Origin of the sequence: Bacillus cereus group sp. N6 (genome assembly GCF_016483705.1) — a bacterium.
GTDB classification, from domain to species: Bacteria; Bacillota; Bacilli; order Bacillales; family Bacillaceae_G; genus Bacillus_A; species Bacillus_A wiedmannii.
In genome coordinates this window covers 57672-108658 of sequence record NZ_JAEHBI010000012.1, presented here as the reverse complement: position 1 = coordinate 108658, position 50987 = coordinate 57672, and the positions used below count along the sequence as shown (strand labels likewise).

The window sequence follows — 50987 nt, the reverse complement described above, 5'->3', positions numbered from 1 at the left end:
CTAGCTAATGCGACGCGGGTCCATCCATAAGTGACAGCCGAAGCCGCCTTTCAATTTCGAACCATGCAGTTCAAAATGTTATCCGGTATTAGCCCCGGTTTCCCGGAGTTATCCCAGTCTTATGGGCAGGTTACCCACGTGTTACTCACCCGTCCGCCGCTAACTTCTTGAGAGCAAGCTCTCAATCCATTCGCTCGACTTGCATGTATTAGGCACGCCGCCAGCGTTCATCCTGAGCCAGGATCAAACTCTCCAATAAAGTTAGTTTGTCTAGCATCTAAAAATAAAAATTGACGTTTCACGTTGTTTGTTTCGTTCAGTTTTCAAAGAACTACTTGGTCGCTCATTTGCGACTTCCTTATGTTAACATCTTCGCTTTTCGATGTCAACTAAGTTTTTCAATTTCTTTTTTGTCGTTTTCTGCGTTTCCGTATCAGCGACGGTTATTAATATATCATGGTGAAAATCGAAATGCAACACCTTTTATAAACTTTTTTTTAGATCACCCTAATTTCTTTGTTAATATCATATACTTAAACGAAATATCTCTTTCATGTATAAATAATTCCTACATATATTCTATATAAAGTCACTCTATCAAAAGCGTTTCTTTCTATAATAAATGTTTTATTCATATACCATATCATACAAGGAGGAATATATATGGACTATACCGATTTATTAATCAAACTAGGTCTCTCGGCTATTTTAGGGTTCGCTATCGGTTTAGAGCGCGAATTAAAACGAAAACCACTTGGTTTAAAAACTTGTTTAGTTATTTCTATCATTAGTTGCCTCCTGACGATTGTTTCTATTAAAGCGGCTTACAATTTACCACATACCGATCATATGAATATGGATCCACTTCGACTTGCCGCTCAAATTGTATCAGGAATCGGTTTTTTAGGTGCCGGTGTTATTTTACGAAGAGGAAACGATAGCATTGCAGGACTAACGACTGCTGCTATGATTTGGGGTGCTTCTGGTATTGGTATTGCTGTTGGGGCTGGATTCTATATCGAAGCGATTTTCGGAATGTGTTTCCTTATGATTAGCGTTGAACTTATACCATTAGCAATGAAATTTGTAGGACCGAGATCATTTCGTCAACGTGATATCGCAGTAAAACTTGTCGTGCGAAATATGGACAATATCCCAATTGTAATTGAAGAAATAAAAGAAATGGATATAAAAGTTAAGAATATGAAGCTCAAAACATTGGAGAATGGCTCTCACTATTTACATTTGAAATTATCTATCGATCAAAAAAGGCATACCGCTGATGTTTACTACGCCCTCCAGCATCTTGAAAGTGTCCAACAAACTGAATTAGAAAGTATGTAATGTAAAACAAACTCTCTTTTAAATTAGAGAGTTTTTCTTTTTTCTATAATGGTAACAATGAATGTAGTCCTGCAAAGTAAGGAGGAATAAGAGTTTGAAATCCCGTCCAAATTTAGTAGATACATTTCGTGATTCCATTATTTTTCGTTTAGTTTGCTTTATTGTTTTACTTACTGCTTTTTCTGGCTTCCTTATACATAGATTAGAGCCATCGCACTTCACCACATGGTTTGATGGAGTTTGGTGGTCAATCGTTACCATTTTCACCGTTGGCTATGGTGACTTTGCCCCGCATACACTAATAGGCAAACTTATCGGTATGGGTATTATTTTATTTGGAACCGGTTTTTGTTCTTATTATATGGTTCTGTTCGCCACTGATATGATTAATAAACAATATATGAAAATTAAAGGAGAAGAAGCCGCTACCTCTAACGGTCATATGATTATCGTGGGTTGGAATGAACGGGCAAAACATGTTGTAAAACAAATGCACATCTTACAACCGAACCTTGATATCGTTTTAATTGATGAAACACTTTCTTTACTTCCAAAACCATTTCATCATTTAGAATTTATAAAGGGTTGCCCGCATCACGATCAAACTTTATTAAAAGCTAATATTACAACGGCTCACACTATATTAATAACAGCTGATAAAGAAAAAAATGAAAGCTTAGCAGATACACAGTCCATTTTAAATATTTTAACTGCGAAAGGTCTCAATCCAAACATTCACTGCATCGCCGAACTTCTTACTTCTGAACAAATACAAAATGCAACTAGAGCTGGTGTATCAGAAATTATAGAAGGAAATAAATTAACGAGCTACGTATTTACCGCTTCTCTTTTATTCCCTTCCATTTCAGGCGTACTATTCTCACTTTACGATGAAATCTCTGATAACAAATTACAACTGATGGAGCTTTATCCTTCCTGCACTGGACAAACTTTTGCAAATTGTAGCTATACTCTTTTAAAGCAAAATATTCTCTTACTAGGTATAAAACGCGACGAACAATATATGATTAATCCAGTCCATTCCTTTGTTCTCATTGAAAGCGACATACTCATTGTTATTCACCATTAAGAAAATGTTTTTCTAGTTCCTGCATGAGCACTTTCCCAATATTGATATATTTTCTTTTCACATCTCCATCTGGATCTTTCGGCTCAGCAAATTGATCCATTCCACTCGTTCCAGCCGTTAAAGTATTTACGTGATCATCTAGTTCGTCTTGATATACGTGCGAAAGAATATACGGCGTTTCCAGACGGACTATTACACCAGGCACATCTAATTCGCCATTCACTGCTGTAAATGGCACTCGTAAAAATTGATAGCCATCTTCTTCATCGATTTTGTAATCAAAGCATCCTTTATCGTAATCCCAATTGCCACCAATGTTATACCCAAGTGGCTTCATTATCTCTTCTAACTTATATAACGCATATGTACGTCCTTCTACATTTGATTGAATCGGAATCAAGCCCATCCCTCCTAGACTTTTTCTTTAGCATACCCACTCTAGTTTGAATATACCGATGGACTTTTCGATAAAATAATAAAAAGCGACCGGAATCCGGTCGCTTTTTATTATTTTAAACGCTCTTCTAATTCTGCTTTTAACTTTTCAAATCCTGGTTTACCAAGTAAAGCAAACATGTTTTTCTTGTATGCTTCTACTCCTGGTTGGTCGAATGGATTTACGCCTAATAAGTAGCCGCTCATCGCACATGCTTTTTCGAAGAAGTATACAAGGTAACCGAATGTGTACTCATTTAATTCAGGGATATTTACGATTAAGTTTGGTACACCACCATCGCTATGTGCAAGTAATGTACCTTCGTATGCTTTCGTGTTTACGAAGTCTACAGTTTCACCAGCAAGGTAGTTTAATCCATCTAAATCGTTTTCTTCTGATTCAATTGTTAGTTCATGTGTAGATTTACCTACTTTCAGAACTGTTTCGAATAAGTCACGACGACCTTCTTGAACGTATTGACCTAATGAGTGTAAGTCAGTTGAGAAGTTTGCTGAAGATGGGAAAATACCTTTTTGATCTTTCCCTTCACTTTCACCAAATAACTGTTTCCACCATTCAGAGAAGTATTGAAGTGCCGGCTCATAGTTAACAAGCATTTCAATTGTTTTTCCTTTATTGTATAAAGCGTTACGAACTACTGCGTATTGGTAAGCTGGGTTTTCTTCTAGTTCTGATGCACCGAAGTCATCATGACCAGCAGCTGCACCTTTCATCATCTCTTCAATATTTAAGCCACTTACTGCGATTGGTAATAAACCAACTGGCGTTAATACAGAGAAACGTCCTCCAACATCATCTGGAATAACGAATGTTTCGTAACCTTCGTTATCAGCTAATGTTTTTAATGCACCACGTGCTTTATCCGTCGTTGCATAAATACGTTTGCGAGCTTCTGCTTTTCCATACTTTTCTTCTAATAACTTACGGAAAATACGGAATGCTAGTGCCGGCTCTGTTGTTGTACCTGATTTGGAAATAACGTTAATAGAGAAGTCTTTACCTTCTAATACGTCCATTAAATCTTTCATGTAAGTGGAGCTAATGTTTTGTCCAACAAATAGCACTTGTGGAGTTTTACGTTGTTCTTTAGATAGCGTGTTGTAGAAAGAATGGTTTAACATTTCGATTGCTGCACGTGCTCCTAGGTAAGAACCACCGATACCTACAACAAGTAAAATGTCAGAGTCATTTTTAATTTTTTCTGCGCATTTTTGAATGCGAGCAAATTCTTCTTTGTCATATTGAAGCGGAAGGTCTACCCACCCAAGGAAATCGTTCCCAGCTCCAGTTTTTTCGTGGATTGCATGATGTGTTACTTTCACTGCATCACGTAAATAAGTGATTTCGTGTTCACCGATGAAGGATAACGCTTTAGAATAGTCGAACGTTACATGTGTACTCATCTTTTTCCCTCCAATAATGTATATGTATTTCTGTATTCACTTTAGCGAAACTGAAGTTGTAAATCAAGCGATTCAACCATTGTAAACGTAACCAATATATATTTTTTAGAAAAAGTTCATTTTTTGCATAAAAATTCGTATTTTTCGGTATAGATGTATATACATCCTTTTTCTTATATTTTTTATGTATAAAAACAACATAACTACGCCATTCTATAAAGGAGTTAATTAACTCATCGCTTGCTCACGCTTCACAATTAAGGGAGGCTTTTTCATGAGTACTCTGCAACGTATCGCATTAGTCTTTACTGTAATTGGCGCTGTGAACTGGGGACTAATCGGGTTCTTCCAGTTTGACTTAGTGGCAGCCATTTTCGGTGGACAAAATTCAGCTCTTTCCCGTATTATTTACGGCATCGTCGGTATTTCTGGGCTTATCAATCTTGGTTTACTCTTTAAACCATCAGAAAATCTTGGCACTCACCCAGAAACGAACGAAATCCACTAGTCAGTATGTCTTTATTTCACCTCCGACATACGAATATGATTGCATGCAATCATATTTGCAAATATATATCATAAGACAAAGTAAAAGAGGAACGCTCATATGCGCTCCTCTTTTACTTTGTTAACTCGGACTCTTCAATCCATTCGGTTAGCTTTTCTCGCAGCGTATTAAATCCGTTCTCAGATGGATTCGGTATAAGGATCCGCCCTTGTTTTCTTCTCGCCGCTTTTAACGATAAACTCATTTTTCTGTGTTCTTCATCAATTGAAAGTACTTTTACTTCTACTGTATCGCCGACTTTTAAAAAGTCATGAATATCCTTTACATATCCATTTGTAATTTCAGATATATGCACAAGTCCTTGTGTTTCTGCATCTAACGCTACAAATGCTCCGTAATCTTGAATCCCAGTCACTTTCCCTGTTACAACCACTCCAGTTGTATATTGTTCTGACATATGAAACACTCCCATACGTTACCATTTTCTCTACAATTGTAGATAGTAAAGCAGATGATTTATTGTTAAATATCCGATTAGTTAGTACGTACCCTAAGTAAAGCTACTCAGGATATGCATACCTTATATTAGTAAATTATACCACTATGGCAGAACTCATTCAAAATTAACGAAAAATTTCCTAGAGTACGTATAATTTTCTAATATTGGGATAGAATACTAACACATGGCTTTCTAGTATTCCCCCCCTTTTATGGACAAAACGTATTATGTTTTGTCCTTTTTTTATTTTCTATAAACCGTTCCATTCTCTTCATTGCTTCCATAAGTTGTTCAAGCGATGTTGCATACGAGCAACGAATAAATCCTTCACCACTTTCGCCAAATACACTTCCAGGTACAACAGCCACCTTTTCTTCTAATAATAACTGTTCTGCAAATTCTGCCGAAGATAGTCCAGTTGAAGAAATAGAAGGAAAGACATAAAATGCTCCGCCCGGCACATGACACGTTAAACCCATTTCATTAAACGATGTCGTCATAAAATTACGGCGTTTCTTATAACTATCTCTCATCCGAATTACTTCATCATTCCCCGCGCGTAATGCTTCGAGTGCTGCGAACTGAGACATTGTCGGTGCACACATCATGGAATATTGATGAATTTTAAGCATTAATTCCGAAAATTGAACAGGGGCTGCAATCATACCGAGGCGCCATCCTGTCATCGCAAACCCTTTTGAAAATCCCGAAATTAAAATTGTATGCTCGCGCATATTTTTAATACTCGCGAAACTTGTATATACTTCGTCGTATACAAGCTCTGCATAAATTTCATCAGATAATACGATTAAATTGTACTTCTCAACAATCACTGCTATTTCTTCAAGCTCGGATTTATTTAACATTGCACCTGTTGGGTTATTTGGTGAACAAAGCAAAATTGCCTTTGTTTTCGCTGTAATAGCTGCTTCAATTTGTTCTGGTTGTACTTTAAACTCGTTTTCTAAAGTCGTTGCCACAGGAACCGGAACTCCTCCAGCTAATGTCACAAGCGGTGCATAAGAAACGAAACTTGGTTCAATAATGAGTACTTCATCATCAGGATTTATAATGGCGCGCATCGCTACATCTAACGCCTGACTCGCTCCAACTGTAACAATGATTTCATCGTTCGGATCATAAGATACTGCAAATTGTTTTTTTAGATACTTTGCTATTTCTTGGCGCAGTTCCAATAATCCTGCATTTGCTGTATATGACGTATATCCTTGTTCTAAAGAACGGATGCATGCTTGCCTTACATTCCAAGGTGTAACAAAGTCAGGCTCTCCTACTCCAAGAGAAATAACACCTTTCATATTTGCTGCTAAATCGAAAAACTTTCGAATACCAGATGGTTGTAAAGATTCTGCCGTTCTAGATAGTTCAAATTGCTTCATGGTGTCACCACAATGCGCTTATCATCATCGTTTTTTTCGTAAATAATTCCCTCATGTTTATACTTTTTCAAAATGAAATGCGTTGTTGTAGAAACGACAGATTCAATTGTTGCTAATTTCTCAGAAACAAACATCGCTACTTCTCCCATTGTCTTTCCTTCTAATGTAATAGAAAGGTCGTATGTCCCTGACATTAAATACACAGATTTCACTTCTGAATAACGATAAATTTGTTCAGCAACCGCATCGAACCCAACGCCGCGCTTTGGCGTAACTTTCACATCGATCATCGCCGTTAAACCTGTATGTTCTTTTACCTTCGTCCAATCGATATGTGTTACATAATCCACAATAATCTTTTCCGCTTCTAATTTTCCAACCATCTTCTTTACTTCTTCTACTTCTATATTTAACAGCTTCGCTAATGTATCTACAGATAATCGACTACTTTTTTCAAGACAAGCTAATAATTCTAATTCCTTTTCTGTCACCATATAAATCATCCTTCCTTTTCGTTTGTGTCTAAATTATACAAATACCCTTTCCAGTTTGAAAAGAAGATTTTTTTAGTGAATTATGTCAAAATAAAGTGAAACTTTAATCAGCGGAATGCTTCACCCCGCTGATTATTAGTTGAACCAATCGGGCTTTTACGAGCAGTTGATCTCCCACCTCACTTCTTTGCCTCAGCCGTCTTTTTAGGTGGGAGTCTTACTGCTCGTTAAAGCGGGGTAAAGTGAAACTTTAATCAGCGGGAAAATGCGTGATAAAGCGAAAGGGGATGGAACCGTGAAACCAAAAGTTTATATTGCTGAACCAGTTCCAACATTTGTAGAAAACTATTTATCAGAACACTGTGATTATGAAAAATGGGAGCAAAATGAGAAGGTACCTCGTGATGTCCTATTGGAGAAAATACAAAATAAAGATGGCTTATTAAATTTCGGATCTGCTATTAATGAAGAATTATTAAATGTAGCTCCTAACTTAAAAGTAGTGAGCAACATTTCTGTCGGTTACGATAATTTTGATTTACAGGCGATGGAAAAGCGCAATGTCATTGGAACGAATACACCATATGTATTAGATGATACAGTAGCGGACCTTGTTTTCGCTCTTATGTTATCTGCTGGTCGCCGCGTCTGCGAACTCGACTCCTACGTGAAAAATGGTGAATGGAACGCCGAAATCGGAAAAGAGCACTTCGGGCTGGATGTACACCATAGTACAATCGGTATTATCGGAATGGGACGAATTGGAGAAGCCGTTGCAAAACGGGCGAAATTCGGATTTGATATGAATGTTCTGTATTATAACCGTCGCCGTAAAGAAGAAGCTGAACAAAAATTCGATGCTACATATTGTGATTTACAGACGTTACTCAAACAATCTGATTTTATTGTTCTTCTTACTCCATTAACAGATGAAACGTATCATCTTATCGGAGAAAAGGAATTTTCATTAATGAAAGAAACAGCAATCTTCATTAATGCCTCTCGCGGAAAAACAGTAGATGAAGAAGCGTTAATACATGCGTTAACCGAAAAGAAAATCTTTGCAGCGGGCATCGATACGTTTACACAAGAGCCGATTCAAAAAGATAATCCGCTCTTATCATTACAAAATGTTGTGACTTTACCACACATCGGATCTGCAACATTAAAAACTAGGCAGCAAATGGCTATGACAGCCGCTGAAAATTTAGTTGCAGGGTTACAAGGAAAAACACCGCCTAATATTGTTCGTGGATAATGATGAATAAGCAAAAGGCAAGATGACATCGTCATCTTGCCTTTTTTTGTTAACATATTTTTTTCTGCCTTGGAGATGATATGAACAAAAATCAATGGAGTGACAAAAAATGTATCACGAATATACTTGTCCTTATTTCACTTTTTCCACTCGCGGCACTACTATTCATTACGAATTGTATGAACATGACAACAAAACGGAACGTCCTACTTTCGTACTCGTTCACGGCTTTTTATCTTCCTCATTCAGTTACCGCCGCCTCATTCCTTTATTATCGAAAGCAGGAACAGTACTAGCTCTTGATTTGCCACCGTTCGGAAAAAGTGATAAGTCTCATCTCTTTAAGTATTCTTATCATAATTTAGCAACGGTTATTATCGATTTAATTGAACATTTATCTCTCTCAAATATTGTGTTAGTTGGGCATTCTATGGGTGGACAAATTTCTCTCTATGTAAACCGTATACGCCCTGAATTAATCTCAAAGACAATTTTACTATGCAGCTCTAGCTATTTAGCACGCGCAACCTTACCTTTACTGTACTCTTCTTATTTACCGTTCTTTCATTTATACGTAAAGAACTGGATTATACGGCGCGGGATTGTTCATAACTTAATGAATGTCGTTCATGATCACTCATTAATTGACGATGAAATGAAGGAAGGTTACTCCGCTCCTTTTTATGACAACCGTATATTCCCTGCTTTAACTCGTATGATAAGAGACCGTGAAGGTGATTTATCTTCAACTGAATTACAAAAAATCGAAACACCTACACTACTCATTTGGGGTGAAAAAGATCGTGTCGTCCCTGTACATGTAGGTCATCGGCTACACAAAGATTTACCAAATTCGAAATTTATTTCTTACGAAAACACAGGACATTTACTACCTGAAGAAAAGCCTGAACTTGTTTATGAAGAAATTATCGCTTTTTCTGCACAATAATACAAAAGGCTGTCGGAAATTCCGACAGCCTACAATGAACAACTTCCGCCTTCTTTTATTACAAGTAATTCCACAGCTAACTTCTCACATTTTCCAAGCGCAGGTACTTCCTCAAAAGACATAAAGTATATATGTTGAATCTTTTTTGCGATGTATTTTGGATCGTCGAACACACTTACGACGTTCACAACATCGCTCGCTTCTGTTTCATAAAACTCCGGTCCCATTTGAAACGGATCCCAATTCTTCACAACCTCTATCATCTTTTCATATGTACCCATTCGCTTCCCGCCTTTTCACTTTTTAGTGCTTTTCTTTATCCTATCACATCAGCTATTCTATAAGAAGAGAGAGAACTTTCATAACTTAACGGTTTACAGAAGAAGGGGGCAAACTTATGCAACTATTTCATAAAACAGTCAATCGACGTGGAACTCATAGTACGAAATGGGATACGTATAAAAATGAAGAACTTCTCCATGCTTGGATTGCTGATATGGATTTTGAAGTACCACAACCAATTCAGACTGCTTTAAAGAAACGTATCGAGCATCCTATTTTCGGCTATACACTTCCTCCCGAAAATATTGGAGATATTATTTGTAACTGGACAAAAAAACAGTACAACTGGGATATTCAAAAAGATTGGATTGTCTTCGCGGGAATCGTTCCAGCTCTTAGTGCGAGCATACAGGCCTTCACAAAGGAAAACGAATCCGTTCTCGTACAACCACCTATTTATCCCCCATTTTTCGAAATGGTCACAACAAACAACAGACGATTATGCGTGAGTCCTTTACAGAAACAAAATGATACATATACGATAGACTTCGATCATTTAGAAAAGCAATTTCAACAAGGCGTCAAACTCATGCTTCTTTGTAGTCCTCACAATCCAATCGGGCGTGTTTGGTCAAAAGAGGAACTTACACAACTTGGCACGTTATGTACAAAATATAATGTAATCGTTGTCGCGGATGAAATTCATTCCGATATTATTTACGGAGATCATACGCATACACCGTTCGCTTCCTTATCTGAAGAATTAGCAGCGCGCACGATTACTTGTATGGCTCCGAGTAAAACATTTAATATCGCTGGATTACAGGCATCGATTATTATCATTCCAAACGAAAAACTCCGTCAAACCTTTATATCTATCCAATATAGACAAGGTTTCCACGGATTAAATACATTTGCCTATACAGCGATGCAAAGTGCCTATACAGAATGTAATGATTGGCTACATGAAATTCGATTATATATAGAAGATAACGCTCAATTCGCTTGTAAATATATTAAAAATCACATACCCGCTCTTTCTGTAACGAAACCAGAAGGTAGCTTTTTATTATGGATCGATTGCTCCCGCCTACAGCTTTCTCGAAATGAACGCACTGCATTACTTGAGGAAAAAGGGAAAATCATCGTTGAACCTGGTGAGAAATACGGATTAGGCGGCGAAGAACATATTCGAATTAACATCGGCTGTCCAAGATCTGTTTTAGAAGAAATTTTAAATAGACTGCGCCATACGTTTTCAGAATAAGAAAGGAGGTAATTCGGGAAAACCTCCTTTATCAATATCTTTTCAAATACGTTTCACAAAAAAAGCTACCATGCACGGTAGCTTTTACTTTTTCTTCATATCCGACGCTTTTTTTACAATGACACCACAAGCAATTCGATCACCGGATTTACCTGTTGGTTGTGTCATACCATCATCAGCGTTTTCTGTAATAATAATAGACGCTCCATCTTTTCTATGAATCGTCGTTTTCCCTTCTTCAAGCGTTATGTGCGGCGCATCGATTTCTGCTTTAATCTTTCCAGAACCGTCTGCAATTACGTTCGGTAAATCACCGTTTTCTGCACCCTTCGGATTAAGAAGTCCATGCTTTTTATTATCAGGATTAAAATGATTACCAGATGATTCAAAACGTGGTGCTTTACACTCACCAATTTCGTGTACATGCAGTCCGTGCGCGCCTGGTGCGAAACCTTCCCCTTTAATCGTAATTTTCACTCCGCTTGTTTGCTGCACTACTTTCGCAGTCCCCACTTCATCGCCTGAAGCATTATGTAATTTCACGTCAATTTCTTTCGGCTTCCCTTGGTCACAACCTGCCATCAGAAATAATAAACAACAACTTAAAAAAAGCCGTTTTTTCATTCTATTCCCTCCAAAATATATTCTGCCCTTAGATTGTCCGAGCATAGAGGGAAACATACAAAAATGAGTTACTGTTTCTTTTCCGCTAAAAGTTTTTCTTCAACTTTCTGTAATCGCTCCGCTTCGCGTTTTGATACACGAATGAACATACGCCACGTAGCAACGGCACCAATGATAAATAGAACGCAAACAATCCCTGGAATAATATATTCTGTTTTATCTTCCGGAAAATATAAAGGCATCATACGGAACACTGCTACTAAAAATATAGACATATGCACATTCTTAGAGTATTCCTGCTTCTACGTGTCCTGCCTCGCCAATCACTCGCTACTACAGTTTGCTGTAACACTCCACAGGCGTAAATTTCGATGTAGCCCACCGTACATATATACAATCTATTTACGTTAGTATTGTATATTCTTTTGCTTGTAAAAGGTTGATCGCTGCGTTCAAATCTCTATCCATTACATTGCCACATTCACATGTATATACTCGGTCAGATAGCTTTAAATCCGCTTTCTTTTGACTGCAACATGAGCATAACTTTGACGATGGATAAAACCGGTCTACTTGACGTAATTCAATTCCATATTCCTCACATTTCGTCAAAAGCCACGTTTTAAAAGCAAAAAAAGACTGCTTGGCAATTGTTTTAGATAAATGTTTATTCTTCATCATACCTTTCACATTCAAATCTTCCACTGTAATAAACGTTGGCTTGGTTTTCACCACATTCGTTACAATAGACTTTACATACTCTATTCGAATATTCGCTAATCGAGCATGCAGCTTTTGCACTCTAAGAACATTTTTATCTATATTCACTCTTTTATTAGTAACAGATTTTTCACCTCTCTTTTTTAGATTTTCAAATTTACGTGCTAAAGAGCGTTGTTCACGTTTTAACCGTTTTTCTATCTTTTTTACTTTTATTGTTTTGTTGATGTTTTCATGAACGATACCATCGCTACGTGTAGCAAAATCCTTCACTCCTAAATCAATCCCTAGACCTAGTTTATTGAGTGCTAACTTTGTTGCCATTTCTTCCAATTCGCAAAGTACAGATACAAAATATCTTCCTGCTCTTTGATATACTGTGCCACTTTTTACATTTGCATTTTTAGGGATATACCCATATTCTTTTAACCTTGTCCAACCAATTGTGGGGATTTTTACTCTATGCCTTTCAACTGTCCAATCTGTTTTATTGTTTTTAGGGAAATAACACTTCACATCTTGCTTCTTCTTTTTCTTATATCGTGGAAATTTGGATAACCCTTTAAAAAATCGCTTAAAAGCTTTATCCCCATTCATAATCGCTTGTTTTACAGCTTTACTTGATACTTCTTTTATCTACTGATCACATTTTTTTGTATAGACATTGTTCAACCATTTAGAAAAGTCATACCCACTCAGAAACTTCCCTTCAGCTTCATACAACTCTTTGTTTTTAGAGATATACAGGTTGTAAACATATCTACATACACCAATCGTTTGATTTATTTGGGTTGTTTGTTCTTTTGTCGGATGGATTTCTATTAGATATGCTCTTTTCATAAATCTTCATCCTCGATATTTTCTTTTTGTATTTCCTTAACCCGTAAATTCTACAACTAAATACATGAACGATAGATAGTAAGTCTTGAATAAGCTCTTCCAGTGAAGATAATTTTCATTAGTTAAAACAATAACCTTTCCCCAATACGTATGAACCTAACTCTGTGATTTTTTTACAGATACATTGTTATTTCAGCAAATTTTTGGTTTATATTGTTTCATAGGTAGACTGCATTTATATGTATTTGTGTATATTTTATATAACTGTATTTAGATTCTTATCTGAGAATGCATGATAAGAATATACATCAGAATTTTCTGTTATATCACTTTAAATTATAGTGGAACCTATCCATATTCTCAAGGGGGCATTCCGAAAGCGAATGATTTCTTTGACTCCTTCGCACACTTTCCTTACTATAAACTTGAGGTGAAAAATATGAGAGAAACATTTGAAATTGGTGAAATCGTTACTGGTATTTATAAAACTGGCAAATACATCGGCGAAGTTACAAATAGCCGTCCTGGCAGTTACGTCGTAAAAGTGTTAGCTGTTTTAAAACATCCGGTGCAAGGTGACTTACATAACGTAAAACAAGCTGACGTACCATTTTTCCATGAAAGACGTGCTTTAGCTTTCCGTGAACAGACAAACATTCCAGAGCAAATGGTGAAGAAATATGAAGGAGAAATTCCAGAGTATACAGAGTCACTCAAATTAGCATTGGAAACTCAAATGAATTCATTTTCTGAAGATGATTCACCTTTTGCGGTTCGTAGTCTAGAAACATTAGAGCAGTTAAAAAAAGACTACAAACTTTAAAAAAACAAAACGACCAAATTACATACTGTGCAATTTGGTCGTTACTGTGTACTCACTTTCTTTAACACTTTTGAAAAATCAACGAGTTCTCCTAACGTTGGAGGTGCTGGTTTCACTAAATACTCTTTATCTTTTTCTACTAATTTAAAAATATTATACGTCGTCATCGCATCATCTAGCGCACAATGATGCTTACCCGTCCCTGCTTTTCCATACGCCTCAATTGCTTTCCACAATCCTGTTTGATTTCTCTCCCCAAAAAACTTCTTATACTCAAGTGATAAATCACGACACTGTCCTAAGAACGGAAAGTCTACTCTTGCCATTTCACAATTATGCTTCAACACTTTCATATCCATATTTCCCCACGTAACAATGGTTGGTTTACATCTCCTTTCATATTCTGCAAGTTTTTCAACGAGTTCTGGAAACGAAATTCCTTTATCTACGACTTCTTGTTTAATTCCTAAAAATTTCTTACATCGATCCGTTAAAGAAGGAAAAGTTTTCGGCCTAACATGAGCTGAATACGTGTCTTCTACCTTACAGCCAACAACCGAAACGAGTCCTACCTCAATGATTTCCGGGAAAAATCCTTTTGGTTTTTTTCTGTGCTGGGGCATCGTAAACTCAAAATCCAAAAATAAAAATCGTTGTTCATCCATACGATCCCTTCCTTATCATCTTTGTCATTCCTTTCTATTTGACACTCCTACACGAACAAGCTCGAATGCTAATTCCATTTTAAATATTCAGATTGGATGTATCTTATATATATGTCAAATGCCCACAAATATTTTTAAAAATAAGAAAAAATGACCGATGCAGAAAATATGACAAAATAAGCCCTTTCATTTACATCCCCCTTTTTTCTACTTTATAATGACGTTATGTGTGTTTCATCTAGTTAATTTTTTGACACACTAAGAAAAGTGAATGGAAGGAGATGAGAGTTTTGCACGAAACAACGCAAGAGCTCGCAAACTGGCAGTATTATTTTGCTATCGCAGTCTTTTTAATTACATATGCCATTATTATTTCAGAAAAAATTAATCGCGCTGTCATCGCACTTCTTGGTGCAGCACTCATGGTAATTATGGGGGTCGTTGATTTACACAACGCCTTTACGAAACATATTGAATGGGGGACGATTACGCTACTCATCGGTATGATGATTCTGGTGAACATTACAAGTAAATCGGGTGTCTTCCAATACGTTGCCATTAAAGCAGCAAAAGGGGCGCAAGGAAATCCAATTAAAATTTTAATTTCACTTTCCTTACTTACTGCGCTTGGTTCCGCATTTTTAGATAACGTTACAACTGTACTTCTTGTTGTTCCAGTTACTTTATCTATTACGCGCATACTGAAAGTAAATCCTGTTCCTTATTTACTTTCTGAAATTATTTTTTCAAACATTGGAGGAACAGCAACATTAATTGGTGATCCACCTAACATTATGATTGGTTCTGCAAATAAGCATTTAGATTTCAATGCGTTCTTATTCAACTTAGCACCTATCGTAATCATTATTATTGCTGTTACAGCGACAATACTTTACTTCATGTACCGTAAACAATTAATTGCTGATCCTGTACAAATTAAAAAATTAATGAGTTTAGATGAAAAACAATACATTAAAGATCCAGTATTAATGAAAAAATCTTTAACCGTACTTGGACTTACAATCGTAGGTTTCATGACTCATTCGATCTTCCATGTTGATGCAGCTATCATCGCTTTAACTGGTGCTACTGTACTTATGCTAATCGGTGTGAAAGAGCATGAAATTGAAGAGGTATTCGCAAGTGTAGAGTGGGTAACAATCTTCTTCTTCGCAGGACTATTCGTACTTGTTGGAGGACTTATTGATATCGGCCTTATCAAAATGTTAGCTCAAAAAGTAATTGGAATAACGGGCGGAGATGTTTCTTACGCATCTATCCTTATTTTATGGGTATCTGGTATCGCCTCTGCAACAATTGATAACATTCCATTCGTTGCAACAATGATCCCACTTATTAACGATATGGCAGTTGGGCTAGGTTTATCACCTTCTGACGCACAAATCGACGTATTATGGTGGGCATTAGCATTAGGTGCTTGTCTAGGTGGAAACGGAACATTAATCGGAGCTTCTGCTAACGTAATTGTTGCAGGTATCGCAAGTCGTGAGGGCCATAAATTTAGCTACATGGAATTCCTTAAAGTCGGCTTCCCAATTATGATCGTTTCATTAATCATTTCTCATATTTATATTTATTTACGCTACCTTATGTAGTAGAAAAAGGGCTGTCACATGTGACAGCCCTTTTTTCTTGGTCAACGAAATATCTATTAACCAACAAAGAGCTGTTCCAAAATATATTCGAAACAGCTCCCCACATATATCTACTCGTTATACCTTACCGGCTCATTCCGAATAATGAACAAGTGAATCGGTAAGAAAACCGAAAATGTGATTGTATGAATAATCGTAAACAATATAGAATTCGTTCCGTATCTATCTAAAATTGCGTAGATAAGATAAATAGACAGCACAATCGATACAGCTGTTGCTAATAAATATAGAATTGGTACGAAGTTAAAAATGAAACACGCGACATATATGCCGAATACTTTCCATCCTGCTTCTTCTTTTAAGAAATCCGGTAATTTGTCTTTTGCTAAATCACCCCATATCTTACTATTTAAAAAAGGAATAAACGCAAGAGCACCATCCGTTGCACCATCATTTTTCGCCATCGTATACAGTGCAAAAGCCGTTAATAAATACGCAATAATTGCCCAAATCAATACAACAAGAATAAACGCAAAACTAAGAGCAAAGAAACCTGCTAGTACGCCTTGATCTTCCATCTTATCCTCTCCTCTCTACTCTCAACATATTTCATTACTTTACAAGTTATGTTTTAAAATTTATCCAAACTCTCTGTATAATAATAGGAGCGAGATAATAAGAGAGGAGAACGCACTTATGCATCCATTTGTACAAGCATTACAAGAGCATTTCACAGCCCATAAAAATCCTGAAAAAGCAGAACCGATGGCACGTTATATGAAAAATCACTTCCCATTTCTCGGTATTCAAACACCTGAAAGAAGACAACTATTGAAAGACGTCATCCAAATACATACTCTCCCAGATCAAAAAGATTTCCAAGTTATCGTACGTGAGCTTTGGGATTTACCAGAACGTGAATTTCAAGCGGCCGCACTCGATATTATGCAAAAATATAAAAAGCATATAAACGAAACTCATATCCCGTTTTTAGAAGAACTCATTGTAACAAAATCTTGGTGGGATTCTGTTGATAGCATCGTCCCTACATTTTTAGGGAATATCTTTTTAAAACATCCAGAATTAATTTCTGCCTATATTCCAAAATGGATTGCATCAGATAACATATGGTTACAACGCGCCGCTATTTTGTTCCAGCTAAAATACAAACAAAAGATGGATGAAGAACTTCTTTTCTGGATTATTGGACAACTACATTCTTCAAAAGAATTTTTCATTCAAAAAGCGATTGGCTGGATCCTTCGCGAGTATGCAAAAACGAAGCCCGATGTCGTTTGGGAATACGTGCAAAATAACGAGCTTGCTCCCCTTAGTAAACGTGAAGCAATTAAGCACATTAAACAAAATTACGGAATAAATAACGAAAAAATAGGCGAGACTCTATCATAGATAGACGCGTTCCTCTATTGAGATTTAAAAAAGAACGTGTTAGAATATGTTCATTATTATTAATATAAGTAGCGATGAAGGACTTATAAGTACTTGCACAAAAAGCGATTCAGGGATAGTGAAAGCCTGATGCCGCAAGGAAACGGCAGTCCCGAGCAATACGTGATAAAGTGGATGCACCTGTTGTGTATCAACTAGGGTGGAACCGCGGGCAAACGCTCGTCCCTAGGCAATTAAGCCTTGGGATGAGCGTTTTTTTATGTTTTTCAAAGCATATACTGCTCGTTTCATAAGTACCTGAGCACGTCATCGCCAATACGTTAACTTTCAAAAGGAGGATTTTATTATGTATTCAATGGAACAAGTTGTAAACTTAGCGAAACATCGCGGTTTTGTTTTCCCTGGTTCTGAAATTTACGGTGGTCTTGCAAACACTTGGGATTACGGTCCACTTGGAATCGAATTAAAAAATAACGTTAAAAAAGCTTGGTGGAAAAAATTCATTCAAGAATCTCCATACAACGTTGGTTTAGACGCAGCTATTTTAATGAACCCAAAAACTTGGATCGCTTCTGGTCACGTTGGTAACTTCAACGATCCAATGATCGACTGTAAAAAATGTAAAGCGCGTCACCGTGCTGACAAATTAATTGAAGATGCATTAGATGCAAAAGGCATCGAAATGGTTGTTGATGGTCTTACTTTCGACCAAATGGCTGACTTAATGAAAGAACATGAAGTAAAATGTCCTGATTGCGGTAGTGAAGAGTTCACTGAAATCCGTCAGTTCAACTTAATGTTCAAAACATTCCAAGGTGTTACAGAGTCTAGCACGAACGAAATCTTCCTTCGTCCTGAAACAGCACAAGGTATTTTCGTAAACTTTAAAAACGTACAACGCTCTATGCGTAAAAAACTTCCATTTGGTATTGGCCAAATCGGTAAGAGCTTCCGTAACGAAATCACGCCTGGTAACTTCACATTCCGTACACGTGAATTCGAACAAATGGAACTTGAATTCTTCTGTAAGCCTGGTGAAGATTTAGAGTGGTTCGCATTCTGGCGTGAAACTTGTAAGAACTGGTTACTTTCACTTGGTATGACTGAAGAAAGCATGCGTCTTCGTGACCACGGTGAAGAGGAATTATCTCATTACAGTAACGCAACAACTGATATTGAATTTAGATTCCCATTCGGTTGGGGCGAACTATGGGGCGTAGCATCTCGTACAGACTTCGATTTAAAACGTCACATGGAACACTCTAATGAAGACTTTAACTATATCGATCCACAAACGAATGAGCGTTACGTACCGTACTGCATCGAGCCATCTTTAGGTGCTGACCGTGTAACATTAGCATTCTTATGTGATGCATATGAAGAAGAGCAATTAGAAAACGATTCTCGTACAGTTCTTCGTTTCCACCCTGCTTTAGCACCATACAAAGCAGCTATCTTACCATTATCTAAAAAGCTATCTGAAGGTGCTACTGAAGTATTCGCAGAACTAGCTAAAGACTTCATGGTAGACTTTGACGAAACTGGTTCTATCGGTAAACGTTACCGTCGTCAAGACGAAATCGGTACACCATTCTGTATCACTTACGACTTCGACTCAGTTGAAGACAAAGCTGTTACAGTACGTGACCGTGACACAATGGAACAAGTTCGTATGCCAATTAGCGAGCTAAAAGGTTTCTTAGAGAAGAAAATCCAGTTCTAATTATAAAAAAGAGGCGCTCTATTGAGCCGCCTCTTTTTACTTTTCACGTTTTTCTTTAATTGCTACTGTACATCTTGATATACATAGTAAATCATCATTCTCATCAATAATACGTACATCCCAAACCATCGTTGAATGTCCTCTATGTATCGGTGTTCCGATCGCTGTTACAATCCCATCTTTCTTTGAGCGAATGTGATTTGCATTAATTTCTAGACCGAAACAAATACATTTCTCTTGATCAATTAAATTGTATGAACCAACACTTGCTACTGTTTCCGCTAATGCAAGAGATGCACCGCCGTGTAAAAAACCAAACGGCTGATGCGTACGCTCATCAACAGGCATCGTAGCAACCACCTTATCTTCTGTCATCTCTAACAACTCAATTCCAAGTGAATCCATTAAAGTTTTTCCCATATCGTTTCCTCCTTCTCTTACTTTAATTGAATGTATAATTTTACCTATTTATTTTCAAACTACTTATAACACTTATATAAGGAGGTTTCACCTAAATGAAACAGAAATTTTGTATATTACTGCTTATGTTCTCCTTGCTGACTATTGTACCAAATTGTGCACTAGCAGCCAAAGCATCCAACCTGACAATCGATGTTCAGACTGTAACACAAAAAGGTAAGAAACCTTATATAGAATATCAAATTAACAGACCTTCGTTTCACAATTTTTCCGATTCTAAATTTCAAAATAAGCTCAATTTCTATTACAAAAAATCTACTGACAAATTTAAAACAAAATTAGAAAAAGACGCAAAAAAATATTATAAAGAAACAGAAGGATCTAGTACACCTTTTCATCCGTACGTGGCGAATGTTGATTATAAAGTCTCCCTAAATAAACCACCGTTGCTCAGCCTATATGTGAATTACTATCAATATACAGGCGGAGCACACGGTCTTTATAAGTGGAAGGCAAACACATTTGATTTAAAAGAAAAAAAGTTACTACACTTAGACGATCTATTTCAACCAGAAGATAAATATAAAGAAATAATCCGTGCTGAGATTGTAAGACAAATTAAACAAAATGAAAGTATTTATTTTCCCGATGCAACTGAAAAGGTCATGAGCACGAAAAAGTTCCACTTCTTTTTAGAACCGGACAATCTCGTCATTTATTTCCCTTTATATGAGATTGCTCCTTATTCAAGCGGAATCCCTCAATTTCGTATTCCGTATACGTTGCTAAGAGAGTATTTGAAGCCTTCTTATCAAAATATTTTGATTGACAACAAGTAAATATTTTCGCTACGATAATGTTAACCTAAAAACAACAGGAGGTTAACATTATGAGGAGATTTCATGTTTTAGATTTAGCATTAGCTGCCATGTTCGTCGCTCTTATGGCCATTGGTGCAAATATTGTATCTTGGGCACCATTCCTGCAAGTAGCGGGTATCCCATTATCTATGCAACCATTTTTCGCAATTTTAGCAGGGCTTCTTCTTGGAAGTAGACTTGGCGCATTATCAATGACTGTGTATATGCTCGTTGGCTTAGCTGGTGCACCAATCTTCGCTAACTTCAAAGCTGGATTCGGAGCACTTTTAGATCCTACTGGTGGTTTTATTATTGCATTTATTATCGTTGCTTACGTATCCGGAAAACTAGTAGAACAAAAAGAACGACCAACATTCAGTACATTTGCAATTGCCTCTTTCACAGGAATCATTTTAACGTATATTATCGGTACTACTTATATGTACGGGGCAGTCAATTTCTTCATGGGTGGTAATATGAGTTATAAAGCGGCTTGGATGATTATGATGTGGTTCGCAGTAAAAGATATTGCATTTACCATTATCGGTGCTATTATCGCACCTCGCATATACTATGCTGTACGTCGTTCCGCTTATCAGCATTCTCATTCGACGATTTCATAATAAAAAAGAGTTATTTCAGTACACTGAAATAACTCCTTTTTTATATTAAGACTGTTGCTTCGTGTGTTCTTCTAAAATTTTCTGCATCATTGGAACCATGTCATCACGTAATTCTGGGTGTCGCAGAGCCATTTCGATTGTCGTTTGAACGAATCCTAACTTTTCACCTACGTCGTAGCGCTTTCCTTCGAAATCGTAAGCAAATACACGTTGAATTTCGTTTAAGTTTTGGATTGCATCTGTTAACTGAATTTCACCACCAGCACCAACATGTTGCTGTTCTAAGAACATGAAGATTTCAGGTGTTAAAACGTAACGTCCCATAATTGCTAAGTTTGAAGGTGCTGTACCTGCTGCTGGTTTCTCAACGAAATTGCGAACTTGGTAACGACGTCCTTCCTGCTCTAATGGGTCGATAATTCCATAACGGTGTGTTTCATCTTCTGGAACCGTTTGTACACCAATAACAGAAGAAAGCGTTTTATCATATTCTTCAATTAATTGACGTAAACATGGTTTTTCAGCTTGAACGATATCATCACCTAATAAAACAGCGAATGGCTCATCACCAATGAATTTACGTGCACACCAAACAGCGTGTCCTAATCCTTTTGGTTCTTTTTGACGGATATAGTGAATATCTACCATTTTTGAAGAAGCCTGTACTTTTTCAAGTAACTCATACTTTTTCTTTTCTAATAAGTTTTGCTCTAACTCAAATGCATTATCAAAATGATCTTCAATAGAGCGCTTCGTTTTACCAGTAACGATAATAATATCTTCGATTCCTGATTTTATTGCTTCTTCTACAATGTATTGGATAGTTGGTTTATCTACTATCGGTAACATTTCTTTTGGCATTGCTTTTGTAGCTGGTAAAAAACGTGTTCCTAATCCAGCTGCTGGGATTATGGCTTTTCTTACTTTTTTCATCACAAAATACCCTCTCTTCTGTCAGAATCAATAACGATTATTTCCTTACATAAAACAAAAGGGAGGTTTCACTCCCTTTCGTTCCTTACTACTTAAAATTACTTTATATTATAAACGATTCATAATATCTTCTTTAATAGTAAGTAACTTTTGTTCACTATTTTGTAAAGAATTATCTTGAACACCGAAGTAGAACTTAATCTTCGGTTCAGTTCCAGATGGGCGTAGGCAGAACCAAGAACCATCTTCTAATTGATATTTTAACACATTTGATTTCGGTAAGTGAATCTCTTCTTTATGTCCATCTTGTAAAGATGTAACGATGCTCGCTTTATAGTCTTCAACAGCTACAACTGTTAAGCCCGCTACTTCTTTCGGAGGATTTTCACGGAATGTTGCCATCATTTCTTGAATTTGTTCCGCTCCATCTTTTCCTTTTAACGTTAACGATACAAGATCTTCACGGAAGAAACCGTACTTCTCAAATACTTCTAATAAACCATCGTATAACGTTTTACCTTGTGATTTGTAGTATGCAGCTACTTCACATGCAAATAGAACAGATTGTACTGCATCTTTATCACGACAGAATGGACGGATTAAATAACCATAGCTTTCCTCATAACCGAATTGGAATTCGTATTGTCCGCTTTCTTCATACTGTTTAATTTTCTCACCGATAAATTTAAATCCAGTTAACGTATCAACTGTATCTAAACCGTATGCTTTCGCGATTGTACGGCCAATTTCAGACGTTACGATTGTTTTTAATACAACACCGTTCTCTGGAAGCGTTCCGTTTTCTTTCTTTTGAGATAATAAGTAATCAAGCATTAATGCACCTGTTTGGTTACCCGTTAATACTTGGAACTCACCATCGTGATTACGAACTGCAACGCCTAGACGGTCTGCGTCAGGATCCGTTGCGATTAACACATCTGCGCCTACCTTCTCACCGTCACGAATTGCATACTCAAACGCTGCATGCTCTTCTGGGTTCGGTGATTTTACTGTAGAGAAGTTCGGATCTGGTAACTCTTGCTCTTTTACAACTGTTACATCTATAAATCCAACTTCTTCTAAACCACGGCGCACAGAAATATTTGATGTTCCATGTAATGGTGTAAAGACGATTTTTAAGTCTTTTCCAACATTTTGTACCATTTCTTTATTAATGATGACATTGTTCAATTCTGTTGCATATGCATCATCTACTTCTTGTCCAACAATATGTAATAAACCGTCAGCTTTTAATTGCTCCACATTAGCAACCTCAACTGTTAACTCATCCTCTACTGCATTTACATAGCTAATTAACTCATCAGCTTCTTTTGGAGGCAACTGCCCACCATCTTCACCATATACTTTATAACCGTTATATTCCGGCGGATTATGGCTTGCCGTAAGAACGATTCCACTTACTGTATGTAAATGACGAACTGCGAAAGAAAGCACTGGCGTTGGACGTAAGCTTTCAAACACATATGTTGTGATACCGTGTGCACCAAGTGTAGCAGCTACTTCCATTGCAAATTCAGGTGATTTATGACGAGAATCGTACGCTACAACAACACCGCGTTTTTTCGCTTCTTCACCTAATTTTTCAATAAACTTCGCTAATCCTTGTGTTGCTTTACGAACTGTATATACGTTCAAACGGTTCGTACCAGCACCAAGTTCACCACGCATACCACCTGTGCCGAATTCTAGATTTTTATAAAAGCTGTCCTCAATTTTCTTCTCATCTTGCTTCATGTTTTCTAACTGTTCTTTTAGTTCTGCGTCTAACTCTGCATAGGAAAGCCAGCGACTAAATTCTTGTTTCCAGTTCATATTTCTATCTCCTCTCGCTTGTCATACCTTTATTATATGAAAAAAACAACCTGTATCTCAATATTTTTTACAATCTAACAGGATTTTACTAGGAATATTTGTATACACTATGGTTAAATACTCCACTAAAGGGAATGAGGATTATGCAAGAATGGGGCTTGTCAGAAGAGCTCAAAATACAAACAAAGCAAATGATTGAAATTGCTGAGAAAGAATTATCAATTATGAGACAAGCAATTGATAAAGAAGATGAATGTATTTTGTGCAAAATGGAAGATATTCATCATATGTTAGCAAACGTACAAACATTGGCAGCTACATACTATATTCAAGCGTATTTATCACCTTATACTGAAAGCTCACATTCTATTACAGCAACTGTCCAACATTTAAGCGCCCGAAAACACGGGGCTCTTATTGTTGTGGAAAGAAACGAACCACTTGACTCTCTCATTCAAACTGGAACAACATTACATGCTCATTTAACCTCACCGTTACTTGAATCCATTTTCTATCCAGGTAACCCTCTTCATGACGGAGCCGTTCTCGTTAAAAATGATCATATTGTTTCAGCTGCCAATATTCTTCCGTTAACGAAAAGCACAGAAGTTGATCCTGAACTAGGAACACGTCACAGAGCTGCGATTGGCTTATCAGAAAAAAGCGACGCACTTATTTTAGTTGTCTCTGAAGAAACAGGTCGCACTTCATTCGCTTTAAATGGAACGTTATATACGATTTCTTTATAGGATCCATCTTTTCCTATAGAACAGTACAATAGGAAATGAAATTATATCGACTTAACGAAAAAAAATGACAATAATCATACCAATAAAAAAGGCTGTTCCAAAATATCGGAACAGCCTTCTCTTATGGATCTTACTCTTCTCCGAAACGTTCAACAAGTGTTGCAAGTGTACGTACCATTGCACCTGTTGCTCCAGCTGGCCCTAAATCATGCGCTCCTGACGTTTCAGATGTTCCAGCGATGTCTAAGTGTACCCAAGGTGTATCTTCAGCAAATTCACCTAAGAATGTACCTGCCATAACCGCATGTCCTTCGCGGCCTGGTGAGTTATTTAAATCGGCAAACTTACTGTTTCGAACGCGTTCTTTATCACGATCAAAAATCGGTAATTGCCAAATTGATTCATCTGTTTCCATAGACGCCTCTAGCACTTGCTCAAACAACTCTTCATTGTTTGTCATTGCGCCTGTCGTCTGATTTCCAAGTGCAACAATTACACCACCTGTTAATGTCGCAACATCAATAAGATAGTTTGCACCTAGTTTTTTCGCATACGTAATACCGTCAGCTAACGCTAGGCGACCTTCTGCATCTGTATTTAATACTTCAATTGTTTTTCCGCTCATAGATGTGATTACATCGTCTGGCTTAAATGCTGTACCACTTACAACGTTATCAGTTGATGGAATAACAGCGATCACATTTTGCTCTGGGCGAAGTTCACCGATAATTTCCATCGCACCTAATACAGACGCAGCACCGCCCATATCACCTTTCATACCGACCATGCCTTCACGTGGTTTTAAAGAATAACCACCTGTATCGTATGTAATCCCTTTTCCAACGAATCCAATGACATCTGTCCACTCTTCTTTTCCTTTATAAATAAGAGCAATCATTTTTGGTGGCTCTGTACTACCTTGGTTTACTGCAAGTAACGCACCCATACCAAGATCTTCCATCTCTTCTTTCTCAAGAACTTTATAATCCATATCATACTTTTCCGCTAACTCAACAGCATACTCAGCAAGCTTTGTTGCTGTTAATACGTTTGGCGGCATATTTACAAGTGTACGAGCTGAATTTGTTGCACGTCCATGTACGTAGCCAACTGTTAATGCAGCTTCAATTTCTTGTGCATCTTCTGCTGTAATAGCCGTGAACTTCTCTAGTTCCACACGATCCTTTTTATCTGATTTATACGTTTGTAACTCATATGTACCAAGACCTTGTACTTCTGCTGCAATATGAGCTACATCAATTGCATCTAATTTCTCTGTTACGAAAGAATCAAGTAAGATTGCTGCATCTTGTACTTTTGCTGCTTGTAACGTTTTAAATGCCTTACCAAGAGCAGCACGCAACGTTTCTGTCGTGTAAGACTCTTTCTTACCTAAACCAACGAAATAATAACGTTTCACATTTGTTTTTCCTAAACTATGTACTTTTGAAATAACTTTCTTCTTCGTAGAAAGTTCTTTCTCTTCTAATAAAACTTGTAGTTGTCCTTCAAACGCTTTGTCCAGTTCTTGTACAAAACTACTCGTTTTCTCTTCTTCAAATAAGGCAACGATTACCGCTTCATGGCTTGCTAATTCTTTTTGTACTTGAAACATGTTCAGACCCCCTAAATTTCTCTACTCTGCCTTTATTATAACTTTATTTTCGATAAAATGCGACAATTCTAACTTCTGTTACATCCTATATAATCCATATTTCTTCTATTTATAAAATAAAAAAGTCTAGCGTAATTACCACTAGACTATCTTTGTTTTAAATATTGACCACGAAACACTTGCATCGTTTCATCTTGATTTAACATCGTTAACTCTTCTTCTGAAAACTTACCATTTCCAACTTTCACTACATACACATTCACTTTTTTCTTACCCCATTGGCTATAAACATCTTTCACCGTATCATAATACAGATCAAGACGGTTTCCTTTTATTGCACCGCCCTTATCAGCTACTACACCGTACCCATAACCTGGTACGAATAGAATCGTTCCAATTGGGAATACGCGTAAGTCCGCAGCGATTGTGGAATATAAATCCCTTTTCACCTTAACTCCTGAATATGTAATACCATACTCCGGATGTCCCGGTCTCTTACCAGTTGACTCAATTCCCGACGTATAACCTGTTGCAGTCATTTCAATTGAACGATATTTAGACCAGTCGTTTGCCTGCTCTAAAGCATTTATCACTTCTTTACTCGGAGCAACATTTCTCTTAACTTCTGCTGCATGTACTTCTTTTGCACTCGTTCCCTCATATTTCTTTACAATCTCTAATAAAGAAACTCCTGTGAAAGCATTCCATGTTACGCATAATGCGGATACAAGTAAACAAGTCATCATAATGCGAATACAATATCGTTTTAACATTTTTATATTCCACACTCCTTCATCGTTAATCATTCCCTATACGATGAAGGAATATGCAAAAAAATAATCCCCAAATGAATTGGAGATTAAAACATTTGATATCCGCTTTTCCGAAGTTTCTTAATGACAATTCCGGCTAAAGCAGCACCTACTAATCCAGTAGATAGAATAAACACATCTGCCTGCCCTAAATGCGATACACTTGTCCCAAATGAAGAGAATGTTTCTTTCGGCTTTGAAAAATAATCCCACACACTCGCCTTATTAATAATAAGTATACAAACAATCGGATACACAATAACCATTACCCATGTCGCTCGCAATATCATGTTGAGTAAAAATCCAATTCCAAAAAACAAAATAAAAAATAACATCATTGAAATAAGTAGTACTGGTATACTCACTCTTTCTCCCTCTCCTTCGCATGCGCCGTAAATACATGATAGGCTGTATAACCAAATTGCTCTCCTGGATCTAATGTTTTGTTCATCTCAAGATGTAGTTCTGATCTTCCTTCAAACAAATATTTGATAAGTAGAGACGTATTTGGATCGTCCGCAATCGTATCTGGATGTAAAAATGCTACTTCAGACAATTCCTTCTCCTGTACAATAATGTTTTCTCCTTCAGGCTCCAAAAGGAAAATAATCATATTATCACTAATCTCATTGCGAATCACGCCCGATCGAACACCAATGATCCCCTTCACATGAGCGACGATACCTGTCTCTTCTAACACTTCACGTTTCACAGCTTCATCAACCGTCTCACCTTCATTTACAAAACCAGCCGGCAAAGACCATTTCCCCTTTAATCCACTATATTTTTTCTTAACGAACAGCCACCTGCCATCTTTTGTAGCTACTAAGCCACCAACAGCTAGCCATACTTTCCCTCGCTTCTCCATGATGTAATACCCTCCTCTATCAGAACGGACAGAATATTCTTTCTTTTTTATATATTATACTATATTTTTTAAATGAAAAAAGCAGAAACAGCTCTTAGCCGTTTCTGCTTTTTCTACTATATATTAAAAGAACTTTAATTTACCTTTTTTAAGAACTAATAAAGGTCCACCTAATAAGAATAGGTAACGGTTATCGATAACTTTCTTCATGAAGGAAGCTTTCCAACCTGTTAACTTTTTGCCCATAACAACGCCCATTGCATCGTCATGACCTAAAGAACATACAGATCCTTTATTGTCGAATGCGAATTTTTTCATTTCGCCTTTACCACGAACTAACACAGTTAAGTTGTGTGCAATGTTGTAACCTTCTTGAATTGCGATTTGTGCCGTTGGTGGGTATGGACGATTAATTTCTTCGTTAATGATTAACGCTGCGTCACCAACCATAAATACATCTTCGTATCCTGGAGCGTGCATGTACTCATCAACTTTTACACGTCCGCGCATTGCTTCAAAGCCAGACTCTTCTACAATACCGTTACCACGAACACCCGCAGCCCAAACTACTGTTTCAGACTTAATTAATTCAGTATCATCGCCGTTTGCAACGATAATACCTTCTTCAGTTGCTTCTTTAATTGCTGTACCGATGCGGAATTCTACACCTTTTTTCTCAAGTTGTTTTACAGCGTATTCTACTAATGCCGGATCGAAACCTGGAAGTGCTGTCGGAGCAGCTTCTACACAGATAATACGTGCTTTTTCACGTGGTACATTGTACTCTTTGCAAAGTTCAGGAACACGGTTTGCAAGCTCACCTACGTACTCGATACCAGTAAATCCAGCACCACCAACAACGATTGTTACTAACTCATCGCGCTTTTCAGTTGCATATTTAGCGAAACTAGCTTCCATATGCTCACGAATTTCACGAGTTGCATTAATGTTAGCAATTGAGAATGCATGCTCTTTTAATCCTGTAATTCCGAATGTTTCTGATTCGAAACCAAGACCGATTACTAAATAGTCATACTCTAGCTCGCCGTCTTTTAAGATGATGCGTTTTTCAGCAGCTTTAATTTCTACTACTGTGTCTTGTACAAAGTTCACTTTATTTGTATCAATAACGTCTTGAATATCTAGACAGATTTTTTCATCTTGTAATGTACCAGCTGCGCTCTCATGTAACCAAGTCGCTTGGTAGTGATAGCTGTTGTTGTTTACTAACGTAATTTCAGCTTCATTTACAGATAATGCTTTTTGCAGACGAACAGTCGTAATCATCCCGCCATAACCTGCACCTAAAACTACGATTTTTGGAGTCTTCACCAAATCACAACCCTTTTCTTTATATAATAGTAATGAAAAATAATACCAAGTACTAAAAACTATATTTGTCAAGAATGTGGAATTTATCACATTCTATATCATAACAAAACGCAGTCAAAAAATCGTACGAATTTTGTCATAGAAATTTAACATAATACTTCCCTATATTAGTCGGTTTTATTCCAGAATTCAAGCGTCTGGAGAATTATCAATATTTTAAAATAACATAGCGTTTTCAAGGGTTTTTCAGCCTTTTTTTCATGTATTTTCCTTTCACCATATTTTATACAATTAAAAAAGCATCTATGCGAAAACTTACACACAATTCAGTCGTTTTCAGAAGTATTATGAACTCAAATATGCTATCATTTATTTGAAAGTGTCATCATTTGCAGGATTTTCGTGTACATATGAACAATATATGAAATCAATATCAAAATTCCATCTATAGGGGGAATGAAAGTGGCAGAAAATCAAAAAGTTTACGACATAACGATTATTGGTGGTGGTCCAACAGGGCTGTTCACAGCATTTTATGGCGGTATGAGACAAGCAAGTGTAAAAATCATTGAAAGCTTACCTCAACTTGGAGGACAATTATCCGCACTCTACCCTGAAAAATACATTTATGATGTAGCTGGATTTCCAAAAGTGCGCGCACAAGAACTAGTTGATAACTTAAAAGAGCAAATGAAGAAATTTGATCCAACCGTTTGTTTAGAAGAAGCTGTTGATACGCTTGAGAAACAAGCTGACGGTATATTTAAACTTGTTACGAATAAGCAAACTCACTATTCTAAATCAGTTATTATTACTGCTGGCAATGGTGCTTTCCAACCACGCCGCTTAGAATTAGAAGGTACAGCAAAGTATGAAAAGAAAAACTTACATTATTTCGTTGATGATATGAATAAATTTGCTGGTAAGCGCGTCGTAGTATTTGGCGGCGGCGACTCAGCTGTTGATTGGACAATGATGTTAGAGCCGATCGCTGAAAAAGTTACAATCGTTCATCGCCGTGATAAGTTCCGTGCACATGAACATAGCGTAGAAAGCTTAATGAATTCTCGTGCAGAAGTAAGCACACCGTACATACCAGTAGAACTCATTGGTGATGACAACATTGAACAAGTCGTTCTTCAGCATATAAAAACGGAAGAAAAAATTATCATCGATGTGGATGATGTCATCGTAAACTACGGCTTCGTTTCCTCTCTTGGCCCAATTAAAAATTGGGGCTTAGATATACAAAAAAACAGCATTCTCGTGAATTCGAAAATGGAAACAAATATTCCTGGCATTTACGCTGCTGGTGACATTTGTACATATGAAGGAAAAGTAAAACTCATTGCTTGCGGCTTCGGTGAAGCACCAACAGCAGTAAACAATGCAAAAGCTTACTTCGATCCAAACGCAAAACTTCAACCGATGCACAGCTCTAGTATGTTTTAATATAGAAATGAAAAGAGCTCCTTTTATGCGAAGGAGTTCTTTTGTTATTGTGCTACCGTATCCTTCCAAAATATGTTACAATCAATAAGAACAAACGTTCTTATCAATAAGGGGGATATTTTAAAATGAAAGAACCTATTATCGTAAAAAAAGAAGCTTTCCAAGCAATCGGTATTTCGATTACGACGACAAATGAAATAGAGGCATCTACTGAAGGAAAAATTCCAGGGCTTTGGAACCAATACTTCCAAGAACAAATGATGCATCACATCCCAAATCAACAAACGAAAGAAACATTCGCGTTCTACTCAAATTATGAATCAGATGAAACTGGTACATATCAATTTACGATCGGTATGCCCGTTTCTTCATTAGAAGACGCACCTGAAAATATGACAACTTTAACAATACCTGCTGCTACGTATGCGGTATTTACAACGAGAAAGGGGCCAGTTGCTGAAGTCGTTTGTGAGGCTTGGGAATATATTTGGCAATGGTCAAAAGAAAACAAACGTGCTTTTACAACAGACTTTGAGCTTTATGATGAAAAAGCAACAGATCCAACCAACGTACAATTGGATATTTATATTGCATTAACCTGAACGACAAAAAAGAAGATACCATTTGGTATCTTCTTTTTTGTCGTTAAATAGCCACTGTGCAAACCCAACATTATTGTCTACAATGAGAAAGTGCAGTATAGAAATATTAGAAACTGTATAAAACGATTGTTAATAGGTTTTTCAGTTTAAATTTGTCACATAGAAAGGAAGCAATATGGAGGAACTACAACAAAATAAATCTGCTTTAAAAGAAAATGCGAAACCGTTATTAAAAAATACGAATTTCCTTTTTCTTTGGGCAGCTACTCTTTTTTCAAGTTTTGCTTTAGCCTTTTTTACTTTTTCACAAACGTGGTACATAGCAAAAACATTAAACCTTGAGGCTTCACTCGGTGTTGTTTTCGTAGCTCTTAGTGTTCCAAGGCTTATTTTTATGATTATCGGCGGTGCTGTAGCTGATAAATTCCCGAAAAAAAACATTATGTTTTATTCTAATATTATTCGTGCTATTCTCGTCGCAACCATCCTTACATGGTTCATCGTAGGTGATGTAACACTATATACATTTGCTTTATTCGCTTTATTCTTCGGGCTTGCTGATGCTTTTTTCTGGTCAGCTGATGGATCTATCTTGCCTGAACTTGTAGAAAAAAGCCGTTTAACACAAGCAAACTCACTTACACAAATGTCAAATCAAGCATCGGTCATCTTAGGCCCTGTACTTGGCGGAATTCTTATCAAATTTACGAACTATGAAACGATCTTTTCGATCACGATTTTATTACTAATCGTTGCAGCCATACTCGTTCAAAAAATACAATTTACGATGCCAGAACAGCAAAATACAGACAAAGGCATGTTCACTTCTATTAAAGAAGGAATCTTATATGTAAAGGAATCACCATTCCTTTCAACTTTCCTTCTTTGTAGCGCCTTTCTAAACTTATTTTTAATCGGTCCAATGCAAGTCGGCTTCCCGCTTTTCGTTAAAAATGTTCTGCACGGCGACTCGCTTCAGTTCAGTTACTTAGAAGCATCTGTAGGTGGCGGAATGGCAATAGGCGCTGTCATTGTCGGTTTAAAAAATATTAATCGCAGACGCGGTCTATTTTGCATTATCATGATGCTACTGTCTGGTGTATTCTTCTTATCCATCAACTTTAGCACCGTACTGTGGCAAGCGTTATTAGGTGGCATGTTTTACGGTATTACAATTGCAATGGCTATCGTTCCGCTTATGGCGATGATTCAATCGACAGTAAAAGAAGAAATGATGGGACGCGTAATGAGTTTACTTATGCTCTCATCAATGGGCTTTATCCCGCTTTCTTATGCATTCACATCAATCGCACTTGCAATAGGAATTCCAATCGTAACCGTTATGAAAAGCGGTGCAATCGCCGTTATCGTCTTCGTACTATTTGTAGCGATTCGTGTTCCAGTTGTAAGGAAGTTTGATTAACTACTTGGAGTCATGTGTTATACGCATGGCTCTTTTTTAAACGGATCAAATAACGGCATCCCCTTACTTCTTCTCACGGCTGCTCCCCATTCTAATCCAATTTCTAAAAATAAATCCCGCACTGTACTATATAAAAGAGCCTTCACATTTTTACGGATTTCCCCGTATTTATACGCTCTCACAACACTCTTTACTCGCCAAATGAAATTTCCATACACTTCTTCATCAGCTAATATTTGCTCCAGTAAAACACCTTGCTCTAGTAACCCGCTCTTTTTATATGCAAGTTCCACCTTACTCCAAAATATATTAATCTTTTTCGGATTACGCGTCATTGGCACAAGTGCGTATATAAAAGGCTTCGGTATATCATGACGGCAATACGTCTCATCAAGTTCGTACGTTTCTTTTCTATTCTCTTTTATTTGTGGAATGTTTTTAGAAAAAATTGTTTCCCCTTCACTTTTTTGCTCATTTTTACTACAGCCATCTACACGATCATCACTTTCACATGCGGACAGTTTCATACGGTCATCCATGCGGTCAATTGCAGATGTAAGAAATACATATAAGTTCGCACTATATCCGCCGCGCTTATGTCTTTCTTTTGTCGCAACACGCTTTATAATTCCTAGTTCCTCTAACTTTGCAATTGAACGGCGTACTGTACGAATGCTCTTTCCAACTTTTGTAGCAATCGTCTCCATTAATGGACAAGCAACTCCCACTGTTTTCTGTTTCTCATTCACCGCATACTTCCCTAAAAAATGAATGATGGTTGTATCCGTTTTATTTAATTCAAATCGATAGCACTTCAAAATTTGTCTCTGATATGTATTAAACTCTTCTTTACTTCGAAATTCACTATATGGTTTCATTAAATTATATAAGCTTCCCATTTTTATCACCTCATTTATAGGTAAGAGTCAGGAAGCAAAATTGGCGGGGTATTTTAAAATTTTTTGGAGGTGACAATATGATCGTAATTAGCGCTTGTTTAGGTGGCATCGCTTGTCGGTATGATGGAAATGACAATCTCGTTTCAAAAATAGAGGAGCTACTGCAACAAGAAGATACAGTCCTCATTTGTCCTGAAGTATTAGGAGGATTACCAACGCCTCGTCCTTCAGCTGAAATTATTGGCGGGAATGGCGATGACGTTTTAGATGGAAAAGCAAAAGTGGTGACAAAAGACGGTGAAGATGTCACAGCAGCTTTCGTGAGCGGTGCTTATAAAGCTCTAGAACAAATGAAAGGTTTACACCCAGAATATATTATTTTGAAAGAACGCAGTCCATCTTGTGGTAGTTCTACGATTTACACTGGAGAATTTAACGGGAATAAACAAACTGGTTACGGGGTAACAACTGCTTTATTCAAAAGACATGGATTTAAAGTCATTTCAGAAGAGGATTTTGAGAATATAAAAAGGAATTGACCCTATTCGTCAATTCCTTTTTTCTGTCTTATTTCACGCCTAGTTTTTCTTTCACTTTCGCAGGAAGCTCATCTTTCTTTACTTCTTCCCAAGCTGTTACACCTTTTTTATCTGAGTGATATACACGTAAGAATGCATCTTTACGTAAGTTTTTTTGAGCTGTGAATTCTAATTCTTTTTCTTTTCCGTCTTTATCAAAACCAGTTAACTTATATTCGTAATCTTTATATGGTTCACCATTATCAGATTTACCATTATACTCTTTTCCATCTACTGTAATTTGAACATAATACTCATCTTTACCCATACGATTTAAATCACAACCAACTAATAGGCTCGCAAATACAACTAAAATACTAAAAAGTGCAATATATCTTTTCATTTCCTTCACCTCATGTGTTTTTCTTATATTGTTATCTTAAAGCCTAAGCTTTAAAGAAGAAATTCAAAAACATGACATGAACATTACACTTTTGTAAGATAATAATTATTTCTTCACTTTAGAAACCGTCATCCCATCACCAATTGGAATAAGTACGGATTCTAAACTCAGATGAGTTGCTATTACTTCATTAAAATTCTTCATACACATAAACCAACCTCTAATTATGCAAAAGACAACAATCGTAAGAAAATAGATGAAAAATACTAATTCCTTACTCAACCAACTAGCGGTAAGGACTTCGAGCGTGAGGGCTTTCAGAATATTCTTAAATCAATGCGTAAAGGTGATACGCTCTATATAAAATCTATCGACCGACTAGGCAGAAACAAAGCGCAGATAAAAGAATACCTTGAATACTTCAAGAAAGAAAAGATTCGTGTTAAAATCATCGACTTACCTACGACTATGGCAGACATACCAGCGGGCCAAGACTGGGTTATTGATATGATTAATAATATTATTATCGAGGTTTATACATCTATCGCAGAACAAGAAAGAAGAACGATAAAAGAGCGTCAACGTGAAGGTATCGACGCAGCAGCAGCGAAGGGAAAACACCTCGGGCGTCCTGTTATGGCACTTCCCGAAAACTGGGATAACTTATACTGCGATTGGAAAGGCGGAAAGATAAAAGCAGTCGAGTTTATGACGGCTGTTAATATGAAGAAAGCAACGTTCTATAAGAAGATAAAAGAATACGAGGCAGCGCAGTAATTGGCGGTGTCTTTTTTTTATGATTAGGTACGTAAAGAATAAACCCCGTGAGTTTTAAGACCTCCCTCCAGCAGAACGAGCAGCAGTTATATAGCCGCCAACCACAGCGCTACACACACGCCAATCTGACGATATTTCCCCCCGTGACATCGCTTATTTTGTAAATTTCCGTAACCATTTAAGTTACACGTAAATCATCGTAAACATTACAGTCGCAAGGGGTTCGCTATTTCATCGAAAATATTATACGAGTTTACATCAATTAACCTTTTATAGCTTTCGATAACTTTTACCAACTTTCGCTACACATAAATATAAAACGCTAACTTACTCCGCACATCAAATGGTAGATAACGCTACATTCTATTACATTCGAATGCAAATTAATAGCTTTTCATAGCTTTTGATAACTTTCATTACATACCGCAAATATGTCCTTTTATCACACATCGACCAATGCATATATATGGTATAATTTTTTTGTAAAAATATTAAGAAAAGAAGGGATGGTATGGTACAAATAAAAGTAACACCTGAACGTTTAGAGCAAGCAGCCAAGACAGTAAAGGACGTACGGTACACCTTAGAACAGATACATAACGATTTATATAATCAAACAGAACACATTGCCGCGACCTGGATAGGAGCAACCAGTCAACATTTCTATCAAATGTTTAACGAAGCTAAGCCGAAAATGTTCACTGTTTTAATGGAATTCGATAAAATAGCTGACGAACTAGAAAGAGCTGCGGAAAAATTCCGCACGGCAGATGCTGAGTACGACGGCAATCTAGTTGAAGGTGAGACCGCAGCTAGTGCATCTTCTTCGGAAAAAGGTGACGATAGTTTAGAGAAAGCTGCTAGAGACTTAGCGGGCGAGCTATCGGGTGAATACGATGTGCGACGCGTTATGGAAGGTGTTGATCCTGACACTGGCGAAAAACTTTCGTGGTGGGATCGCACTGGCGCTGGTGTTATGGTTTTTGCGGGTCTTACTCCGCTAGGAAAAGGAATAAAAGTAGTTAAAGGTGCCAAAAAGGTAGCTGATGCCGTAGATACTGCGAAAAAGATAGACAAGACCGCGGAAGCAGTAAAAGCCCAAAGACAGGTACAAATAGGAATAAATCAAGCAACTGGGAGAGCATTTGAAAAAGAAGTATATAAGGACTTCTCAAAAGAAGTAGATACAGTAGTAGAACAAATAACTTTAAAGACTAATAAAACAGGGACAAAGACAAGGCTTGATTTTCTAGGGGCGAATAAAGATTTAGAAGATATAAGAATAGTTGAAGCAAAAGGTTCGCCAACTGCTCCCCTTACTAAAAAACAAAAAATTGCGATTCCCGAAATTGAAGAACACGGCGCAACAGTTGTAGGTAAAGGAAAACCACCATTTGTAGGTGGTACGGAAATACCTCCAACTAAAGTTGAAATTAGAAGAAAACAATAGATAAGAGGTGTTTTTATGTCTTTATATGAATTAGAAAAAGTTGACTTTATGGGCTACAATCAAGAAGAAAAAATAGCCTATTTAGTCATTGCTGATGAATTAGACTGGACTGATGAAGAAAAACATATTGAGTTACTGCAAGAAAAAATCAATTTGTATTTAGGTTTTATAGAAAGTGAAGAAGTTTACGAAAGATATCCCGAAGTAAAAGGGTATAATTTTGTTATTAAAATCTACGGTAAACATCGTTGCACTAAATGGGGCAAAGAGTTTTTAGAAAAGGTTGACGAAGTCCTTGTAGAAGCGGGATACGGTTTTCAATACGTGCATGAGCCATATGATGAGATTAAAGAAACAGATAATACAATTAACTAAGCGACGTATAAACGCCGCTTTTTTTTATTTCCCTCTCCGCTTTCGCCAAGCACCTATCATATCTGTAATATTTGCCGCAAATACAGCTAGTCCGAATCTTACTGCGACTGCACTAAGATTTTACTTTTATTTTCTGTAATGTAAATGGATCACAGCCGTTTAAAATCATATTTTTAGCCCACGTATGACGATAAACATGCGCAGTTACCTTCTTACCTTTAATACCTGCCTTTTCTGCGTAATACTTTAAGCGCTTATTAAAATGATTTGCTCCTAGTAACTCACCGAAGCAAGAAAGGAATATGCGGTCTGTTTTAAAATGCGCCCTATTCTCTTCGATAAGCTGTAGTAAGAGCTTCGCAACAAATGCCGATATTGGTACATATCTAGGTTTGCGGTTTTTATTCCGTTCACCCGTCAACGTTATAAAGCGTGTTTTAAAATCAATCTCTTCCACTCGTAAATTAAGAGCCTCATTAATACGTAACCCGCTATCTAATAACAAATTAATAATTACAAAATCTCGAAAACCTACATAATCTCGTTGATTAGGTTGCGCTAAGACCGCTTTTACTTCATCCTCTGTTAAACAATTCGTAAGGTCTATGTCTTGACGCAACAATCTTACATTGTCCATCGGATTGTACTCTATTAACTCTTCACGCTCTAAGTAATTCAACATTGAGCGGTAAGTACGCAGCCTTATATTAATTGTCGTTTCTTTTAACCCTCTTTCTTCTCGATTAGTAATAAACTTGTGACCATCGTAACGTATGGCATCGTACTGTAAATAGTTAATATAGTTACGGAAAATATCTGCTGTAAGTTCGTTAACATAATCTATATCGGAATAATTTTCTGCAAGCCAATCGGTAAAATAGCCCCACATCTTCATATAGTCTGTTAGCGTTCGTTCTCGCAGACCCTCTGCTTTTTTACCTGCTATCGCTATATCGAGAGCTTGCCGTAAGGTTATCTTAGGGTACGACTTGTGCGTAGTGCGCTCAGCTCGCTTCTTCTTACGTTTTAATGCCAATAAAAAAACCCCCTCAACGAATGAATTTTGTAATTCACCGTCAAGAAGGGTCGGTATTATTAATCCTTATAGATGCGCAGTAGGGTTACGTAGATACACTTAGTTACTTGTGTATGGTCGAATTTCGAACGTTATCTACCGCCCTCAATTCTCCATCCTCACCCTATACGCTTCATGTTTACGAAAAGATTTCACGCTAATATCTCGATACTAAAAACGTTGATTTGACGCACTTTTTCGTACTAGCACTCTTCCGGCTTACCAGCATTCGTCGCTGTACGGAAAGATGATCCACATCCGCATGATGCGATTGCGTTTGGATTGTCGATTGTGAATCCACCGCCAAGCATAGATTGTTTATAATCAATTTTTACTCCTTTAACAATTGGAGCACTTTCTGTATCGATAACAAATTCAACACCGAAAAATTCAAGAACTGTGTCGTCTTCTTTTGGTTCTACTTCAAATCCTAAGCCGTAAGAAAGGCCAGTACATCCGCCGCCATGTACAGCAAGGCGCACGTACTTCTCTCCATCTTCAGCATCTTTTAACATATCTTTAATTTGAAAAGCTGCTTGTTCTGTTACTTCAATCATGAAATACACCATCCTTTCTGTTCTCATTCTATTATACATCTTTACGCTTCTATCTTGTACTCATACACTCCGCGGCAAATTACTTCCGCTGGTCCTTTCATTAACACATTACCTTCTTCTGTCCATGCAATCATTAAATCGCCACCAGCTAAATGAACTATAATTTCCTTACCACGTTCCATTTTCCCATTTAAAATAGAGGCTACAACTGCAGCACACGCCCCTGTTCCGCAAGCTTGTGTTACACCAGATCCACGTTCCCAAACACGGAAGTTCATCTCTGCATCATTCAAAATTTCGACGAATTCAACATTTACTCGCTCTGGGAACATTTCATGTGTCTCCAGGACTGGACCAAGTGTTGTAAGAGGTGCTTGCTCTACATCATCAACAAAAATAACCGCATGCGGATTCCCCATTGAAACAGCTGTAAATGCATAACGATGATTATTGTATAAGAAGTTTTCACGAATAAATGGTGTTTCACCTTCACCAAGCATCGGTATTTCTGCACGTGTTAAACGCGGTGCTCCCATATCGATTTTCGCTAATGTAACTTTCCCTTCTTCTACCGTTACTTCCGCTGTTACAATACCAGCTAACGTTTCAATTTTGAAAACTGTTTCTTCTACTAGTTTATGCTCATACGCATATTTCGCTACGCAGCGTAAACCGTTACCACAGCTCTTTCCTTCTGAACCATCATTATTAAACATGCGCATTTTCACCGGAGCTACGTCAGATGGACAAATTAAAATCATTCCATCTGCTCCAATACCAGTATTAATATTTGAAACCTTTTCCGCCACAAGAACTAAATCTTCTTCAGGAATTTGTTCTTCAAACATATTTACATATATATAACTATTGCCAAGACCATGCATTTTTGTAAAAGAAAATTGGCTCATTTGTATTCACTCCAAAAATAGTTTGTTATTTTAAGTATAAAATGCACGCTTTTAGAACACAATATGAATGTCCCCCGTTTCTCATATTTGACAACATTTGGCGATGAGCCATTCTTGCACAAATTGTGTAAGAAAAAAAGCCCTTCTACAAGGGCCTTTTTTTATTTATATACAATATTATCCTCCCCCGCGAAAGAAGATTTTATCTAATAGAAAAAGGTGCTGCTGATTGCAACACCTTAAAACATTGGATTTTCATCCAAATACTCATATACATTATGGACAAGTTCTTCTACTGTAGCACCTTGTACGACTTCACCATTTACAAGTGCAAACGGCCCTTCAAAACAAATACCACAATATCCTAAACAACCATATTCCATTACATCTAAATTCGGATCTTTTTCTAATTTCTCTAAAGCTGCTTGTGAACCACTCGCAAGGTTACCTACACAAAATTCAATTAATGGTTTAATCAAAATTCTCCCCCCTGTACTACAAAACAAATTACCTTCTGACTATCTATAAGAAGAAAACTAAGCTGTCTCTTGTTGTTTTCGTTATACATTCTAAACTATTTAGTTACTTCACTATTTCACTTCAAAGTAGATGGACTTATTTTATATAACATGCTACTCGCAATGAAATAGTAATTAAAAAGGAAAAACAGTTTACTTTGCTTTTCTTCTTATTGTACAACAGAGTATTCATTCATGCATTGTTATTTGTTCACAAATTCGATATAATTTGATTGAGTAAAGTCAAAATATTTTATTAATATAAAATTGTATGATTAGGGGATATTTCAACAGAAAAGGGGTAATCCATCATGAAACACCTCGTAATACTAGGTGGCGGCTACGGTGGAATGAGAATTCTGCAGCGGCTACTTCCAAGCAACCAACTTCCAGATGATGTACAAGTGACATTAATCGACAAAGTACCATACCATTGCTTCAAAACTGAATATTATGCATTAGTTGCGGGTACTATTTCAGAAACACATATTCGTATACCGTTTCCCGAGCACCCACGCCTCAATATTCAATACGGCACAATAACAAATATTGATCTCGAAGAAAAAGCTGTTCATCTCGATGGCGGCGAAGCAATCCCATATGATGATTTAATTATCGGTCTTGGCTGTGAGGATAAATATCATAACGTTCCTGGGGCGAAGGAATATACACATAGCCTACAATCGATTGAACAAACACGTAAGACATATGAACAATTAAATAGTCTAGAACCAAACGCAACAGTAGCTGTCGTTGGTGCTGGATTAAGTGGCGTTGAAGTTGCAAGTGAACTTCGCGAAAGCCGTTCTGATTTAAAAATTCACTTATTTGATCGAAAAGATAGAATTCTATTCCCATATCCAGAGAAATTAAGTAGATACGTAGAAGAATGGTTCGTAAAACATAAGGTTACTATTATACGAAACTCTAACATTACAAAAGTAGAACCAAATATTGTGTACAACCACGATGAACCACTTGAATGTGATGCAATCGTCTGGACAGCTGGTATTCAAGCAAATGAAGTTGTTCGAAACCTTCCAGTTGAACAAGATGGTAGCGGACGGGTTGTTTTAACAAATTATCACAATATTCCAAATAACGAGCACGTGTATGTTGTAGGAGATTGCGCAGCACTTCCACACGCTCCATCTGCACAACTTGCTGAAGGTCAAGGAGAACAAATTGTCCAAATATTATTAAAACGTTGGAATAATGAACCACTTCCTGACGAACTACCTGTAATTAAATTAAAAGGTGTTCTCGGCTCTCTTGGTAAGAAGCACGGCTTCGGTTTACTAGCAAACCAACCATTAATGGGACGTGTACCGAGATTATTAAAATCCGGTCTTCTTTGGATGTACAAATATCATAAAGGTTAATACTTTACAGGCTGTCTACTAAATAGGCAGTCTCTTTTATGAGTTAAAATATAATTATCAGACACATCTTTCTCAATATAGATGATGATTTATTTTTCATTTTTATATTAAAAACTATTGATAAACAGTGTATGCTATTTATAAGTTGTTTTATTATTTCCTTTAAGACCGAAGTCATTCGGTCTTATTTTTTATGTTGTAAATACTTTTACAGGAGGTATTCCATTTCACTTATGAACTTAACGAAACTAAACGATCGAATAGAAGCGAAGAAGATAGAATTGATCTATCTCGTTGAAAAGTACGGATTCACTCATGATAAAGTGATTTCTTTCAGCCAAGAATTAGATCGTTTACTTAACTTATTAATAGAACTCAAGACGAAGAAAAAACGTTGTTCTTTATAACCGTTATCCTCTCTTTTTTGATACGATAGAACTAGAATCAGAAAGGAGCCATCTATGTTTATATTAAAAGACGTTACATATAAAGATATACTACACATTCCTTATTTACAGATTCAAAAAGAAAAAATCACATGTATTATCGGTGAGAGTGGGAGCGGAAAAAGTACATTGCTCCGCATGCTAAATGATTTGCAATCTCCAACATCCGGTACAATTGAATATAACGGAAAACAAATTTCCGATTATCCTCCAATTCAATTACGACGTGACGTAGTCATGCTTGGGCAAACGCCACCTATTTTTGATGGAACGATTAAAGACAATCTATTAATGGGACTTCGTTTTTCTGAAAAACCATTTCCAAATGATGATGCCTTGCGAAGCGCATTAACGACTGTTAGCTTAGAAAAAAATTTAGAAGACAACGCTGATTCATTATCAGGCGGAGAAAAACAACGACTTGCTTTTGCACGTATCGTACTTATGGATCCACCTGTTTATTTATTAGATGAACCAACCTCGGCACTAGATAGCGATACAGAACGCCGCGTTATGAAACAATTTACTATGCTAGCAAGAGAAAAGAAAAAACAGTTATCTTCATTACACACTCACAACAACTTCCAGAAGAAATTGCAGACGATATTATTGAAATTAGTAAAACAAACGGTGCAACTAGAAAGGAAGTGCTCTCAGTTGAAGGGCGTTATTGAACTCCAAATTTGGCAACTTGCCGCTGCATATATTTTTATTCTTATTTTAATTGGACTTGTAAAATTAAAAGGGATTCCTCGTGAAAAACAAATTGCGCTCGCAACATTCCGTATGACGATTCAGCTCGTACTTGTTGCATATGTCCTTACATACGTATTTGAAAATAGTAATCCATTTTATACAATTGCTCTTATTACTTCTATTACTACCTTTGCAATTTTTAATATTTATAAACGAGTCAATATCCCGATGTCTAAAGAATTAAAACGAGTAGCCGCGCTTTCCATGGTTGCCGGATCAATTGGCCCACTTCTACTATTTATCTTTGTTATTATCGGGCACGACCCTTGGTATGCACCGCAATATATCGTTCCGATTACGGGAATGTTAGTTGGGAATGCGATGACAGGTGTTTCCCTTGGTGCAAATACGTTCTTAAATAATATGAAATCGCAAAGAGGTCAAATTGAAGGCGCACTTATGCTCGGCGCAACACCGAAAGAAGCCGCTGCGCCGCTCATACGAGACGCTTTTGACTCTGCTATTTTACCAACGATCAATTCTATGGTCGGAATGGGGATTATAAGCTTACCAGGCATGATGACTGGTCAAATCTTATCTGGTGTATCACCATTTACAGCCATTCAATATCAAATCGCCATTATACTTGGTATTTCAGGAAGTACTGCCTTTGCTGTTATTATCTTCTTACAGCTTGGATATAAAACATTCTTTAATAAGCGGTGTCAGTTGAAAGAGATTGACTATGGTGCACGGTAAATGTGCACTGTTCATGGTAAATAAAATTATATCGACTTACCGATAAAAAATGACAATAAAAAAGAGGAGGCTAATCGCCTCCTCTTTTTTATTTACGCCTTCTTAACGAACTGTGATTTTAATTTCATAGCTCCGAAACCGTCGATTTTGCAATCAATATCGTGATCGCCATCAACTAGACGAATACTCTTTACTTTCGTACCGATCTTCACAACTGAAGAAGTTCCTTTTACTTTTAAATCTTTAATAACAGTAACAGCATCGCCGTCTTGAAGAACGTTTCCGTTCGCATCTTTTACAACTTTTGCACCATCATTATTTTCAGTTTCTGCTTCTTGGCCCCACTCATGAGCACATTCTGGACATACGAAAAGAACGCCATCCTCATACGTATATTCTGAATTACATTTTGGACAATTAGGTAAAGTAGCCATAAATTCATTTCCTCCGTTCATTATTTATACGTAAAAATCAAAATTGATGTTTACATCTCGATAAATAAAATTTGTATAGCATTTCTTTATAGTGCCATAGTCTTACGTTATTGACAAGCCTACCTCAAATTCTCATTTTTTATTGTATTTTACAAATTTTCAATTCGTATGGTGTTTCCAATAAAAAAGAAGAACCTTCACAAGATTCTTCTTCTCAAAATGAACGAGCTCTCACTAGAAACTCCAACTATTTTCTTCAATGTAAAATTGATACTCTTCTAACTCTTCTTCACTTAATTTCTTATTATTCTCATATACTTCTTGCCATTCAAAATAGTCTTCACTGAAATAAACAGCAAATTTAATTTTTATATTTTTCTTCTCTTCGTAATCATACCCAGTAAATTCTACTACGTCATAATCTTTTTCTTTCTTCACAAGCTTCCACGTTGGATTATCCGTCATAATCTCTAAAGTAAATCCTTCATCACTTGCACGAACAACGTTTTTTATATTTGGTTCAGTTGGTAAAAAGGAGAGTCCGAACGTGGCTCCGCCAAATACTAACCCTACTATGATGTGTAAACCAACCATACTAGCAAAACTAGCGCCACCCTTTGATTGTAAATAATACGCCTTCTCATGATCTGGCATATTTTCTTCCTTATGTAAAATACGGACAGCATGCTTATAATATAAACGGTTTCCTTGCCATCCAGTAAATATCATCATTCCTAATTGAAAAACTAGACCAATTGATAAAAAAATCCCATCTGGAATATCTATAAAAGGAGTTACAAATATACTAGGTACCGCCAGTAACGTAAGTATAATAAACAACTTATACATTTTACGATAAGCTAACCAAAAAACTGGGAAGAAAAAGGCTACCCAATTCCACGTATTTCCTTGCGCTGGATTTTCTACTTTTCCCCACTTAAAGTCATAATACGCCGTATTCTTTTGAACGACTGTATGTAACTGTTGCGAAGAAATTGTTTCTTGTAAAACAGTGTCCCTCACGTACATCATCCTTTTCTCATTTCTACATACGTGTATTTTATAGAAATAAAAAGAAGGAATCTAACAAAAAGTACATATATTTCATAAAAATGAACGGAAATCGAATATATTCCGACAATTATCCGTTTATTATTTTATTTTACTTTTAAATATATTAGAATACTTATGAATGATACGTTTAATACACTAAGTTAATCATTTTGTATATTTGATAATAAAAATGTTTCACATGAAACTATCTATATTTCGTATTACCTTTCCTCTACACAGTACATGTAAATCCATTTCTACAAAATACGAAAGACGCCCTTTTCAAAAGGCGTCTTTTTACAGTTGAAAATTTACTAATATAAAAAATGCATTATTTAATAAATGAATCCCCCATGGGACGAGTAAGTTATTTGTTTTCTTATACGTATAAGCTAAACATATACCACCACCAAAAATATATAAAACACTCCCTACTGTAAGGGGATGACCTAAAGTAAAGATAACAGCACTTATAACGGCACTACTAAGTGTAGAAAAGCGCTGAGATAATTTCGTGAAAAACATCCCCCGAAATAAAAGTTCTTCCCAAATCGGTGCAAAAGTGGTGAGTACAACTACGTATAAAATGATTTCACTTTTAGTAGGCTTTATTACTATATTAGATTCATTCACACGAAGCCCATGTGGTAAAACTAAATTTAATACTGCAAGATATATAAGTAGTACAATCATCGTCATTACTATCGTTACATAATGTTTTAAATTATTAAACTGCATTGATTTTACTAACTGCACACAGCAATTTCTTGCTGGTGCATATATTAAAATAATAGTAAGAAATGTTAAAGGTGGAATAAGATGATCTACATACCATGGATATAAGGAAGAGTCATATATAATGTTCAAAAAACCAATTCAATACATTACCCCAAAAATAATTATTATCATGCTAATTACTTCGCGCATACTTATTGCTACATTCTTTTCTTCATAAGTAGTTAATTCTGTATTCATCCTACCCCCTCCAGTATAATTAAACCTTTTAATCCATTATATACCATTATCAACACAAAAACCGACGATACAATTTACTGTATCGTCGGTTTTTCCCTACCATTTCTCTCTACATATTTCAATTAAATGTAGTAAGTACTTCCTCGTCATATCTGCCCTTCTCCACCTTGAGAGCATTCGCTTTTCTTTTGGATTCTGCCGTATTCTCGCTACTTCTTTTAATAAAAGCTCCCATTCTTCCCCTGAACGTTCTAACAAGTATTGCAATCCACTATCTTTTGAAACGATTGTTTTATGATTTAGTGTATATAAAATACGGCCCATCGTAACGACAGCTGATTCTACCCACTCTTCTATGAAAAATAAATACGGCTGCTTCGCTTTTTCACTCCAGTACTGTTCTACGTTGTATTTCATCGTATTGACTACATCGTCCCACCTTATTTGAAACGGAAGATCTTCCGCTTCTTTCCCGGTAACTGTAATACCTTGATTTTTCAATGTCCACCATGTGACCGCATTAATATCCCAATGACCTACATTCGCTTTACCATCTGCACAATACACGTACTCATTCATTTCATCATTGTATTTCCCTAAATCAGCAAGCGGAATATACATACCATCCATTCTCTTACCTAACGTACTACCACTAATTTTCTTATGAAGTTCGACAAGTTGCTGTTTTTCAGCTTCATTCACGGAATCACTTATTACTGTAATAAAATCAACATCGCTCGTTTCTGCATGAAATGCACCGAGTGCGATGGAGCCGTAAATATATACCCCGACTATTTTTTCATCTAAAAAATTTCTTTTAATTCTACTGTGTACCGCTCCATTAACTGTCGTACTTCTGTTGGTAACGCATGCTTCACTCCATTTTTCACATCTATCCCTCCATTAAAAAAAGCCTTCGCAAATTCGCAAAGGCTTCCTGTTTTATAAATATTTCTCGATTTCTTCGTAAACATCCTTCAAACGAGGATTTCCTTCTCCAACAATTTCTCCATTTACAAGAACGACCGGATAAAATAGATCTTCTTCCACTACGCGCTCTGCGAATGCTTTTTTATCTTCATCTTCTTGTTCTTCTTGAAAATCAATATACTCGAAATTAAATTTATTTTTTTGTCCTTCATATTTACGACCAATCGCCGCTTGTAGCCACTCAAATGTTTCTGTTGAAGATGGCATTCCAACGCAGCTCGCACAAATTACTTTCGTCCCATACACTTGCACATTAACCATTTCTTTTCCCCCACTTCTTGTTTCAACAGTATATTCAGATGTCTTAGTACATAAGCACATCATTTTACAAACTTATTCCATACCCCTATACTGAAAAAACACGTTGTAAACATGATAAAAAATTTCGACATTAAAACAAGAACAGAAAAAATAGATTTTCCCCTCTATCTTGATTATAATAAAACTGATGAAAGGAGTCGATAAAAATGGAAAACCCACATATGGAAGAACAAGTACTAGAAGTATTAGATAAATTACGTCCATTCTTACTTCGCGATGGCGGAGACGTTGAATTAGTAGACATTGAAGAAGGTATCGTAAAATTACGCCTTATGGGTGCTTGCGGAAGCTGCCCAAGTTCTACAATCACACTAAAAGCTGGTATCGAACGCGCATTACTAGAAGAAGTACCAGGCGTTATTGAAGTAGAACAAGTATTTTAATCTAAAAGCGGAAGCGGCTCGTTCAGAACAGGAGGTCATTGGAGCTCCTGACGAAGAGGCGCTTTTTGCCTCACAGGAAGACGCGAAATGGCCGACTGTTCTAGCCGCTGGAGCTAGATATTAATCTAAAAGCAGAAGCGGCTCGTTCAGAATCGCTTCCTAGAAAGAGACCCATTTGGGTCTCTTTTTTTATTCAAAAAACACTTCTCCTTTAACATCATAAAACAAAATTGGAAATCCTTCTCAAAAAGTGAGATAATTAATACTATAGAATCGTTCACACATATAAAAGTAAAAAACATAGGGGGACGACACATGCCAAAAATGGGGAACACTTTCTTAACAATTCAAGAACTAGAAAAGAAAAAAGAGTATTTATTAGATCTTTCATCCGTTATACCAACATGGAATGCGAGCTATCAATTTTTATTTAAAGAAATTCAGCAAGAATTATTGAGTAAAGTAAATGAAAAAATTGAAAGACATCAATTCATTTTAAATATATGTGCAGATCAACAGGTAGGGGCATAATGTATTACATACAATTGTGATATATAAAAAAGAGACCTCAATCGGTCTCTTTTTTATATTTTAAGATAGCCAATCTAATTTCCTAATCCCTAACTTATCGACTGGTAAACGAAGTGAGCCATAAAAGTGCTTCATAAATTGCTCAGAGCGGTTCACATCGTGTAAAATGGCTTCTAAGCGATCTCTATATATGCTTTTTTGTTCTTCATTTCCCGTTTGGTAATATCGTTCGACTGTTTCAAAGTAGTGAAGTGGGAACAGGAGCCTTGCAAATAATAGGCGCCAACCAAATGAGGATAGCGAATAATTCCGTTCATAATCTGTAACAAATTGAACGATTGTTTGCTCCCAGTCTTTCTTTTTTTCTATCATCATATAGCGGATTAATTCTGCCATATCTCGAGTTGGGTGATCATACACCCAATCGAAAGGAAGTTTGAGGCGCTTCGTTTGATGCCATAATAAGGGTGTGAATCGTTCTTGGCAAATTGTTGCTGCATCAGTAATTTGCGGCGTATCATCCATCTCTGTATCGACAACATACTGAATTGCATTTTCTGCAACTCCTAAGTAATACGGGAAGGATTCAATAAACAATTGATCGAATACGTCTGTAGGGTGGTTCATCACTTGTGATTGCCAAAACTTTTCTAATTGATCGAGCCTTTTTTCCCATAACGCTTTCCATTCGCCTATGCGGCTTAATTGCTCGATTTTTTCTGGAAAGAATGCACCTCGTTTATGGAATATAGAAAGCTCACTTCCTAATGATGTAGCATGTCGTTCTAACGCACGCATACCTTTTAATAAGCAGTAATTTTGTTCTTCTATCTCACTTACATAGTAGCCGTGTATAGTCGGAACGAAAGTCGCTACAGTTATATCCCCTTGCTGGTTCATATAATCACTGAGCTTTTTCATCTCTACAAGTACTTCTTCCTCCATTTCTCCAATTGGAACAAGTACATAAATTTTGTTGCGAATCCAAAAGCTTTTATAGGGGCCAAGGGGGATTAATTCTTTAACATGCATATGATAATGCTCATAAATATGATGAATCATCGCAGTCGCCACCTATGGTTTTTCTTTATATATATGAGCTTGTGCTCGCCTTTCATTCCTATGCACATGATAAAGCAACGAAACGTATACAAATACTAAAAAGAAAAAAAGGTGATAAACATGAAAGAATCAAATCAACTACAAGAAAGAGCATTACAACTATTACAAGAACGTGGTGTAACAATTGACGATATTGCTGAGCTTGTTCATTTTCTTCAAAAAAAATATCATCCAAATTTAGAGATGTCAGAATGCCGTTATAACGTTGAGCGTGTATTATCAAAACGTGAAGTACAAAACGCACTGATTACTGGTATCGAACTCGATGTCCTTGCTGAAAAAGGAATGTTAAGTGAGCCGTTACAAGATATCGTAAAACGTGATGAAGGCTTATACGGAATTGATGAAGTGATCGCACTTTCTATCGTTAATGTGTACGGCTCTATCGGTTTCACGAACTTTGGATATATCGATAAATTAAAACCTGGTATTTTAGAATTCTTAAATGATAAATCATCTGGAAAGGTGCATACATTCCTTGATGATATCGTTGGCGGGATCGCTGCCGCTGCTTCAAGCCGTTTAGCACACAGAGCTGAGCATTCGGAATAATAAAACATGAAAGACCGTCAGTTTCATACTGACGGTCTTTCATATTTCATGAGCATAAATTCTCTTCCGCGACTCAAAAAAATAGGACCTTGCTGAAAACCTATGTTTTTATATAGCGTAATCGCTCTTGTATTAAATGTCGCTACACTAAGTCGGAACGTTTTTGGCTTATATTCTTTCGCAGCAAATGCTATCCCCGCTTGAAAAAACATTTTTCCCAGCCCTTTCCCTGTTAACGCTGGCTTCATGCCAAGTCCGACATCAATTACATCTTCTCCATCATATAAATGAGCATCTCTTCCCCCTGGCACTTGTGCATTTTCCCCAAAACAAAAATAGCCGATAAACTCCCCCTTATCGTCACAACAACCGTAATACGTCCCATCTAATAATTCTTCTATCGCTTCTTCCTCTCCTGAAAAACTATACAAATCATAAGGTTCTTCATACGCCCACGTATTTATCTCATTTGCTTCTTCTACCGTTAACTTATGTATATTCATCCTTCTCTCCCCTAATCGAATATTCTATATATACTCATTCATTTTTCGTGCCTCATTTCCCTCTAATAGGAATATGCACAATTGCATACGCACACCTATAAATCAAATGGTACAATTTATTTGAATCGCTGTTGCTACACTTCTTGATCAAAGAAAAGGCGTTAAAACGGATATTAGCGCCTTATCAAACTCAAGCAATTGGCACATTTTGTCATCATGAAAGACACTCAAAAGAGTGTCTTTTTTTTATATCTTACAAGGACTTACTCATTTAAAAGTATAAATACATAAAATAATGTAACTCTTTACACACATGAATCTTTTTCTAAAAGTTGTGAAGTAGACTCAAAATAAAAAAAGCACTCTTGGCTAGAGTGCTTTTTACTTTCAAACAAGGAGGTTACATAATATGGATAGTACTCTCGTATTTAACTTCGGCATTGGTATTGTTATTATTTTATTTGTT

At 36.7% G+C, this 50987-nt stretch carries 56 protein-coding genes, 1 rRNA gene and 5 pseudogenes; 27 read left to right on the top strand and 35 right to left on the bottom strand.

Annotation, left to right across the window (positions count from 1 at the left end; genetic code table 11):
• Window positions 1–259 (bottom strand): 16S ribosomal RNA (locus tag JDS99_RS11905); the annotation flags it as partial.
• A 404-nt stretch (window positions 260–663) separates the two neighbouring features.
• Here JDS99_RS11905 and JDS99_RS11900 point away from each other — a divergent pair.
• A complete protein-coding gene (locus JDS99_RS11900; RefSeq protein ID WP_098048555.1) occupies window positions 664–1344 on the top strand; it encodes an MgtC/SapB family protein in 681 nt (226 codons plus the stop codon).
• 94 nt (window positions 1345–1438) lie between these two features.
• Entirely contained in the window at window positions 1439–2434 is a 996-nt protein-coding gene (locus JDS99_RS11895) for a potassium channel family protein (protein WP_087986054.1), read from the top strand.
• On the opposite strand, the gene JDS99_RS11890 is transcribed toward JDS99_RS11895, so the two are convergent.
• Both JDS99_RS11890 and JDS99_RS11885 read right to left on the bottom strand, forming a co-directional pair.
• Entirely contained in the window at window positions 2421–2834 is a 414-nt protein-coding gene (locus tag JDS99_RS11890; RefSeq protein ID WP_141555603.1) for a YugN-like family protein, read from the bottom strand. The genes JDS99_RS11895 and JDS99_RS11890 overlap by 14 nt on opposite strands.
• 107 nt (window positions 2835–2941) lie before the next feature.
• Window positions 2942–4294 (bottom strand): glucose-6-phosphate isomerase, encoded by a 1353-nt coding sequence (locus JDS99_RS11885; protein WP_048542213.1) that lies wholly within the window; start codon window positions 4292–4294, stop codon window positions 2942–2944.
• A 274-nt stretch (window positions 4295–4568) separates the two neighbouring features.
• Between JDS99_RS11885 and JDS99_RS11880 the strand changes: the two genes are divergently transcribed.
• Entirely contained in the window at window positions 4569–4802 is a 234-nt protein-coding gene (locus tag JDS99_RS11880) for a DUF378 domain-containing protein (RefSeq protein ID WP_048542215.1), read from the top strand.
• A 112-nt stretch (window positions 4803–4914) separates the two neighbouring features.
• On the opposite strand, the gene yugI is transcribed toward JDS99_RS11880, so the two are convergent.
• From yugI to JDS99_RS11865, 3 genes are all read right to left on the bottom strand, one after another.
• Entirely contained in the window at window positions 4915–5259 is a 345-nt protein-coding gene (gene yugI / locus JDS99_RS11875) for a S1 domain-containing post-transcriptional regulator GSP13 (protein WP_000003769.1), read from the bottom strand.
• Window positions 5260–5510: 251 nt separating this feature from the next.
• Window positions 5511–6701 carry an aminotransferase gene (locus tag JDS99_RS11870; RefSeq protein WP_087982765.1) on the bottom strand — a complete coding sequence of 397 codons (1191 nt, stop codon included), beginning with the start codon at window positions 6699–6701 and terminating at the stop codon, window positions 5511–5513.
• Window positions 6698–7195, bottom strand: a complete 498-nt coding sequence (locus JDS99_RS11865; protein WP_199695118.1) for an Lrp/AsnC family transcriptional regulator — start codon at window positions 7193–7195, stop codon at window positions 6698–6700. Before JDS99_RS11865 ends, JDS99_RS11870 begins: the two co-directional genes overlap by 4 nt.
• 265 nt (window positions 7196–7460) lie before the next feature.
• On the opposite strand from JDS99_RS11865, the gene JDS99_RS11860 reads away from it, so the two are divergent.
• Window positions 7461–8453 carry a 2-hydroxyacid dehydrogenase gene (locus tag JDS99_RS11860; RefSeq protein ID WP_087986052.1) on the top strand — a complete coding sequence of 331 codons (993 nt, stop codon included), beginning with the start codon at window positions 7461–7463 and terminating at the stop codon, window positions 8451–8453.
• 109 nt (window positions 8454–8562) lie between these two features.
• Window positions 8563–9402 carry an alpha/beta fold hydrolase gene (locus JDS99_RS11855; protein ID WP_199695117.1) on the top strand — a complete coding sequence of 280 codons (840 nt, stop codon included), beginning with the start codon at window positions 8563–8565 and terminating at the stop codon, window positions 9400–9402.
• A 29-nt stretch (window positions 9403–9431) separates the two neighbouring features.
• On the opposite strand, the gene JDS99_RS11850 is transcribed toward JDS99_RS11855, so the two are convergent.
• Window positions 9432–9683, bottom strand: a complete 252-nt coding sequence (locus JDS99_RS11850) for a YugE family protein (RefSeq protein ID WP_000537643.1) — start codon at window positions 9681–9683, stop codon at window positions 9432–9434.
• Window positions 9684–9799: 116 nt separating this feature from the next.
• Here JDS99_RS11850 and JDS99_RS11845 point away from each other — a divergent pair, with 116 nt between their 5' ends.
• Window positions 9800–10951, top strand: a complete 1152-nt coding sequence (locus JDS99_RS11845) for a MalY/PatB family protein (RefSeq protein WP_199695116.1) — start codon at window positions 9800–9802, stop codon at window positions 10949–10951.
• A gap of 84 nt (window positions 10952–11035) precedes the next feature.
• Here JDS99_RS11845 and sodC read toward each other — a convergent pair whose 3' ends face one another.
• The 4 genes and pseudogenes from sodC to JDS99_RS32755 form a co-directional block, all read right to left on the bottom strand.
• Entirely contained in the window at window positions 11036–11575 is a 540-nt protein-coding gene (gene sodC / locus JDS99_RS11840; protein ID WP_000746533.1) for a superoxide dismutase [Cu-Zn], read from the bottom strand.
• A 68-nt stretch (window positions 11576–11643) separates the two neighbouring features.
• Window positions 11644–11850 (bottom strand): hypothetical protein, encoded by a 207-nt coding sequence (locus JDS99_RS11835; protein ID WP_141522890.1) that lies wholly within the window; start codon window positions 11848–11850, stop codon window positions 11644–11646.
• Window positions 11851–11977: 127 nt separating this feature from the next.
• Window positions 11978–13135 (bottom strand): annotated as a pseudogene (locus JDS99_RS11830) (RNA-guided endonuclease InsQ/TnpB family protein).
• A 12-nt stretch (window positions 13136–13147) separates the two neighbouring features.
• Window positions 13148–13247, bottom strand: a pseudogene (locus JDS99_RS32755) (IS607 family transposase); the annotation flags it as partial.
• A 327-nt stretch (window positions 13248–13574) separates the two neighbouring features.
• Between JDS99_RS32755 and kapB the strand changes: the two are divergent.
• Complete coding sequence (gene kapB / locus JDS99_RS11820) at window positions 13575–13958, top strand: kinase-associated lipoprotein KapB (protein WP_001209345.1); 384 nt, start codon at window positions 13575–13577, stop codon at window positions 13956–13958.
• A gap of 41 nt (window positions 13959–13999) precedes the next feature.
• Here kapB and kapD read toward each other — a convergent pair whose 3' ends face one another.
• Complete coding sequence (gene kapD / locus JDS99_RS11815) at window positions 14000–14623, bottom strand: 3'-5' exonuclease KapD (protein ID WP_000344365.1); 624 nt, start codon at window positions 14621–14623, stop codon at window positions 14000–14002.
• Window positions 14624–14913: 290 nt separating this feature from the next.
• Here kapD and JDS99_RS11810 point away from each other — a divergent pair, with 290 nt between their 5' ends.
• Window positions 14914–16239 carry an ArsB/NhaD family transporter gene (locus JDS99_RS11810; protein WP_137011545.1) on the top strand — a complete coding sequence of 442 codons (1326 nt, stop codon included), beginning with the start codon at window positions 14914–14916 and terminating at the stop codon, window positions 16237–16239.
• Between the two features lie 110 nt (window positions 16240–16349).
• On the opposite strand, the gene JDS99_RS11805 is transcribed toward JDS99_RS11810, so the two are convergent.
• Window positions 16350–16817, bottom strand: a complete 468-nt coding sequence (locus JDS99_RS11805) for a hypothetical protein (RefSeq protein WP_000390066.1) — start codon at window positions 16815–16817, stop codon at window positions 16350–16352.
• Between the two features lie 118 nt (window positions 16818–16935).
• Here JDS99_RS11805 and JDS99_RS11800 point away from each other — a divergent pair, with 118 nt between their 5' ends.
• Together JDS99_RS11800 and JDS99_RS11795 are read left to right on the top strand one after the other, a co-directional pair.
• Entirely contained in the window at window positions 16936–17649 is a 714-nt protein-coding gene (locus tag JDS99_RS11800) for a DNA alkylation repair protein (RefSeq protein ID WP_199695115.1), read from the top strand.
• 346 nt (window positions 17650–17995) lie between these two features.
• Window positions 17996–19372, top strand: coding sequence for a glycine--tRNA ligase (locus tag JDS99_RS11795; protein WP_000287155.1), 1377 nt, complete (start codon window positions 17996–17998; stop codon window positions 19370–19372).
• Between the two features lie 36 nt (window positions 19373–19408).
• On the opposite strand, the gene JDS99_RS11790 is transcribed toward JDS99_RS11795, so the two are convergent.
• Window positions 19409–19792, bottom strand: coding sequence for a hotdog fold thioesterase (locus tag JDS99_RS11790; RefSeq protein ID WP_000520763.1), 384 nt, complete (start codon window positions 19790–19792; stop codon window positions 19409–19411).
• Window positions 19793–19887: 95 nt separating this feature from the next.
• Here JDS99_RS11790 and JDS99_RS11785 point away from each other — a divergent pair, with 95 nt between their 5' ends.
• Together JDS99_RS11785 and JDS99_RS11780 are read left to right on the top strand one after the other, a co-directional pair.
• Complete coding sequence (locus JDS99_RS11785; protein WP_087986046.1) at window positions 19888–20631, top strand: DUF3298 and DUF4163 domain-containing protein; 744 nt, start codon at window positions 19888–19890, stop codon at window positions 20629–20631.
• 50 nt (window positions 20632–20681) lie between these two features.
• Window positions 20682–21275, top strand: a complete 594-nt coding sequence (locus JDS99_RS11780; protein ID WP_001252151.1) for a biotin transporter BioY — start codon at window positions 20682–20684, stop codon at window positions 21273–21275.
• Between the two features lie 45 nt (window positions 21276–21320).
• On the opposite strand, the gene galU is transcribed toward JDS99_RS11780, so the two are convergent.
• Window positions 21321–22208, bottom strand: a complete 888-nt coding sequence (gene galU, locus JDS99_RS11775) for a UTP--glucose-1-phosphate uridylyltransferase GalU (protein WP_087986056.1) — start codon at window positions 22206–22208, stop codon at window positions 21321–21323.
• Between the two features lie 108 nt (window positions 22209–22316).
• A complete protein-coding gene (locus JDS99_RS11770) occupies window positions 22317–24041 on the bottom strand; it encodes a phospho-sugar mutase (RefSeq protein WP_199695114.1) in 1725 nt (574 codons plus the stop codon).
• 143 nt (window positions 24042–24184) lie between these two features.
• Between JDS99_RS11770 and cdaS the strand changes: the two genes are divergently transcribed.
• Complete coding sequence (cdaS, locus tag JDS99_RS11765) at window positions 24185–24790, top strand: sporulation-specific diadenylate cyclase CdaS (RefSeq protein ID WP_070169194.1); 606 nt, start codon at window positions 24185–24187, stop codon at window positions 24788–24790.
• 130 nt (window positions 24791–24920) lie between these two features.
• Here cdaS and pepA read toward each other — a convergent pair whose 3' ends face one another.
• From pepA to JDS99_RS11740, 5 genes are all read right to left on the bottom strand, one after another.
• Window positions 24921–26405, bottom strand: a complete 1485-nt coding sequence (gene pepA / locus JDS99_RS11760; RefSeq protein WP_087986044.1) for a cytosol aminopeptidase — start codon at window positions 26403–26405, stop codon at window positions 24921–24923.
• Window positions 26406–26551: 146 nt separating this feature from the next.
• Window positions 26552–27178, bottom strand: a complete 627-nt coding sequence (locus JDS99_RS11755; protein WP_000920109.1) for a 3D domain-containing protein — start codon at window positions 27176–27178, stop codon at window positions 26552–26554.
• 86 nt (window positions 27179–27264) lie between these two features.
• Entirely contained in the window at window positions 27265–27582 is a 318-nt protein-coding gene (locus tag JDS99_RS11750; protein WP_000027007.1) for a YuiB family protein, read from the bottom strand.
• On the bottom strand, window positions 27579–28085 hold the full coding sequence (locus JDS99_RS11745) for an NUDIX hydrolase (protein WP_000415296.1): 507 nt from the start codon (window positions 28083–28085) through the stop codon (window positions 27579–27581). Before JDS99_RS11745 ends, JDS99_RS11750 begins: the two co-directional genes overlap by 4 nt.
• A 123-nt stretch (window positions 28086–28208) precedes the next feature.
• The gene (locus JDS99_RS11740) at window positions 28209–29417 is read right to left on the bottom strand and encodes an NAD(P)/FAD-dependent oxidoreductase (protein ID WP_000856605.1); all 1209 of its coding nucleotides are present in this window, start codon (window positions 29415–29417) and stop codon (window positions 28209–28211) included.
• Between the two features lie 462 nt (window positions 29418–29879).
• Between JDS99_RS11740 and JDS99_RS11735 the strand changes: the two genes are divergently transcribed.
• The 3 genes from JDS99_RS11735 to JDS99_RS11725 all read left to right on the top strand — a co-directional run bounded on the left by JDS99_RS11735 (window position 29880) and on the right by JDS99_RS11725 (window position 32894).
• The gene (locus JDS99_RS11735) at window positions 29880–30869 is read left to right on the top strand and encodes an NAD(P)/FAD-dependent oxidoreductase (protein WP_048542263.1); all 990 of its coding nucleotides are present in this window, start codon (window positions 29880–29882) and stop codon (window positions 30867–30869) included.
• 125 nt (window positions 30870–30994) lie between these two features.
• Window positions 30995–31471, top strand: a complete 477-nt coding sequence (locus tag JDS99_RS11730) for a GyrI-like domain-containing protein (RefSeq protein ID WP_199695113.1) — start codon at window positions 30995–30997, stop codon at window positions 31469–31471.
• 175 nt (window positions 31472–31646) lie between these two features.
• Window positions 31647–32894, top strand: coding sequence for an MFS transporter (locus tag JDS99_RS11725; protein ID WP_199695112.1), 1248 nt, complete (start codon window positions 31647–31649; stop codon window positions 32892–32894).
• A 17-nt stretch (window positions 32895–32911) separates the two neighbouring features.
• Here the strand turns inward: JDS99_RS11725 and JDS99_RS11720 are convergent, their stop codons facing one another.
• On the bottom strand, window positions 32912–33793 hold the full coding sequence (locus JDS99_RS11720; RefSeq protein WP_199695111.1) for a helix-turn-helix domain-containing protein: 882 nt from the start codon (window positions 33791–33793) through the stop codon (window positions 32912–32914).
• A 77-nt stretch (window positions 33794–33870) separates the two neighbouring features.
• Here JDS99_RS11720 and JDS99_RS11715 point away from each other — a divergent pair, with 77 nt between their 5' ends.
• A complete protein-coding gene (locus tag JDS99_RS11715) occupies window positions 33871–34332 on the top strand; it encodes a 2-thiouracil desulfurase family protein (RefSeq protein WP_088064707.1) in 462 nt (153 codons plus the stop codon).
• A 28-nt stretch (window positions 34333–34360) separates the two neighbouring features.
• Here JDS99_RS11715 and JDS99_RS11710 read toward each other — a convergent pair whose 3' ends face one another.
• Both JDS99_RS11710 and JDS99_RS11705 read right to left on the bottom strand, forming a co-directional pair.
• A complete protein-coding gene (locus JDS99_RS11710) occupies window positions 34361–34714 on the bottom strand; it encodes a YxeA family protein (protein WP_106102082.1) in 354 nt (117 codons plus the stop codon).
• 105 nt (window positions 34715–34819) lie between these two features.
• Window positions 34820–34924, bottom strand: coding sequence for a methyltransferase (locus JDS99_RS11705; RefSeq protein WP_242475727.1), 105 nt, complete (start codon window positions 34922–34924; stop codon window positions 34820–34822).
• Window positions 34925–35002: 78 nt separating this feature from the next.
• Here JDS99_RS11705 and JDS99_RS11700 point away from each other — a divergent pair.
• The 3 genes and pseudogenes from JDS99_RS11700 to JDS99_RS11690 all read left to right on the top strand — a co-directional run.
• A pseudogene (locus tag JDS99_RS11700) lies at window positions 35003–35491 on the top strand (recombinase family protein); the annotation flags it as partial.
• Between the two features lie 511 nt (window positions 35492–36002).
• A complete protein-coding gene (locus JDS99_RS11695) occupies window positions 36003–36941 on the top strand; it encodes a WXG100 family type VII secretion target (protein ID WP_199695110.1) in 939 nt (312 codons plus the stop codon).
• 15 nt (window positions 36942–36956) lie between these two features.
• Window positions 36957–37316 (top strand): DUF6572 domain-containing protein, encoded by a 360-nt coding sequence (locus tag JDS99_RS11690; RefSeq protein WP_087986034.1) that lies wholly within the window; start codon window positions 36957–36959, stop codon window positions 37314–37316.
• A 112-nt stretch (window positions 37317–37428) separates the two neighbouring features.
• Here JDS99_RS11690 and JDS99_RS11685 read toward each other — a convergent pair whose 3' ends face one another.
• From JDS99_RS11685 to JDS99_RS11670, 4 genes are all read right to left on the bottom strand, one after another.
• Window positions 37429–38352, bottom strand: a complete 924-nt coding sequence (locus tag JDS99_RS11685; protein ID WP_242016035.1) for a tyrosine-type recombinase/integrase — start codon at window positions 38350–38352, stop codon at window positions 37429–37431.
• Between the two features lie 242 nt (window positions 38353–38594).
• Window positions 38595–38948 carry a HesB/IscA family protein gene (locus tag JDS99_RS11680; RefSeq protein ID WP_000573830.1) on the bottom strand — a complete coding sequence of 118 codons (354 nt, stop codon included), beginning with the start codon at window positions 38946–38948 and terminating at the stop codon, window positions 38595–38597.
• Between the two features lie 41 nt (window positions 38949–38989).
• Window positions 38990–39856: a diaminopimelate epimerase gene (gene dapF / locus JDS99_RS11675; RefSeq protein WP_000077407.1), complete on the bottom strand. Its 867-nt coding sequence runs from the start codon at window positions 39854–39856 to the stop codon at window positions 38990–38992.
• Window positions 39857–40095: 239 nt separating this feature from the next.
• Complete coding sequence (locus JDS99_RS11670; protein WP_000595024.1) at window positions 40096–40335, bottom strand: YuzB family protein; 240 nt, start codon at window positions 40333–40335, stop codon at window positions 40096–40098.
• Window positions 40336–40685: 350 nt separating this feature from the next.
• On the opposite strand from JDS99_RS11670, the gene JDS99_RS11665 reads away from it, so the two are divergent.
• The 4 genes and pseudogenes from JDS99_RS11665 to JDS99_RS31980 all read left to right on the top strand — a co-directional run bounded on the left by JDS99_RS11665 (window position 40686) and on the right by JDS99_RS31980 (window position 43657).
• Window positions 40686–41756: an NAD(P)/FAD-dependent oxidoreductase gene (locus tag JDS99_RS11665; protein WP_199695109.1), complete on the top strand. Its 1071-nt coding sequence runs from the start codon at window positions 40686–40688 to the stop codon at window positions 41754–41756.
• Between the two features lie 233 nt (window positions 41757–41989).
• A complete protein-coding gene (locus JDS99_RS11660) occupies window positions 41990–42163 on the top strand; it encodes an aspartyl-phosphate phosphatase Spo0E family protein (protein WP_060488142.1) in 174 nt (57 codons plus the stop codon).
• A gap of 54 nt (window positions 42164–42217) precedes the next feature.
• Window positions 42218–42876 (top strand): annotated as a pseudogene (locus tag JDS99_RS31985) (ABC transporter ATP-binding protein).
• A complete protein-coding gene (locus JDS99_RS31980) occupies window positions 42860–43657 on the top strand; it encodes an ABC transporter permease (RefSeq protein ID WP_000679254.1) in 798 nt (265 codons plus the stop codon). The pseudogene JDS99_RS31985 and the gene JDS99_RS31980 overlap by 17 nt, the downstream one beginning before the upstream one ends.
• Before the next feature lie 92 nt (window positions 43658–43749).
• On the opposite strand, the gene phnA is transcribed toward JDS99_RS31980, so the two are convergent.
• From phnA to JDS99_RS11630, 5 genes and pseudogenes are all read right to left on the bottom strand, one after another.
• The gene (gene phnA / locus JDS99_RS11650; protein WP_048528370.1) at window positions 43750–44091 is read right to left on the bottom strand and encodes an alkylphosphonate utilization operon protein PhnA; all 342 of its coding nucleotides are present in this window, start codon (window positions 44089–44091) and stop codon (window positions 43750–43752) included.
• Window positions 44092–44325: 234 nt separating this feature from the next.
• Complete coding sequence (locus tag JDS99_RS11645) at window positions 44326–45123, bottom strand: DUF2628 domain-containing protein (protein WP_199695107.1); 798 nt, start codon at window positions 45121–45123, stop codon at window positions 44326–44328.
• Between the two features lie 318 nt (window positions 45124–45441).
• On the bottom strand, window positions 45442–46020 hold the full coding sequence (locus JDS99_RS11640) for a CPBP family intramembrane glutamic endopeptidase (protein WP_257131284.1): 579 nt from the start codon (window positions 46018–46020) through the stop codon (window positions 45442–45444).
• A 195-nt stretch (window positions 46021–46215) separates the two neighbouring features.
• Window positions 46216–47009 (bottom strand): annotated as a pseudogene (locus JDS99_RS11635) (nucleotidyltransferase domain-containing protein).
• Between the two features lie 52 nt (window positions 47010–47061).
• The gene (locus JDS99_RS11630; RefSeq protein ID WP_088608542.1) at window positions 47062–47370 is read right to left on the bottom strand and encodes a YuzD family protein; all 309 of its coding nucleotides are present in this window, start codon (window positions 47368–47370) and stop codon (window positions 47062–47064) included.
• A gap of 206 nt (window positions 47371–47576) precedes the next feature.
• On the opposite strand from JDS99_RS11630, the gene JDS99_RS11625 reads away from it, so the two are divergent.
• Window positions 47577–47813, top strand: coding sequence for a NifU family protein (locus tag JDS99_RS11625; RefSeq protein ID WP_000431158.1), 237 nt, complete (start codon window positions 47577–47579; stop codon window positions 47811–47813).
• Window positions 47814–48128: 315 nt separating this feature from the next.
• Window positions 48129–48344, top strand: coding sequence for a hypothetical protein (locus tag JDS99_RS11620; protein ID WP_001125489.1), 216 nt, complete (start codon window positions 48129–48131; stop codon window positions 48342–48344).
• Between the two features lie 60 nt (window positions 48345–48404).
• On the opposite strand, the gene yutH is transcribed toward JDS99_RS11620, so the two are convergent.
• A complete protein-coding gene (yutH, locus tag JDS99_RS11615; RefSeq protein ID WP_199695106.1) occupies window positions 48405–49406 on the bottom strand; it encodes a spore coat putative kinase YutH in 1002 nt (333 codons plus the stop codon).
• Between the two features lie 120 nt (window positions 49407–49526).
• Between yutH and JDS99_RS11610 the strand changes: the two genes are divergently transcribed.
• Window positions 49527–50018, top strand: coding sequence for a phosphatidylglycerophosphatase A family protein (locus tag JDS99_RS11610; RefSeq protein WP_000665100.1), 492 nt, complete (start codon window positions 49527–49529; stop codon window positions 50016–50018).
• Between the two features lie 23 nt (window positions 50019–50041).
• Here JDS99_RS11610 and JDS99_RS11605 read toward each other — a convergent pair whose 3' ends face one another.
• Window positions 50042–50521, bottom strand: a complete 480-nt coding sequence (locus tag JDS99_RS11605) for a GNAT family N-acetyltransferase (RefSeq protein WP_098082238.1) — start codon at window positions 50519–50521, stop codon at window positions 50042–50044.
• Window positions 50522–50987: the final 466 nt, after the last annotated feature.

Bases quoted from the DNA above. Each gene is read 5' to 3' on its own strand.
- JDS99_RS11645 (WP_199695107.1), bottom strand. From the start codon at position 45,123: ATGATGTACGTGAGGGACACTGTTTTACAAGAAACAATTTCTTCGCAA.
- dapF (WP_000077407.1), bottom strand. From the start codon at position 39,856: ATGAGCCAATTTTCTTTTACAAAAATGCATGGTCTTGGCAATAGTTAT.
- JDS99_RS11855 (WP_199695117.1), top strand. From the start codon at position 8,563: ATGTATCACGAATATACTTGTCCTTATTTCACTTTTTCCACTCGCGGC.
- JDS99_RS11630 (WP_088608542.1), bottom strand. From the start codon at position 47,370: ATGGTTAATGTGCAAGTGTATGGGACGAAAGTAATTTGTGCGAGCTGC.
- JDS99_RS11885 (WP_048542213.1), bottom strand. From the start codon at position 4,294: ATGAGTACACATGTAACGTTCGACTATTCTAAAGCGTTATCCTTCATC.
- JDS99_RS11785 (WP_087986046.1), top strand. From the start codon at position 19,888: ATGAAACAGAAATTTTGTATATTACTGCTTATGTTCTCCTTGCTGACT.
- JDS99_RS11745 (WP_000415296.1), bottom strand. From the start codon at position 28,085: ATGGAGAAGCGAGGGAAAGTATGGCTAGCTGTTGGTGGCTTAGTAGCT.
- kapD (WP_000344365.1), bottom strand. From the start codon at position 14,623: ATGGATGAACAACGATTTTTATTTTTGGATTTTGAGTTTACGATGCCC.
- JDS99_RS11790 (WP_000520763.1), bottom strand. From the start codon at position 19,792: ATGGGAAAAACTTTAATGGATTCACTTGGAATTGAGTTGTTAGAGATG.
- JDS99_RS11800 (WP_199695115.1), top strand. From the start codon at position 16,936: ATGCATCCATTTGTACAAGCATTACAAGAGCATTTCACAGCCCATAAA.
- JDS99_RS11660 (WP_060488142.1), top strand. From the start codon at position 41,990: ATGAACTTAACGAAACTAAACGATCGAATAGAAGCGAAGAAGATAGAA.
- JDS99_RS11770 (WP_199695114.1), bottom strand. From the start codon at position 24,041: ATGAACTGGAAACAAGAATTTAGTCGCTGGCTTTCCTATGCAGAGTTA.
- kapB (WP_001209345.1), top strand. From the start codon at position 13,575: ATGAGAGAAACATTTGAAATTGGTGAAATCGTTACTGGTATTTATAAA.
- cdaS (WP_070169194.1), top strand. From the start codon at position 24,185: ATGCAAGAATGGGGCTTGTCAGAAGAGCTCAAAATACAAACAAAGCAA.
- JDS99_RS11845 (WP_199695116.1), top strand. From the start codon at position 9,800: ATGCAACTATTTCATAAAACAGTCAATCGACGTGGAACTCATAGTACG.
- JDS99_RS11725 (WP_199695112.1), top strand. From the start codon at position 31,647: ATGGAGGAACTACAACAAAATAAATCTGCTTTAAAAGAAAATGCGAAA.
- JDS99_RS11625 (WP_000431158.1), top strand. From the start codon at position 47,577: ATGGAAAACCCACATATGGAAGAACAAGTACTAGAAGTATTAGATAAA.
- yugI (WP_000003769.1), bottom strand. From the start codon at position 5,259: ATGTCAGAACAATATACAACTGGAGTGGTTGTAACAGGGAAAGTGACT.
- JDS99_RS11710 (WP_106102082.1), bottom strand. From the start codon at position 34,714: ATGAAAAGATATATTGCACTTTTTAGTATTTTAGTTGTATTTGCGAGC.
- JDS99_RS11795 (WP_000287155.1), top strand. From the start codon at position 17,996: ATGTATTCAATGGAACAAGTTGTAAACTTAGCGAAACATCGCGGTTTT.
- JDS99_RS11605 (WP_098082238.1), bottom strand. From the start codon at position 50,521: ATGAATATACATAAGTTAACGGTAGAAGAAGCAAATGAGATAAATACG.
- JDS99_RS11870 (WP_087982765.1), bottom strand. From the start codon at position 6,701: ATGAAGCAATTTGAACTATCTAGAACGGCAGAATCTTTACAACCATCT.
- JDS99_RS11720 (WP_199695111.1), bottom strand. From the start codon at position 33,793: ATGGGAAGCTTATATAATTTAATGAAACCATATAGTGAATTTCGAAGT.
- JDS99_RS11620 (WP_001125489.1), top strand. From the start codon at position 48,129: ATGCCAAAAATGGGGAACACTTTCTTAACAATTCAAGAACTAGAAAAG.
- JDS99_RS11880 (WP_048542215.1), top strand. From the start codon at position 4,569: ATGAGTACTCTGCAACGTATCGCATTAGTCTTTACTGTAATTGGCGCT.
- galU (WP_087986056.1), bottom strand. From the start codon at position 22,208: ATGAAAAAAGTAAGAAAAGCCATAATCCCAGCAGCTGGATTAGGAACA.
- JDS99_RS11805 (WP_000390066.1), bottom strand. From the start codon at position 16,817: ATGGAAGATCAAGGCGTACTAGCAGGTTTCTTTGCTCTTAGTTTTGCG.
- JDS99_RS11860 (WP_087986052.1), top strand. From the start codon at position 7,461: ATGCGTGATAAAGCGAAAGGGGATGGAACCGTGAAACCAAAAGTTTAT.
- JDS99_RS11865 (WP_199695118.1), bottom strand. From the start codon at position 7,195: ATGGTGACAGAAAAGGAATTAGAATTATTAGCTTGTCTTGAAAAAAGT.
- JDS99_RS11900 (WP_098048555.1), top strand. From the start codon at position 664: ATGGACTATACCGATTTATTAATCAAACTAGGTCTCTCGGCTATTTTA.
- JDS99_RS11680 (WP_000573830.1), bottom strand. From the start codon at position 38,948: ATGATTGAAGTAACAGAACAAGCAGCTTTTCAAATTAAAGATATGTTA.
- JDS99_RS11715 (WP_088064707.1), top strand. From the start codon at position 33,871: ATGATCGTAATTAGCGCTTGTTTAGGTGGCATCGCTTGTCGGTATGAT.
- JDS99_RS11835 (WP_141522890.1), bottom strand. From the start codon at position 11,850: ATGTCTATATTTTTAGTAGCAGTGTTCCGTATGATGCCTTTATATTTT.
- JDS99_RS11690 (WP_087986034.1), top strand. From the start codon at position 36,957: ATGTCTTTATATGAATTAGAAAAAGTTGACTTTATGGGCTACAATCAA.
- JDS99_RS11730 (WP_199695113.1), top strand. From the start codon at position 30,995: ATGAAAGAACCTATTATCGTAAAAAAAGAAGCTTTCCAAGCAATCGGT.
- JDS99_RS11705 (WP_242475727.1), bottom strand. From the start codon at position 34,924: ATGTGTATGAAGAATTTTAATGAAGTAATAGCAACTCATCTGAGTTTA.
- JDS99_RS11780 (WP_001252151.1), top strand. From the start codon at position 20,682: ATGAGGAGATTTCATGTTTTAGATTTAGCATTAGCTGCCATGTTCGTC.
- phnA (WP_048528370.1), bottom strand. From the start codon at position 44,091: ATGGCTACTTTACCTAATTGTCCAAAATGTAATTCAGAATATACGTAT.
- JDS99_RS11665 (WP_199695109.1), top strand. From the start codon at position 40,686: ATGAAACACCTCGTAATACTAGGTGGCGGCTACGGTGGAATGAGAATT.
- JDS99_RS11850 (WP_000537643.1), bottom strand. From the start codon at position 9,683: ATGGGTACATATGAAAAGATGATAGAGGTTGTGAAGAATTGGGATCCG.
- yutH (WP_199695106.1), bottom strand. From the start codon at position 49,406: ATGATTCATCATATTTATGAGCATTATCATATGCATGTTAAAGAATTA.
- pepA (WP_087986044.1), bottom strand. From the start codon at position 26,405: ATGTTTCAAGTACAAAAAGAATTAGCAAGCCATGAAGCGGTAATCGTT.
- JDS99_RS11755 (WP_000920109.1), bottom strand. From the start codon at position 27,178: ATGTTAAAACGATATTGTATTCGCATTATGATGACTTGTTTACTTGTA.
- JDS99_RS11610 (WP_000665100.1), top strand. From the start codon at position 49,527: ATGAAAGAATCAAATCAACTACAAGAAAGAGCATTACAACTATTACAA.
- sodC (WP_000746533.1), bottom strand. From the start codon at position 11,575: ATGAAAAAACGGCTTTTTTTAAGTTGTTGTTTATTATTTCTGATGGCA.
- JDS99_RS11695 (WP_199695110.1), top strand. From the start codon at position 36,003: ATGGTACAAATAAAAGTAACACCTGAACGTTTAGAGCAAGCAGCCAAG.